This window comes from Corallococcus sp. bb12-1, assembly GCF_026626765.1.
GTDB lineage: Bacteria > Myxococcota > Myxococcia > Myxococcales > Myxococcaceae > Corallococcus > Corallococcus terminator.
Genome location: NZ_JAPNJZ010000019.1, coordinates 1 through 57,671 on the forward strand (window position 1 = coordinate 1; position 57,671 = coordinate 57,671).

Annotated in this window: 44 protein-coding genes (1 of these 44 running past the window's edge); 10 read left to right on the top strand and 34 right to left on the bottom strand. The window is 69.4% G+C overall.

What is annotated here, in order from left to right:
- Nucleotides 1-1,111: trypsin-like serine protease (locus tag OV208_RS25295; protein WP_267576462.1), on the bottom strand; the 1,111-nt coding region annotated here is incomplete at its 3' end.
- 124 nt (nt 1,112-1,235) lie between these two features.
- Nucleotides 1,236-2,159 carry a LysR family transcriptional regulator gene (locus tag OV208_RS25300; protein ID WP_267576463.1) on the bottom strand — a complete coding sequence of 308 codons (924 nt, stop codon included), beginning with the start codon at nt 2,157-2,159 and terminating at the stop codon, nt 1,236-1,238.
- Between the two features lie 148 nt (nt 2,160-2,307).
- Here OV208_RS25300 and OV208_RS25305 point away from each other — a divergent pair, with 148 nt between their 5' ends.
- Nucleotides 2,308-3,261 carry an alpha/beta fold hydrolase gene (locus OV208_RS25305; protein ID WP_267576464.1) on the top strand — a complete coding sequence of 318 codons (954 nt, stop codon included), beginning with the start codon at nt 2,308-2,310 and terminating at the stop codon, nt 3,259-3,261.
- On the opposite strand, the gene OV208_RS25310 is transcribed toward OV208_RS25305, so the two are convergent.
- Complete coding sequence (locus OV208_RS25310; protein ID WP_267576465.1) at nt 3,236-4,918, bottom strand: DUF255 domain-containing protein; 1,683 nt, start codon at nt 4,916-4,918, stop codon at nt 3,236-3,238. The two genes, OV208_RS25305 and OV208_RS25310, sit on opposite strands and share 26 nt — an antisense overlap.
- Before the next feature lie 268 nt (nt 4,919-5,186).
- Here OV208_RS25310 and OV208_RS25315 point away from each other — a divergent pair, with 268 nt between their 5' ends.
- Nucleotides 5,187-6,707 carry a putative metal-binding motif-containing protein gene (locus OV208_RS25315; protein ID WP_267576466.1) on the top strand — a complete coding sequence of 507 codons (1,521 nt, stop codon included), beginning with the start codon at nt 5,187-5,189 and terminating at the stop codon, nt 6,705-6,707.
- Between the two features lie 13 nt (nt 6,708-6,720).
- Here the strand turns inward: OV208_RS25315 and OV208_RS25320 are convergent, their stop codons facing one another.
- The 3 genes from OV208_RS25320 to OV208_RS25330 all read right to left on the bottom strand — a co-directional run bounded on the left by OV208_RS25320 (nt 6,721) and on the right by OV208_RS25330 (nt 11,725).
- A complete protein-coding gene (locus tag OV208_RS25320) occupies nt 6,721-9,381 on the bottom strand; it encodes an AAA family ATPase (RefSeq protein WP_267576467.1) in 2,661 nt (886 codons plus the stop codon).
- A 48-nt stretch (nt 9,382-9,429) separates the two neighbouring features.
- A complete protein-coding gene (locus tag OV208_RS25325; RefSeq protein WP_267576468.1) occupies nt 9,430-11,004 on the bottom strand; it encodes a hypothetical protein in 1,575 nt (524 codons plus the stop codon).
- Nucleotides 11,005-11,095: 91 nt separating this feature from the next.
- Complete coding sequence (locus tag OV208_RS25330; RefSeq protein WP_267576469.1) at nt 11,096-11,725, bottom strand: histidine phosphatase family protein; 630 nt, start codon at nt 11,723-11,725, stop codon at nt 11,096-11,098.
- A 120-nt stretch (nt 11,726-11,845) separates the two neighbouring features.
- Between OV208_RS25330 and OV208_RS25335 the strand changes: the two genes are divergently transcribed.
- Complete coding sequence (locus tag OV208_RS25335; RefSeq protein WP_267576470.1) at nt 11,846-12,328, top strand: flagellar hook-length control protein; 483 nt, start codon at nt 11,846-11,848, stop codon at nt 12,326-12,328.
- A gap of 63 nt (nt 12,329-12,391) precedes the next feature.
- On the opposite strand, the gene OV208_RS25340 is transcribed toward OV208_RS25335, so the two are convergent.
- From OV208_RS25340 to OV208_RS25375, 8 genes are all read right to left on the bottom strand, one after another.
- Complete coding sequence (locus tag OV208_RS25340) at nt 12,392-13,396, bottom strand: VWA domain-containing protein (protein ID WP_267576471.1); 1,005 nt, start codon at nt 13,394-13,396, stop codon at nt 12,392-12,394.
- A 23-nt stretch (nt 13,397-13,419) separates the two neighbouring features.
- Entirely contained in the window at nt 13,420-14,421 is a 1,002-nt protein-coding gene (locus tag OV208_RS25345) for a hypothetical protein (protein ID WP_267576472.1), read from the bottom strand.
- A 42-nt stretch (nt 14,422-14,463) separates the two neighbouring features.
- The gene (locus OV208_RS25350) at nt 14,464-16,707 is read right to left on the bottom strand and encodes an RCC1 domain-containing protein (protein ID WP_267576473.1); all 2,244 of its coding nucleotides are present in this window, start codon (nt 16,705-16,707) and stop codon (nt 14,464-14,466) included.
- 26 nt (nt 16,708-16,733) lie between these two features.
- The gene (locus OV208_RS25355; RefSeq protein ID WP_267576474.1) at nt 16,734-17,888 is read right to left on the bottom strand and encodes a hypothetical protein; all 1,155 of its coding nucleotides are present in this window, start codon (nt 17,886-17,888) and stop codon (nt 16,734-16,736) included.
- Complete coding sequence (locus OV208_RS25360; RefSeq protein ID WP_267576475.1) at nt 17,885-18,205, bottom strand: hypothetical protein; 321 nt, start codon at nt 18,203-18,205, stop codon at nt 17,885-17,887. The genes OV208_RS25355 and OV208_RS25360 overlap by 4 nt, the downstream gene beginning before the upstream one ends.
- A 92-nt stretch (nt 18,206-18,297) precedes the next feature.
- Nucleotides 18,298-19,125, bottom strand: coding sequence for a hypothetical protein (locus OV208_RS25365; protein WP_267576476.1), 828 nt, complete (start codon nt 19,123-19,125; stop codon nt 18,298-18,300).
- Nucleotides 19,126-19,229: 104 nt separating this feature from the next.
- Nucleotides 19,230-20,507: a hypothetical protein gene (locus tag OV208_RS25370; RefSeq protein WP_267576477.1), complete on the bottom strand. Its 1,278-nt coding sequence runs from the start codon at nt 20,505-20,507 to the stop codon at nt 19,230-19,232.
- Nucleotides 20,508-21,438: 931 nt separating this feature from the next.
- Nucleotides 21,439-22,893, bottom strand: a complete 1,455-nt coding sequence (locus OV208_RS25375) for a pectin acetylesterase-family hydrolase (RefSeq protein ID WP_267576478.1) — start codon at nt 22,891-22,893, stop codon at nt 21,439-21,441.
- Between the two features lie 305 nt (nt 22,894-23,198).
- Here OV208_RS25375 and OV208_RS25380 point away from each other — a divergent pair, with 305 nt between their 5' ends.
- Entirely contained in the window at nt 23,199-25,211 is a 2,013-nt protein-coding gene (locus tag OV208_RS25380; RefSeq protein ID WP_267576479.1) for a polysaccharide biosynthesis protein, read from the top strand.
- A gap of 106 nt (nt 25,212-25,317) precedes the next feature.
- Here OV208_RS25380 and OV208_RS25385 read toward each other — a convergent pair whose 3' ends face one another.
- Nucleotides 25,318-26,268, bottom strand: coding sequence for a GNAT family N-acetyltransferase (locus OV208_RS25385; protein WP_267576480.1), 951 nt, complete (start codon nt 26,266-26,268; stop codon nt 25,318-25,320).
- Between the two features lie 223 nt (nt 26,269-26,491).
- Here OV208_RS25385 and OV208_RS25390 point away from each other — a divergent pair, with 223 nt between their 5' ends.
- Both OV208_RS25390 and OV208_RS25395 read left to right on the top strand, forming a co-directional pair.
- A complete protein-coding gene (locus tag OV208_RS25390; RefSeq protein WP_267576481.1) occupies nt 26,492-27,871 on the top strand; it encodes a hypothetical protein in 1,380 nt (459 codons plus the stop codon).
- Nucleotides 27,872-27,989: 118 nt separating this feature from the next.
- Nucleotides 27,990-29,141, top strand: a complete 1,152-nt coding sequence (locus OV208_RS25395) for a DegT/DnrJ/EryC1/StrS family aminotransferase (RefSeq protein ID WP_267576482.1) — start codon at nt 27,990-27,992, stop codon at nt 29,139-29,141.
- Here OV208_RS25395 and OV208_RS25400 read toward each other — a convergent pair.
- The 6 genes from OV208_RS25400 to OV208_RS25425 form a co-directional block, all read right to left on the bottom strand.
- Nucleotides 29,062-29,808 carry a sugar transferase gene (locus tag OV208_RS25400; protein ID WP_324291410.1) on the bottom strand — a complete coding sequence of 249 codons (747 nt, stop codon included), beginning with the start codon at nt 29,806-29,808 and terminating at the stop codon, nt 29,062-29,064. The genes OV208_RS25395 and OV208_RS25400 overlap by 80 nt on opposite strands.
- 121 nt (nt 29,809-29,929) lie before the next feature.
- Nucleotides 29,930-31,255: a lipopolysaccharide biosynthesis protein gene (locus OV208_RS25405; RefSeq protein ID WP_267576483.1), complete on the bottom strand. Its 1,326-nt coding sequence runs from the start codon at nt 31,253-31,255 to the stop codon at nt 29,930-29,932.
- Nucleotides 31,252-32,475 (bottom strand): glycosyltransferase family 4 protein, encoded by a 1,224-nt coding sequence (locus OV208_RS25410; RefSeq protein ID WP_267576484.1) that lies wholly within the window; start codon nt 32,473-32,475, stop codon nt 31,252-31,254. The genes OV208_RS25405 and OV208_RS25410 overlap by 4 nt, the downstream gene beginning before the upstream one ends.
- Nucleotides 32,472-33,752 carry an O-antigen ligase family protein gene (locus tag OV208_RS25415; RefSeq protein ID WP_267576485.1) on the bottom strand — a complete coding sequence of 427 codons (1,281 nt, stop codon included), beginning with the start codon at nt 33,750-33,752 and terminating at the stop codon, nt 32,472-32,474. Before OV208_RS25415 ends, OV208_RS25410 begins: the two co-directional genes overlap by 4 nt.
- Nucleotides 33,753-33,759: 7 nt before the next feature.
- On the bottom strand, nt 33,760-35,931 hold the full coding sequence (locus tag OV208_RS25420) for a polysaccharide biosynthesis tyrosine autokinase (RefSeq protein ID WP_267576486.1): 2,172 nt from the start codon (nt 35,929-35,931) through the stop codon (nt 33,760-33,762).
- Nucleotides 35,928-37,046 carry a polysaccharide export protein gene (locus tag OV208_RS25425; RefSeq protein WP_267576487.1) on the bottom strand — a complete coding sequence of 373 codons (1,119 nt, stop codon included), beginning with the start codon at nt 37,044-37,046 and terminating at the stop codon, nt 35,928-35,930. The genes OV208_RS25420 and OV208_RS25425 overlap by 4 nt, the downstream gene beginning before the upstream one ends.
- Nucleotides 37,047-37,312: 266 nt before the next feature.
- On the opposite strand from OV208_RS25425, the gene OV208_RS25430 reads away from it, so the two are divergent.
- Both OV208_RS25430 and OV208_RS25435 read left to right on the top strand, forming a co-directional pair.
- Nucleotides 37,313-38,266, top strand: a complete 954-nt coding sequence (locus tag OV208_RS25430; protein ID WP_267576488.1) for a GNAT family N-acetyltransferase — start codon at nt 37,313-37,315, stop codon at nt 38,264-38,266.
- Nucleotides 38,267-38,299: 33 nt separating this feature from the next.
- On the top strand, nt 38,300-39,169 hold the full coding sequence (locus tag OV208_RS25435) for a hypothetical protein (RefSeq protein WP_267576489.1): 870 nt from the start codon (nt 38,300-38,302) through the stop codon (nt 39,167-39,169).
- 95 nt (nt 39,170-39,264) lie between these two features.
- Here the strand turns inward: OV208_RS25435 and OV208_RS25440 are convergent, their stop codons facing one another.
- The 3 genes from OV208_RS25440 to OV208_RS25450 form a co-directional block, all read right to left on the bottom strand.
- Entirely contained in the window at nt 39,265-40,677 is a 1,413-nt protein-coding gene (locus OV208_RS25440) for a serine hydrolase domain-containing protein (protein ID WP_267576490.1), read from the bottom strand.
- Nucleotides 40,678-40,814: 137 nt separating this feature from the next.
- Nucleotides 40,815-42,140: a hypothetical protein gene (locus tag OV208_RS25445; protein ID WP_267576491.1), complete on the bottom strand. Its 1,326-nt coding sequence runs from the start codon at nt 42,138-42,140 to the stop codon at nt 40,815-40,817.
- A 45-nt stretch (nt 42,141-42,185) separates the two neighbouring features.
- Nucleotides 42,186-43,073: an ATP-grasp domain-containing protein gene (locus tag OV208_RS25450; protein ID WP_267576492.1), complete on the bottom strand. Its 888-nt coding sequence runs from the start codon at nt 43,071-43,073 to the stop codon at nt 42,186-42,188.
- Between the two features lie 259 nt (nt 43,074-43,332).
- Here OV208_RS25450 and OV208_RS25455 point away from each other — a divergent pair, with 259 nt between their 5' ends.
- Nucleotides 43,333-44,364: a serine hydrolase domain-containing protein gene (locus OV208_RS25455; RefSeq protein ID WP_267576493.1), complete on the top strand. Its 1,032-nt coding sequence runs from the start codon at nt 43,333-43,335 to the stop codon at nt 44,362-44,364.
- A gap of 59 nt (nt 44,365-44,423) precedes the next feature.
- Here the strand turns inward: OV208_RS25455 and OV208_RS25460 are convergent, their stop codons facing one another.
- From OV208_RS25460 to OV208_RS25500, 9 genes are all read right to left on the bottom strand, one after another.
- A complete protein-coding gene (locus OV208_RS25460; protein ID WP_267576494.1) occupies nt 44,424-46,001 on the bottom strand; it encodes a hypothetical protein in 1,578 nt (525 codons plus the stop codon).
- A 222-nt stretch (nt 46,002-46,223) separates the two neighbouring features.
- The gene (locus OV208_RS25465; RefSeq protein WP_267576495.1) at nt 46,224-46,715 is read right to left on the bottom strand and encodes an SgcJ/EcaC family oxidoreductase; all 492 of its coding nucleotides are present in this window, start codon (nt 46,713-46,715) and stop codon (nt 46,224-46,226) included.
- Between the two features lie 95 nt (nt 46,716-46,810).
- Complete coding sequence (locus tag OV208_RS25470; protein ID WP_267576496.1) at nt 46,811-47,326, bottom strand: hypothetical protein; 516 nt, start codon at nt 47,324-47,326, stop codon at nt 46,811-46,813.
- Between the two features lie 49 nt (nt 47,327-47,375).
- Nucleotides 47,376-48,362 (bottom strand): HEAT repeat domain-containing protein, encoded by a 987-nt coding sequence (locus tag OV208_RS25475; RefSeq protein ID WP_420715047.1) that lies wholly within the window; start codon nt 48,360-48,362, stop codon nt 47,376-47,378.
- A gap of 24 nt (nt 48,363-48,386) precedes the next feature.
- Nucleotides 48,387-49,520: a hypothetical protein gene (locus OV208_RS25480; protein WP_267576497.1), complete on the bottom strand. Its 1,134-nt coding sequence runs from the start codon at nt 49,518-49,520 to the stop codon at nt 48,387-48,389.
- 224 nt (nt 49,521-49,744) lie between these two features.
- The gene (locus tag OV208_RS25485; RefSeq protein ID WP_267576498.1) at nt 49,745-50,290 is read right to left on the bottom strand and encodes a DUF2378 family protein; all 546 of its coding nucleotides are present in this window, start codon (nt 50,288-50,290) and stop codon (nt 49,745-49,747) included.
- A gap of 60 nt (nt 50,291-50,350) precedes the next feature.
- Complete coding sequence (locus OV208_RS25490; protein WP_267576499.1) at nt 50,351-50,665, bottom strand: hypothetical protein; 315 nt, start codon at nt 50,663-50,665, stop codon at nt 50,351-50,353.
- A 490-nt stretch (nt 50,666-51,155) separates the two neighbouring features.
- Nucleotides 51,156-53,417: a PA14 domain-containing protein gene (locus OV208_RS25495; RefSeq protein WP_267576500.1), complete on the bottom strand. Its 2,262-nt coding sequence runs from the start codon at nt 53,415-53,417 to the stop codon at nt 51,156-51,158.
- Nucleotides 53,418-53,731: 314 nt separating this feature from the next.
- On the bottom strand, nt 53,732-54,631 hold the full coding sequence (locus OV208_RS25500; RefSeq protein WP_267576501.1) for a bestrophin family protein: 900 nt from the start codon (nt 54,629-54,631) through the stop codon (nt 53,732-53,734).
- 221 nt (nt 54,632-54,852) lie between these two features.
- Between OV208_RS25500 and OV208_RS25505 the strand changes: the two genes are divergently transcribed.
- A complete protein-coding gene (locus tag OV208_RS25505) occupies nt 54,853-56,679 on the top strand; it encodes a fibronectin type III domain-containing protein (protein ID WP_420715048.1) in 1,827 nt (608 codons plus the stop codon).
- Between the two features lie 170 nt (nt 56,680-56,849).
- Here OV208_RS25505 and OV208_RS25510 read toward each other — a convergent pair whose 3' ends face one another.
- A protein-coding gene (locus OV208_RS25510) for a hypothetical protein (protein WP_267576502.1) crosses the window boundary here: on the bottom strand, nt 56,850-57,671 show its 3' portion. It continues 315 nt past the right edge of the window; the window shows 822 of its 1,137 coding nt (coding positions 316-1,137); the start codon falls outside the window, past its right edge; its stop codon occupies nt 56,850-56,852.

A 57,671-nucleotide genomic window follows, 5' to 3' on the forward strand; every position in this document is an offset into this window, starting at 1 on the left:
CGGAGACGTACCAGGTGCCCGCGGCGGGGCTGTTCAGGGTGCACGTCTCCGCGTTGCCGCTGGCGTACGGGCGGCAGTTGTAGGCGCTGGTGGTGGGCTGCGAGCCCTGGCGCACGTAGAGGTCCGCGTCACCCGTGCCGCCCGACTGCACGACGGTCAGCGTGGTGGCGCCGGCGGGCACCGTGATGGCGTAGTGCGTGAAGGAGCTGGACGCGCCGGACAGGCCCGTCTTCTCCAGCAGCGTCGTGCCCGGAGGAGGCGTCGTGCCGTTGATGGTGCTGTTGATCCACGACTCGAAGGACGACACGCGGCCGTACAGGCCCGGGTAGCGCGAGTCCGCGCAGCCGTAGCCCCAGCTCACGATGCCCGCGAGGACGCGGGTGCTGCCCTTGAGGACGGTGAGGGGACCGCCGGAGTCACCCTGGCAGGAATCCTTGCCGGGGGAGGCCGCGCCCAGCTGGTCCGCGGAGATGACCTCGCTGGGGTACTTCGCCTGCACGTCGGCGTTGGTCATCAGCGCCACGTCGACCGTCTGGAGCGTGGTCGGCAGCGAGGAGGAGCCGCTGCTCAGCGTGCCCCAGCCCGTGACGCGCGAGATGACGCCCGCGGCCGTCACGCCCGCGGCGGCGTCCGCCGCCGTGACGATGGGGATGGCCTTCGCGTCCGCGCCGGTCAGGTCCAGGGGCGCGGACAGCTTCAGCAGCGCCGCGTCCTTGCCGATGTTGGCGTCCACGTAGCCCGGGAACACGACGACCTGGGTCACCGTGCGGACCTGCCCGTTGGTGGCCGTGCGGTTCGTGATGCCCGCGACAACGCGGCCCGGCTTGCTGATGGTGCCGCTCGAGTTCACGCAGTGCTGCGCGGTCAGGACCCAGTTCTCGTTGATGATGGAGCCGCCGCAGAAGTGGCTGCCGCCCGTGCTCTGCAGGGACACCTGCCACGGGTTCGCCGCGATGGTGGTCGCGGTGCCGCCGACGATCTCCTGCGTGGTCTCGGCGGGAGGAGCCTCCGTCGGGGCCTGCTCCTGGCTCGCCTGCGGCCCACAACCGATGACCAGCAGCGACATCACGCTCGCGGTAGCCCAGCCACGCACGACCTGACCTGAAAGCATGTGAACCTCGTTTAGGTGGTATTTGCGGAAACGGTCGCATTGTGGAGGAGCCCGGAGCTTCTTGTAAACTCCTCAAGCGCGTTTTTTATCGCAACCGGATGACTACTGTATGTCTCACCCTGTTTCATCCGTTGACGCTGCCCGGTCGTTCCCACGGCGGAATTCCAGTGAACGCTTCGACGAGGAAGTCCACCATCACCCGGACCTTGGCGCTCACGTGGCGGCGGCTGGGGTAGAGGGCCAGCACGTCGATGTCCGGCAGGTGATGGTGGGGCAGCACTCGCACGAGCCGGCCCAATCTCAGGTCCTCCGCGACGAGGAACGTGGGCTGCCAGGAGATGCCGGTGCCGGCGAGTGTCGCGGCGCGCAGGGTGTCACCGTTGTTGGTGTGCATCACGCAACGCACCTTCACGCTTGCGGCCGCGCCGGTGTCATCCACGAGATGCCACTCGTCGGCGGTGGCGGAGTAGGAGTAGCCCAGGCAGGCGTGGTCGCCCAGGTCCGCGGGGACCTTGGGGCGTCCGTGGCGGCGCAGGTAGGCCGGTGACGCGCACACGAGGTTGCGGGACGTGGCCAGCTTGCGCGCCACGTGGGTGGTGGCGCCCGCGCGCGAGACGCGGATGGCCAGGTCGTAGCCCTCGTCGATGATGTCCACGACCCGGTCGTTCAGCGCCACGTCCAGCTCCACGTCGGGGTAGCGGCCCATGAAGCGGGGCCAGAGCGGCGCCAGGTGCAGGATGCCGAAGCTCACCGGGGCGTTGATGCGCAGCCGCCCGCGCGGCTGCAACGACGCGGAGGACGCCAGCGCCTCGGCTTCCGCCACCTCGTCCAGGATGGAGCGGCCCCGCTCGTAGAGCGCTTCACCTCCCTGGGTGAGCGACAGTTTGCGCGAGCTGCGGTTGAGCAGGCGGGTTCCCAGATGTGACTCCAGCTCGTTCACATACCGGGTGACATTGGCAGGCGACGTGTCGAGCGCATGCGCCGCCCGCGTGAAGCTGCCCTTCGCCACCACCGTCACGAAGACCTCGAAAGCGCGCAGCCGGTCCATCCCCTGCCTCCTCAAGATTCACAAAAGCTGAAGGGTTGAACCATCTTCGCTGCCTTCTTCCAAGGGAAGCTGAACCCTATGTTTCATTCATCGACGGGGCACGACGCCTCGCCGGGTGGTTCTTCCCCTTCGCGTCCTGGAGTCCGTCATGTCCTCCTTCTTCACGTCGTCCCGCCGCACCCTGCTCGCCGCCGCCGCCGCCGGGCTGGGCGCCTCGCTGATGGTGGCCTCCGCCGCCGGGGCCGCCACGGGGCCGTCGCTTCCCCGGGGCTTCGAGGAGCGCTACGCCGACGTCAATGGCACCCGCCTGCGCTACGTCATCGGAGGCCAGGGTTCGCCGGTGGTGCTGCTGCACGGCTACACGCAGACAGGCCACATGTGGCTGCCGCTGCTGCCCAGGCTTGCCCAACACCACACCGTCATCGTGCCGGACCTGCGCGGCGCGGGCGGCTCCGCCAAGCCGGCTTCCGGCTACGACAAGAAGACGCTGGCGGTGGACATCCACGCGCTGACGACCTCGCTGGGCCATGAGCGCGTGCGCATCGTGGGGCACGACATCGGGTTGATGGTGGCGTACGCCTTCGCGGCCCAGTTCCCCCAGGCCACGGAGCGGCTGGTGTTGATGGATGCGTTCCTGCCCGGCGTCGGGGATTGGAAGCAGGTCTGGCTGCTGCGGGACCTGTGGCACTTCCACTTCACCGGCGAGACGGCCCTGGCGCTGGTCAAGGGCCGGGAGCGGACGTACTTCGAGCACTTCTGGAACGACTTCGCGGCGGATCCGAAGCACTCCGTGCCGGAGGCGGACCGGAAGTTCTACGCGAAGGCCTACGCGCAGCCGGGCGGGATGCAGGCGGGCTTCGAGTACTTCAAGAGCTTCGAGCGCGATGCGCAGGACTTCGCCGGGTTCGCGGCGACGCCGCTGACGATGCCGGTGTTGGTGCTGACGGGGGAGAAGGCCAGCGGCAACGGCCTCATCGAGCAGGCGAAGCTCGTGGCGTCCAACGTCCAGGGTCAGGTCGTCCCCGGCTCGGGGCACTGGCTGATGGAGGAGGCGCCCCAGGTGGTGATCCCCGCGCTCACCACGTTCCTGGATGCGCCGTGAGGGACGCGGCTTGCGCGCCGCGCTCGGGCCAGGGCACCACGCCGAGCGCATCCGCAGCGAGCAGGAAGTCGCCCACCATCCGGCCCTGGGCTTCGAGCATCGCCGGGGAGGCCGTCGCCGCGAGCACTTCGCGGCCCCGCTCGCGCCACGCCGCGTCCTGCGTGAGGGCGTGCAGCGCCGCGAGGAAGCGAGCGGCTGCCACGTTGTGCGCGAAGGGACGCTCTCGCCTCGCGAACATGCCCACCGCGTCCCCGTCCGGCGTCTGTTCGTAGAGCGCGCCTCCTGACGGATCCGCGAAGTCCCGTGTCATCGCCTGGCCCACGCGCAGGGCAGCCTCCCGGTAGCGGGCTTCCCCCGTGGTCCGCGCGAGCAGCGCCAGGGCCCGGCCCAGTGCCGCCGCGTCCGCCAGGAAGCGCGGTCCCGAGTGGGGTGTGGACTCGCGCCACACCTCGCCGTCGCTTCCCACGTGGGTCGCGAGCAGCACGTCCAGGGCCTTCCTCGCGGCGGCGAGGGATGCGGCATCACCGGTCGCTTCGTGCAGCGTGACGAGCGCCGCCACGGCGAGCCCGTTCTCGCGCGCGTACACATGCGTGTCCACCCACGGCATGCCGAGCGCCCGACGGCCCGCGTCGTCCCGCGCGTAGTACACGTGCCCGTCCACGAACGGAATGCTCCGGTCGTGCGCGCCCACGTCCGCGTCCTGGTTCGCGTGGAACGTGCCGTCCGGTGCCTGGAGGAAGCGCTCCAGGTAGCGCGCGATGCCGCGCGCGTCGTCCAGGAGCGCGGGCGTGCGCAGCAGGGCCCAGGCCCGCGCGTAGGCCTCCAGGTTCGAGGACTGCATGAACATCAGCTTCTCGAAGTGGGGTGCCTTCCAGTGGGGCGCCGCCGAGTATTGATAGACGCCGCCCCACACGGGGTCGAGCACCGCGCGCTGCCGCTCCAGCGTGTGGGTGACGCGCTCGCGCGCCGCCGCATCCCCGTGCGCGGCGCGGAGCACCTCGAACTCCACGTTGGCCCCGAGCGGCGCCTTCTGGGTGCGGCCCCAGCCGCCCTCCTTCGGGTCGTACCAGCCGTCCATGCTCCGGGCCACGCTGGCGGTCACCCACGGCAGCATCGCGGGGGACGCGGGCAGGTCCAGCGACAGGGGGCGCGCGGTGTCTCGGGATTCGGCCTCCAGGGCCTCCACGCGCTGGAGGAGGACGCGCAGTCGCTCCGGCGCGAGGTAGCCCCGGTACTTGCCCACCTCCTCCGCGCCCGGCGTCAGGAGGATGGTTGCGGGCCATCCGTAATCCACCCAGCGCTCCGCGAGGTCCGGCCGCGCGTCCACGTCCACGCGGATGGCAACGAAGCGCTCGCGCAGCAGCCGGCCCACTTCCGTGTCGCGGTAGGTCGTCTCGTCCATCACGTGGCACCAGTGACACCACTCGGCCGCGCCATCGACCAGGATGTAGCGGCCCTCGCGCTTCGCCCGCGCGAAGGCCTCCGGGCCCCACTCCTCCCAGGTGAAGGCTTGCGTCTGTCCCAGGGCCCGGGCCCGGACGATGTCCACCGCCGGGGGCGTGCCGTCACGCACGTGGCCTCCGGGCGCGGCGGCGCGGTGGCAGGCGGACAGGGTGAGCACGAGGAGCAGCGCGAGGGGCGGTGGAGCACGGTGCATGTGCTCCACGGTACGGCTCCGGGGCCCGGGTGGTTTCACGCGGGTGTCAGGGCAGGGGCCGGCGGTGTGACGACTTCTCCGCCCTGTCGCCAACCCGCGCTTTTCCCTACCATCTGCGCAGTGTCAGGGTTCACGCGGCCGGCGCGTGCGATTGCTTGCTCCAGGATGAAAGACGGCCTCGTGCCGCCCTGCTTCCTGGCGGCTGTTGTGGATTAGGATTGCAGGGCTGGCGTGGCCGGGACCGCCCGCGGGTGAGGGGATGATGAACATGCGGTGGATGTCGGGTCGGATGTGGGCCGTGGTGTGGGTGATGGGCAGCTTGATGCTGGCGGGATGCGGCTCCTCCACGTCCTCCCAGGACGCGGGCCCTCCGGACGATGCGGGCACCCTGGGCGACGCGGGCCCCTCTCCCGACGCTGGCAATCCAGACGGTGGAGAGACCGCGGAAGGCCTTCCGTGCGAGCGCACGCTGGGCGTCTGCGCGGGAGCCCGGCGCGCCCAGGTCGATGGTGTCCCTGAATCGGTGTGCACGGCGCGGTCGTATGGCGCTGCGTACGAGGGCGTGGAGACGCGCTGTGACGGCGTGGACAACGACTGCGACGGGGTGACGGATTTTCCCGCCCGGTGGTCGAAGGTCGTGTCGCTGACGGAAGCCAGCACCCGGAACAATGTGAGCAGCCTCCGCGTGGCGGACGGCGTGCTGCTGGCGACGGTCAGCTCGGTCGGGGTGGCCCGGATCACGCGGCTGGATACTTCCCTGGCGCCGCAGGAGACCACGGAGGTGTCCGTGGCCGTCGTCACGCAGGAGTCCTTCAGCACGATGTACAGCCAGTTGCTGGCCACCTCGCGGGGGCCCGCGCTGTACTACTCCTCGTCGGATGGGATGCCGGACAACACGCGGGGCTTTCTCATCCCGCTCGATGCGCAGGGGCATCCCCAGCCGGGGCCGCGGGGCGGCACGGTCCTCTTCGACCATCCCGTGGCCCGGGTTTCCAGCCGGGTGGCCCTGTCGGCGGACGGCTCGCGGGTGTTCGCGGTCTGGAAGGACGCTGCCAGCCCGTCCAGGACGGCCCGCGAATTGATCGGCACGGTCACGGACCTGGATGGACAGGTGCAAGTCGCCCCCAGGTCCCTGTTCCAGATCCATCCGATGTCGTACGCCATCCTGACGGATGTGGATGTGTTGCCCTTGCGTGATGGCGGCTTCCTGGTGTCGGTCATCACGGACTCCGGCGCTGCGGAGGGGGGAACGCTCCGCCTCCAGCGCTTCGACCGCGAACTGCTGCCCGTCGGTGAGGAGCGCTCCTACGAGCCGGGATACGAGGCCCGGCCCAGGCTCGTGGACCTGGGGGCGGAGGCCGGTGGGCCGCAGGCGTCCGCGGCCCTGGTGATGCGCAACCTGGAGGGCTTCCCCACGCTGAAGCTCATGAAGAACCTCTTCGAGGGAGGCGCCGCCGAGCCCCTGACCCGGACGACCTCCTACGAGCACGCCTGGTTCGAGTCCAGGATGACGTCACGGGGACTCCAGGTGGCCTGGCTCTCCGCCAGCAACCCGACGCCGTCGGGAGGCGATGACTGGTTCGACTGGCGCGGTCGCTTCTGGGGCCTGTCGCCGGGAGGTACACCCAGGGACTGGACCCCCAGCACCGAAGCGTTCCCCCTGCACCGGTTCGCGCAGTGGGTGCTGCTGGAAGAGCTTCCGGAGAACTGGATGGGGGCCTTCGTGATGACCTCCATGCAGACGCCGGAGACGCACGAACTCCAGGCGGTGCGCTACTGCGCGCCCTGAAGTCCGGGGCGCGCTACTCCGCGATGAAGGTGAAGCCCCCGGCTACTTCCAACCGGTAGCCGGGGTCCTCGAACAGCACGCGCGTGCCGGTGCCTTCCAGCATCTCGCGCACGTGGCTCACGTGGACGCGCAGCGAGTTGTCGTGCAGCCGCGGGTCGTAGTCCGCGTTCCACATGGCGCGCACGCAGCCCTCCTTGGACAGCGTGCGTCCCGGCTGCCGGGCCAGCGCGTACAGCAGCCGGCGGGGCAGGGCGCGACGCTCCAGTGAGACGACGCGCCCCGGGGCCCGCAGCTCGTGGCGCTTCGCATCCAGCACCACCGCGTCCGCGGCGCTGGCCGGAGCGACCGCGACCGCCGCGTGTGGGGAGGCGAGGGTGCCGAAGAGCTCCGGAATCAGCTCCGGATCCACCTCGCCCTCCGCCGCCGTGCGCGCGGCGTGCTCCAGCGCCTGCTCCGCTTCCTTCGCGCGGCCCGCGTGCCGGTGGAGCGCGGCCCGCGCCAGGTGGCCCAGCGCCCGCTCCAGCGCGAAATCCACTCCGAGCGCCATCGGCTCCAGCGCGGCGAGCAGCCCCGTGGCCCGCACGGAGTCCCCCTGCCGTGCCGCGCTCCAGGCCGCCAGGGCGCGCTGCCGGGCCGCGATGCCCGGACGCACCTCGCGCGGCTCCACCGTGACGGGGGCGTCCTTCGGTCCCGGCACGTCCAGGGTCCTCGCCACCTGCACGGCCCGCAGCAGCCCCAACACGCCGCGCGCCCGGATGTCCGCCTCCACCGCGTCCAGCAGCGCCTGTCCCTCCGCGCGCCGGCCCAGCTCCAACAACATGCGGCCCGCGCCCACCCGGCAGAGCAGCCGCACGAAGAGGTAGCCCGCGCGCTCCGCCCGGCCTTCCGTCTCCCGCAGCGCCAGAAGCGCCGTCCGCCGCTGTCCCAGCTCGCCCCGCACCCACGCGGCGATGCAGTCCAGCTCCAGCGCGAGCCGGGGCGCTCCCAACTGTCCCAGCCGCTCCCGGGCGCTTGAGAGCGCGGCCTCGGCTTCGGTGAAGCGCCCCAGCCGGCTCAGGATGCCCGCGGACATGGCGGCGACGAGCGGGCCTCGCGAGTCGAGCGGTGCGTCCTCCAATAGCGCCACGCACCGGGCCAGCGGCTCCGCCAGCTCGCTGTCGCGGCCTTCGATCCACAGCATCAGCGCGCGGGCATAGGCGCACCAGCCCAGCACCCTCCGGTCCCCTCCGGATCCCGCGTCGCCGCCGGCCGCCGCCGCCGCTCCGTCCAGCATCGCCAGCGATTCGTCCAGGCGCCCCTGGAAGAAGCGCAGCGCCGTGAGGGCCAGGAGCTGCTGGAGGAACACCTCCGCGCTGCCAGGCACCGGCATCGCCTCCAGGGTGCGCTCGCACGCGTCCGGCTCCAGGGCGAAGAGGGCCACCCGCACCAGCACCGCGCCCACGCCCTCGCGCAGGGCCTCGCTGCCCGGGACTCCGTCCGACGCCTCCAGCGACGCCCGCAGCGCCAGGAGCTCCGGGTAGGCCCGGCGCAGGTCCAGCAGCCGCACGCGCGCTCGGGCATGCGTGAGCCGCACCTCCGGCGTGCGCAGCGGGGCGGGCAACGAGTCCAGCAGGGAGAGCAGCTCGTCGGCGGCGCCGTGGCGCACCAGCGCTTCCCCCTGCGCGACGATGAAGGCCGCGCGCGCCTCGTGGCGGCCGAGCGCCTGGAGGTGGCGGCACACCGCGCGCACCCGTACCACCGCGGGCAGGGGCTCGAGCTCCAGCACCTCCAGCAGGGTCGCATGCGCGGCGTTCACCTCGTCCGGCCCGAGCATCGACACGAGCGCTTCGCGCACCAGATCATGGACGCCGTGCCGGCCCCGCGCGTCCGTCTCCACCAGCAGCCGCGCGCCCAGCCGCCGCAGCGATGCGTCCGAGGCGCTTCCGGGCAGCACGGCCTGGAGCGTGCTCGCGGTGAGCGGCACCGCGCTCAGGGCCAGCACCGCGGCCAGGCGCCGCTCGTCGTCGGGCAGCGCCGAAAGCGCCGCGCGCACCGGTTCCTCTCCTCCGGTGTCGCCGGCGTGGGCGCGGCGCAGGAGGAAGGGCAGGCCGCGCGAACGGCTCCACGCGGCCTCGAAGCCCTCCCGCTCCCCGTACAGCGTGCCCAACTGCCGCCACAGCAGGCGCGCGGCTTCTTCCGGCAGGCCATCCAGCCGCAGCTCGAAGCGGTCCGGGCTGGTGGCGTGCCGGGGCACGGACTCGCGCGAGGTGGCCAGCAGCGTCCCCTTGCGCAGCCGCCCGCCCAGGTCCTCCAGCAGCACCGTGCGCTCCGGGGGACCCAGCACGTGCAGGTCGTCCAGCACGCACAGCGCGCGGTGGGACTCCATCTCCCGCACCAGGTCCTCCAGGCGGGACGCATCCGACAGGGCCTGGGCCACGGGCGCTTCGCGCAGGAGGCGGCGCACGTCGTCCACCACCGTGTCCAGCGAGTCCCCGGGCAGGACACGCCGGTGCACGACAGGGCCCCGGTGACGCGCGGCGACCGCCGCCACCAGCGCGGACTTGCCCGCCCCGGGCAGGCCGTAGACGACCCCGGTGTGCACGCGCCGGAGCATCTCCCCCAGCCGCCGCACCTCCTGGGCACGGCCCACGAAGACGGCGGGTGGACCGAGCCCCGGGGTGGATGGCGTGCGCATGGCGCCCGCCATTGTAGGGTCGGGAGGGCCCCGGCTGGCAGCCTGCCGTTATTTCGCGGTGACCGTGCCCGGGACCGTTCCCCCGGTGGTCCTGTCCAGGAAGGTCCAGAGGAGACTCACCCGGTCGGCCACCGAGGTGGCGTCGTAGTTCGCCGTCGGTGACATCAACACGGAGATGGCCTCCTCCGGCGTCGCCGCGTTGGCCATCGGCAGCACCCAGTCCGGTGCCCGGTCTCCTGCGGGGAAGCCGGGGAGACCCTGCTGGTAGGCCGCGATCCAGTCCCTGGCGATCTGCTGGACCTGTTGGGCCTCCGCGTTCGTCCAACTCATCGTCACCGTCTCGCCGGTGCCCGTCATCGCCGGGAACACCTGTCGCAGGCCGTCCACGCTGCCCGGGTCCACGCCTGCCAGCGTGGCCGCGTAGGTCTGGGTGGACGGGTCGCCCACGGTGCCCGCGATGTCGAGCGTCACCGGGCCAATCTGGCCGGAGTATTCGAACTGCTTCCGGCCGTCGTCGTAGTTCGTGTACGTGTATCCGTCGCTCACCGGGGTGTTCTCCCCGAACGAGATGCCCACCGTCAGCTCCGTGGACACCTCCCCGGAGACAACCTGGACGGTCGCGGCGTTGGAGGTGCCCTTCGCGGCGTCGTTGCCGGGCAGCTCTCCGGTGGTCATGAAGCGGTCATAGGCCGCCTGGCCTTCCGGGGTGGAGATGTCGAAGTCCACCTGCCGCGCGGTCTGCTGGTCCACCCTGCCCGTGGTGGACAGGCCGACCTCCACGTCCCCCACCCCGATGCTGAGCCCGTTGGTGCGCGCCACCATCTCCGTGGGACCGATGGTCACCCGGACCGTCTCGTCGTCCACCTTGTTGATGGCGATGGACATGCCCTTGGCGCGCTCGACGCTCTCGTTCAGCGTGACATCGAACACGCTGGCGATCTTCTTGAACGTCACCGACAGGCCGGTCTCCATGAAGGCCTCGCCGTGCATCTCGATGGTGGTCCCCACCGGCAGGTTCTCCGGCGCGAAGGGACTCAGTTGCACGGCGGCCTGTTCGGCGGACGTGATGCCCGCCGCGGCCGTGGTGGGCAGGGACACCTGGTAGGAGCCCCGGGCGCCCACCGCTCCCGTGAGGGTGGCGTCCACGCGGGACGTCTCCACGCTGGCCTCCCCCTTGATGCCGACCTCCGCCTCCACGCTGAAGGTGGTCATGTCGCCGTCGGTGCTCTGGCCCCGCTCAAGCTCGCTGTATGCAGCGACCTTCACCGTGAAGGGCTCGGATTCAAACTCCGCCTCCACCTCGGCGCTGTCCTTCACCGACACGCCGTTGGCGGTGACGGTGCTTTCCGTCCCCACGCTCACGGTGAGTGGATTCTTCGCGGTGGCCGGCTGGGACGGGGCCTGGAGGAACGCGGGCGCACTGAAGGGGTCCAGCATCGGGTTGCGCTGGGGGCTGCTCCGGGTCGGCGCGGGCGTGAAGCCGTCGGTGAAGAGGCTGGGGCCCTGCTGGGGCTTCGCGGCCGGAGCCGGCGCTGGCGCGCTGACCGTCCCCTGCGGCCTGCTCACGTTCGGCTTCTGGATGAAGAGGCTGAAGGGCTTGTGGCCCTGGATGAGTCCCGACATGTGCGTCCCCCTGTTGCTTCCGCTGGAGGAGTTGTCGCCCAGGTCGTGAATCCAGTGGCATTAAGCCGGGTTAAATCCGCGTCGTTCCCCCTCAGGTGTCATCGAGGCTGAGCCCGCGCAGGTGGTTCACGTCCCCCCAGGTCACCATCCGGAACGCGCCTGCGTGGAGGTCGAACTGGTTCCAGCTCGCGTTGAGCACGGAGAAGGCGCGCGGCGTGGCGGGGGGGATGCCCAGGCAGGCGCGAAGGAGGCTGCTGAGCAGGCCCCCGTGCGTGACGACCACCACGCGGGCCTCCGGGTGCCGGGCCCCGAGCTCCTCCAGGCACTGGACCGCGAGGCGCAGCCGCTGGGACGTGCTCTCCCCCTGGGGGATGGCGAAGTCGGGTCCGCCGGCCGCGTACTCGGAGAAGACCTCCGGGTGGCGCTGCTGGGCCTCCGTGCGCGTCAGCCCTTCGAGGATGCCCAGCCCGCGCTCGCGCAGCCGCGGGTCCTGGCGGACGTCGTGGCCCGTCCTCGTGGCGATGCGGGACGCCGTCTGCACCGCCCGGTCCAGGTCGCTGCAATACAGGGCCTGGAAGGGCAGGGTGGCGAGGCGCGCCGCGAGCGCGTCCGCCTGCCGCAGCCCTTCGCGGCTCAGGGAGCTGTTGAGGTGGCCCTGCAGGCGCCCCAGGGCGTTCCACTCCGTCTCACCGTGGCGGAGCAGGATGAACTCGGTCGTCATGCCCCCCAGCGTGGCGGGACACCGGCGGAGGAGCAAGTCAGATGCACGGCGCGCGCCCGGAAGGAGCGGTTGTCTGTCTTTCCGAAAGGGATTGAAGGGATTCGTGATAGGTTTCAGGTCATGAAAAACATGATCAGGTATTCGTTGCTGGGTGTGTCTTTCTTCCTCGTGTCCCTGGCGACTCGGGCGGAAGCGTCGGGCGGAAGGGGAATGAGCTGGGCGAAGGTGTCCCATTCCTCGGGAGTCGACGAGGTCGGGTGCTGGGGCTGTGATGCCTATGTCGGAGAGACCTCCTGCACGGCGGCCCTTCCCTTGCTGTGCATCCGTCAGGATGGCGCGTCGCGGCCGGCCCAGACCCCTGCCAGCTACTATCCCTCCTGGGCGGCCGGGAACATCGCGACCACCCTTCCCATCTCCGGCTCGCTGTTGACGAGTCCGGCGTCCGCCAACCAGATGTGCGTCCAGTTCTTCGGCGCCGGCTGGCGGATGGCGGAGTTCCACGACGCGGGCGGGTGGGGGTTCAACGCCTACGGCAACGTCCGGACCGACACCCGCTTCTGGGTTCACATCAATGACCAGTCCGCCAACTGCTGGAATCCCTGAACCGCGCTGACGGTCGTGGCGGGAGGAAGGGCCGGAGCGCCTCCTCCCGCCTGACGCGGTGGACTACTCGAGGGGCTGGAGCGGCGACCGGCAGCCGGAGCCCTTGCCCTGGTTGTTCACCACGATGGTGTAGTCATTGTAGTCCACCACCTTGTCATTGTTCAGGTCCGCCGCGGGGGGCGCGGGAGGGACCCGGTAGCCATAGTTGCTGAGCACCAGATTGTAGTCCGTGCCATCCACGCAATAGTCCTGGTTGGTATCCCCGAGCACCGGTGCCGGCTTCGAGTCGGCGATGCCGGTGAAGGTGCCCCCGGTGGCGGTCGACAGCTTCTGGAGGAAGGTCTGGAAGTTGGAGACGGACGCGACGGTGCGCGGGGTGGGCAGGTCTCCCTCGATGACGACATCGCGGGAGTCCGAGGGCGTGCCGGTCAAGGTGATGAACGGGTCCATCAGCGTGGCGTAGATCGCGACCGGGAACGTCGTGACGGGGTTGGGGTTGTTGGGATTTCCCGTCCGCGCCTTGTTGAGGAGCTTCCAGTTCCAGGAGTTCTCGGTGGGGGTCGAGGCGTCCTGCGACGTGCTCAAGGGGCCGGCGCACTGGTCCGTGACCAGCGTGTTGTTGTCCTCACCATCGGAGTAGAGGTGCAGGAGCTTGCCCGCGTTGACGCTTCCCTTCTTGTAGGCGTCCAGCGTGTCGAGGGCGGCGCAGGCCGCGTGCGCCAGGGGGGTCCCCCCCGTGGGACCGGCCATCCCATTCAAGGTGATGAGCGTCGCCGCAGCGGGCGCGAAGCCCTGGACCTGGGAGGAGGTGGAATCCTGGAAACGCCACACCGCGAAGAAGTGGTTGGGGCTGTTGTTCGTCACCGCGGTCTTCGCCAACTCGATGGCTGCCTGGAACCGGGTCTTGCCGGAACCGTCCGTGCGGACGGTGGACATGGAGCCGCTGGTGTCCACGAGGATGAGGTGGTGGAACTCTGTCGGAAACTGCGCGCGGGCCTCCTGGAGGGGCAACAACAGGCTCAGGGCGGCAGCCGCCAGCGTCGGAATGGCGAATCGCTCAAAACGCATTTTCATGCTCCGGGGGTGAGGGGTCACTGCTCGAACGTCAGGGGCTTCGTGCGGCAGCCGGTTCCCTGGTTGTTGACGACAATCGAGTAGTCGGCGTAGTCGACCACGCGGTCGCCATTCACATCCGCGGCGGGGTTCGCGGGCGGCACCCGGTGGCCATAGTTGGCGAGCACCAGGTTGTAGTCCGTGCCATCCACGCAGTAGTCCTGGTTGGTGTCGCCATACACGGGCATGGGGCTCGTGTCGGAGATGGGCATGTAGGTGCCTCCCGAGGCCGCGGACACGCCCGACAGGAAGGCCAGGTACGCGGGAGGGAGCGTGGCGCTCATGGACTCCTCCGGGCGCTCGGTGCCGGTGTCCTCGGCGACGGGGTCCGTGGTGCCCGCGAAGGTGAGCTGGTTGGCGAAGACATCCACGTCGAACACCAGCCGGAACGGCGCCGCGCTGTCCCGCAGCGGGTCCCCCGTCTTGAGCATGTTGCGCACCTTCCACTGCCAGGAATCCACGGCGAGGTTCGGGTAGGCCGTGGTGCTGGACGGGCCGTAGCAGAGCGAGCCGGGGGGCGTGCTGTTCTCCTCGCCGTCGGAGACCAGATGCACCACCTTGCGCGCCTCGACGCCCGGCTGGTGCTGCAACAGCTCATCGACGGAATCACAGACCGCGTAGGCCAGGGGCGTCACGCCGTTGCCCACGGCCAGCTTGGCCAGGGTCGCGATCGTCACCTTCGCGCTCGAGAAGCCCTGCGCCTTGACGTACGTCGTCCCCTCGAACGTCCACACCGCGTAGGAGCGGGGCAGCGCCGACGGCAGGAGCGAATAGGTCCGGGCGCGCGTGATGGCATCCGTGAAGCGGGTCCGGCCGGTGGACGGACGGACCGCCTGCATGGAGCCGCTGCGGTCGATGAGCAGGAGGATGTGCTCCTCCGTGAAGTTCTGCGCCTGGGCTTCGCCGCCCCTGAGCATCAGCGCGAGGCCGGCGAAGGCCAGCGCGCGCAGGGCGGCGCCGTACACCGTGGATGTCTTCATTGCATCTCCTGGGAGGACTGCTGGAATGTCTGTCACCGGGCTTCAGAGCCCCTGCACCTGGACGGGCAGGAGCGTGTCGTCCCGCGTCCCGTCCCCCAACTGGCCCTCGCCGTTGTAGCCCCAGGCCCAGGTCGAACCGTCCGAACGCCGGGCCATGGAGTGGTAGTCCCCGGCGACCACGGACACGACGTTGCTCAGGCCCGCCACGTACACCGGGGTGTAGCGGTTATCGAGCGAGCCATCGCCCAGCTGGCCATCGAAGTTGAAGCCCCACGCCAGCACGAAGCCGTCTGACTTCAGCGCGAGCGTGTGGAAGTCCCCGGCGACCACGGACACCACGCCGCTCAGCCCCGGCACCTGCGCGGGGAAGGCCCTGCTGGAGATGGTCCCATCCCCCAACTGGCCCGTGGCGTTGTAGCCCCAGGACCACACCGTGCCGTTCGAGCGGAGCGCCAGCGAATGGTAGGCCCCGGCGGCGATGCTCACCACGCCTGTCAGCCCCGTCGCCTGCACCGGCAGGATGCGCCAGGCATTGCTGCCATCGCCAATCTGACCGTCGAAGTTGTAGCCCCAGCACCACACGGTGCCATCCGAGCGCAGCGCCAGCGAATGGCTGTGCCCGGCCGCGATGGCCACCACCCCGGACAGGCCAGAGACCTGCACGGGCAGCAGCCGGTCCGTGGTCGTCCCGTCCCCCAACTGGCCGTAGCGGTTGAACCCCCAGGCCCACACCGTGCCATTCGAGCGCAGCGCCAGCGTGTGGTAGCTGCCCGCGGCCACGGCGGAGATGCCGGACAGGCCCGCGACCTGGATGGGCAGGGTGCGGTTCGTGGTCGTCCCATCCCCCACCTGCCCCCGCTCGTTGCCGCCCCAGCTCCACACCGTGGTGTCACCCTTGAGGACCACCGTGTGCCGGTACCCAGCGGCCACGGCCACGCTGTTGCTCAGGCTGGTCTGTCTTGGGAAGAGGCTGTCGATGTCCGTGCCATCGCCCAACTGCCCTTCGAAGTTGTCCCCCCACGTCCAGACCCTGCCGCTGGCGTCGAGCGCGACGGAGTGGAGCTGGCCCGTGCTCGCTCCCGCGTTGCCCAGGGTGAGGTTGCCCGCCCGCACGGGGCTCACCTTCGGTTGGAAGGAGCCATCCCCCAACTGGCCGAAGGCGTTGTCCCCCCACGACCACACCGAACCATCCGCGCGCAGGGTCAGCGAGTGCTTGTAGCCCGCGACCAGGGTGGTGCCGCCCGTGAGGCCTGTCTGGAGGGGCAGGAGGCTGCTGGTGGTCGTCCCATTGCCCAGTTGGCGATAGCGATTGTCGCCCCAGGCCCACACCGCGCCGTCCTCGCGCACCGCCAGCGAATGGTAGTTGCCGGCGACCACCGCCATCAGGTCGTTCAAACGCACCTGCACGGGCAGGGAGCGGTTGACGGTCGTCCCGTCGCCCAGCTGGCCGTTGGCATTCAGGCCCCAGGCCCAGGCCGTGCCATCCGAGCGCAGCGCCACGGCATGCGAGGCTCCGGCCGACAGCGTCGACACGTTCGCCAGGTTCTTCACCAGCGCCGGCGCACCCCGGGACGTCGTGGTGCCATCCCCCAACTGGCCATACCGGTTCTCACCCCAGGCCCACACCGTGCCGTTGGATTGCAGCGCCAGGGAGAGGTTGCCGCCGGCCACCACGGCGATGATTCCGCTCAGCCCCGTCACCCGCACCGGGACCGCGCTGCTGGTGGCCGCGAGCGTCCCCAACTGGCGCGCGCGGTTGTCACCCCAGGCCCACACCGTGCCGTCCGAGCGCAGGGCCAGCGAATGGGCGAACCCGGAGCCCACGGAGAGCACTCCGCTCAGTCCGGAGACCTGCACGGGCACGGTGCTCGCCGTCAGGGTCCCGTTGCCCAATTGGCCGGAGGAGTTGTCCCCCCACGACCACACGCTGCCGTCCGCGCGCAGGCCCAGCGAGTGGTAGTCGCCGGAGGACACGGCCACCACGTCGCCCAGGTTGCTCACCCGCACGGGCGTGGGGCTGTCGGTGAGCGCGCCGTTGCCAAGCTGGCCCTGGCGGTTGAACCCCCAGGCCCACACCGTTCCGTCCGAGTGCACGCCCACGGAGTGGTACTGGCCCAGGGCCAGCCTGGACGCCGAGGAGCGGCCGCCCAACGGCGAGCGCACCTGTCGCAGGCGCGGCGCGTCGTCACCGTCCACGGGCCCGCAGGCCGAAAGCAGGCACGCCCCGAGCAGCACTCCCAATGTCAGACGCCAGAGCCCCGCGTGGGGCTGCTTCATCCCGGACATGCGCATTCCTCTTGTCCCGGGCGCCGTCAACGACGGCACCAGGTCTTCCCTTCGGGGTCCTTGCAGCCTTCCAGCACCCAGCGCGCGATGAGGCCCCGCACCTGCGCGGGAAGCTCGGTGCCCGCCATGGGCATGCCGGGTTTCGCGGCGACCAGTCCGTGCTCCGCTTCCAGCGAACGGGTCTCCAGGCGGCGCCAGAACTCCTCGCCTGACTTGCGGCCCAGGTAGGCCTTCAGGCCCTCCGCGTCCGCCTTGAAGGCCCCGGCCGCGCGCGGGCTGGTCGCGTGACAGTGGACGCAGGTGGCGTCCCGGAAGAAGGAGCCCCAGAGGTAGGGGATGAACGCGGGCGGCACCGCCTGGGGGACCGCCGCGGCCTCCAGCTTGAGCCGGGCGACGCCCGCATCCAGCGCGCCCTCCGCCTCCGTCCTCGCCGCGCCGAACCAGCGGTAGAGCAGCTTCGCGTCGTCCAGGGACAGCTCCACCACCGGCATCAGGCGCGCCCTGCCCGGCACGCTGGCCTGGCCCTTCGCGTACGCGTGCAGCCACTGCGCGGTGTGCAGCCCCAGCGCCACGGGACCCCGGCCCGCCATGGGCTTCGTGCCGCCGTGGCAGGAGCCACAGCGCGCGGTCCACAGCGCGTCGGCTGCCTTCTTCTCCGGCTCCGTCAGCTTCGCGGGCGCTTCCTCACGGAGGGGCTCGCGCACCGCCAGGAGCGCGGCCACGGAGCGCAGCGCCTTGGGGGTCAGCGCGGGGTAGGCCATCATCCGGGGCGCACGACCGCCGTCCTTCGAGGACAGGCTGCCGGGACGCCGCAGGAAGGCCGCGAGCCGCTCCCCGGACACCCGGGGTATGGCGCCACCACCGGGCTCCACCGCCTCCGGTGCATTCATGTACGACAGCGGCGAGGTGGCCATGCGCACCAGCTTTTCCTCGCGCACGGGCACGGCGAAGTAGCGCGCGTCGCGCTGCCCCTGCTGGTTCAGGCGCGCGACCTCGTTCAGCTCCGCGTGGCAGCCGTAGCACTGGCTGTCGTTCCACCGGCCCAGGCCGTTGCCGAAGCGGGCCTGGGGCTCGGTGCGCTTCGGGGTGTGGCAGCCCACGCACTCGGTCGCCTCCGGCCCGCTGGCCGCGGCGAGGACGGGCGTGCTCCACGCCAGCAGGAGCAGGACGAGCAGCTTCATCCGCCGCTTTCCGGTGAGGCGGTGATGCGCACCCAGGACGGCTCCGCCTGCAGGTCGGCGATGCCCTCCGTCACGGCGCGGAAGTCCGCCGCCGTCGACGTGTCGCTGGCGTCCAGGCACCGCGCATAGGCATCCACCAGCACGTAGCCGGACACCGTCCACGCCTCCGCGCCCACCTGCGCCGGGGGCAGCTTCTGGAGGATGCATCCGCGCATCCTCTGCTTGCGCGCTTCCGGGCCCTCCGGTTCGACCCCTTCATTGCCCGAACACGCGGCCCAGCCGAACAGCCCCGCGACGACCCACATCCCTCTCCACATGGTCAGACGTCCTCCTCACGCCGGAGGCGGCCATGGCGCGCGCCATGGCCGCTTCCGGAAGTTGTTGCCGCGAAACGGGAAGCCCCCCGGGGCTATCCGAACGTCAGGGACAGCGGCGCGGGCGTGCAGATGTAGGCCTGCTGGCCCGCGGTGAGCGCCGTCATCGTCGCCGTCTGGGCGGTGAGATCCAGGGTGAAGGACTTCATGTAGATCTCCCAGCCCACCTGCGGATCCGACGTGACGAACAGGTAGGGCGCCGTCTGGGCCAGCTTCGCGGACTCGAAGAGGACATCCCAGCTGTTGCCCACCAGCTCGCTGGCGGCGTTGGTGCTCAGCACGCCGGCCTGCACGAGCCGCTGGTTGATGGGGCCCAGGTTGAGCCGGGCGCTCGCCGGGTCGCACAGGGGCACGGTGGCGCGCAGCACGATGACCGCGTGCGTGTTGATGAACGCCATCGTCGCGACCTCTTCCTCGGGGAGGAAGTACACGCTCAGGCTGCACAGGGTGGGGTAGTTGCCGGCGAGGACCTTCGGCTTGAAGCCCTCCGGCATGTAGGCCGTCAGGGCCTTGATCTCCTCGGAGGGCTGGCAGGAGCCGACCGCGGGGACCGGGTTGGTCTTGATGTCGGTGATGCCGTTCTGGGAGATGAAGCTGTTGTATTGGTTCAGCCGGTGCGCCGTCGGGGTCAGGTTGAGGATGACCCGGCGGAACCCGCTGGCGCCGGAGACGCCCGTCGAGACCTGCTCATACTTCGTGTAATAGATGGGGCCGCGCGTCATGCCGATGTAGGGCACGAAGACCATCTCGTTCTGCTGGATGCGGCGAACGTAGTCGAGCGGCGGGGACGTCTGGGCATTCGCTGCCGGAGCCATGACGAGCAGGCTCAGCACGGCGAGGGTGAGGGCGTGTTGGATGCGCATGGGGGTGTCTGCCTGGAAGGAGGAAAAGGAAGACGCGGGGCCACGGCCCCCCGGGGAGGGTAATCCCCCGGGAGACAGCCAGCCCCGCGTTTCCGGTCAGGCCCTTACGGCTGGCCCAGCATCGCGCGGCAGCCGGCGTCCGCCATGTCCCAGTAGGTGCGGCCCGACTCGAACCCGCCGATGAGGCACGTCACGTTGAGGTTGGTCCTGGCGTTGAACTCGGTGGGACCCGGGTTGTACTGGACGTAGACGACCTCGTTCTTGTCCAGGATGAGCTTCTCGTAGTTGGCGCGCAGCGTGAAGACGGAGTTGACCTGGTTGGAGACCTGGCCGTTGACCGGCGTCGTGTACTTGCGCACTTCGTTGAACAGCTCCGTCTGCAGGCGCTGCTGGACGGCGTTCACGACGTTGATGAAGTTGGCGTCATTGGGAGCGCGGGGACCCCAGGTGCCGTTGGTCTGCAGGTACTCGATGCGGATGCCGCACGCGTTCTCCGCCGTGCACTGGGTCAGCCGCTCGAAGAAGCCGCGAACTTCGATGTCCACGCAGGAGCTCAGGTGGAAGGCGGCGAAGGTGCTCGCCTGCTCGAACATGGACTTCCAGTTGATGTTGAAGCGCGCCTGCCGGGTCAGCTCGCTGGTGCGAACGGTCCACTCGACCTGCGCGTTGACGACGTGGTCCCACTGACCGCCGCTGCTCATCATGGCGCGCAGCGGGCCGGCCCAGTTGGGCAGCGTGGTCGCCTGGAACGGGATGTCCTGCGCCACGGTGCTGTTGCCGACCGGCGGCGAGCTGGTGAACTTGTACATCACGTTCGTGTCCAGGTCGTACGGCTGCGTCGGGTCGTCGTGCGTGAAGCACTTGGGAATGGTGACGTTGCGCACCTCACCCGTCGACGGGCTGGTGACCTGGATGATCTCCTTGTCGCACTTGATCTCCACGCGGCCGTTCGGCGGCGCGTAGCCGGAGAGCATGAACTGGCTGCGGGCCGCCTTCGACGGGGCCGCGGCGATGCGGAAACCCTTGTTGAGGGCCTCCGTCTGCAGCAGGCCCAGCGCGCCCAGGTCGCTGGTGGTGGAGAACGAACCACCCAGCGTGGTCAGCTCCTCGCCCGCGAAGAAGCCGAAGGACGGGGTATAGGCGGTGATGTTGAAGCGCGGGATGGGATTGGTGCTCAGCGGCGACTGCACCGCCACGCCACCGCGGCGCGGGATGTAATAGACAAGCTTCAGGTCGTCCGTGTCACCCAGCAGGGTGAAGGCATCCTGCACGGTGGCGGAGAAGTTCTGCGCCACGGGGCGGGCCGAAGGAGACATCGGCGCGGCCATGGCCTGGGTGGAGGAAAGCGCGATGACGGCGGCGGACATCAGCAGTTTCTTCATGTGTCTGGGTCTTCCTTGATGCGTGTGGGGTGTAACAGAGGGCACACCCGTCTCGTGTCCGCGCACCGGAAGGTGGCGGCTTCTGTATGGCATTCCCGTGGCCCGGCTGTCTTCCAGCGCGTGCGACAAGGATTTGCATGGAATCAATGCCCAGGCCGTGTGCGCAACGCGTGGTTCGCACACCCGGTCTGATGTGAGACGTGATGGATTCCCCCCCGATCCAGGGCACGGCAGCCCTACCTGGACGGGACACAGCATACAGAAAGCAGACAGCACGCATAGTGAAAATCGCTCTATTCGTGAGAATTCACTATTCCAGCTAAGTGCTGAATTGCGTCATTTTATGTGTTTATTCAGCGGGTGAATATTGCTGTCTGCTTTAGCTGTGACGCGACCCAGGGGGTGAGGTCACTCCGGGTGAATATTGCGGACACGGGCTTCCGGTGATGTCGCGGTGCGGCGCGCGGGAGGGGTGGGGCCCGGTCGCCCCTCCCGGCCCTTCCGCTCCAGGGTAGGCTCCTGGAGCGCCATCTTGAGCTGAAGACCTGGAACCCCCACGAGGTGTGCCTGAGCCCCCGCTGGGGCGTCAGCGCGGGCCTCGTCGTGGTCCGGCACGGCCAGGAGTGGTTCCTGCGCACCTTCTACGAGACCTGGCTCGCGCAGCCGGAGGCGTTCCATTCCCTGGAGGACCTGGAGCGACTCCAGGCCTGCCTGCGGCGCACGACGCGCTCCTTTTCTGTTTCGCCGGGGAGTCGCGGAGTACGACGGGTGGATGACCGTGCTGGGCCCCATGCGGAGGGGACAGGTCCGCAGGGTGCCTCCCTTCAAGCTCCCCTGAAGACGGTTCTTGCGGTGGGAGCCAGCGGGAGCCGCGGCTGAGCCACCGCCGGCGACGCCGCCCGGTGTCCCCTTACCGGGCGGTGTCCCTGCTTCAGGGCAACCACTCTCCGTTGAAACAGACCTTGAGGTGGGACGTGTCCGGCGAAGGGTCCTCGAAGAAGCGCGTCACCATCTCGCGGAAGTCCGGCACGGTGTACGCGGGCAGGTCGTCGCACACGTCGTTGGTGGCGTTGAACGGCTTGAAGGGCAGGCGCCACGGGCCGTAGACGCCGTGCAGTTGTGAACCCACGCGCGGATCATCCGAGGGCGCGAAGAGCCAGCGCACGCCGGAGTCGCGCATCTCGCGCGCCATCAGGTCGTCCCACTCCTGCAGGGCGGCGTTCGTCTTCGCGCTCAGGTCCGTGAGCCCGTGGTGGGTGGTGTACACGGGGTCCCGGCGGTTGGTGGCCGCCAGCGTCCGCAGTCCCAGCCCGCCCCGGGCCACGGGCAGGTGGAGGGATGCCACCGTGGGCAGGCCCGCGAAGCAGTCGGACTCCTGGCGCCCCGCGGCCCTCGCCAGCGCGCGGCACTCGGGGCTGAACTCCGCCTGGTAGAGGGTGGCGAGCTGCGCGGAGACGACGGTGTCTGGCATCCCCATGCCGCTCTGGGTGTAGTCCGGGTTCGTCCAGTTCAAGGGCATCCAGCCGGCGCTGGAGATGACCCACAGCCGGCGGGCCGCCTGGGCCCGGGGCAGGGCGCGGGCGAGCTGGTCCGCGTTGTTCTGCGCGCCATTGCCTCCGGCGGATGAGCCCGTCCACACCACCTTGAGGGCGTTGTTCCGGTCATCCAGGCCGTAGTCGCGGCGCAGCACCTCCAACAGGGCGCGCACGTTGAGCCGGCCGTTGAAGCGCAAGCGCAGTCCACCATCCACCGGTTGCGGCGTGGGGTTCGTGCCGGTCCACAGGTCGCTTGAGCAGTAGTGGGCGCTCACCTGGTTGGCGTCCGCGAAGGTGGGGTTCTCCTCCGGGTCGCGCGACAGGATGCCGGAGCCCGCCCGGGTCTCCAGCGCCCGGTCCGCGGGCTCGCCCTTGCTGGTGAGCAGCACCCCCCGGTTCGCGCACGCGCTGGTGGTGCCGTCGCAATAGCCGCCGCCGCCCAGGTTGATGACCCACACCTTGCTGCCGGTGGGCGAGGGGCTGAAGTTGAAGGCGAAGCTCGTCCCGTCGTTGCACTTCGCCCCCGCCCAGCGTGAAGCCTCCCGGAGGGCCGGGCGGATCGTCTCCACCAGGACACCCGGCTTCATGCGGCAGTCCCGCGCCACCTCGTAACCCCGGCAGGTGCTGGAGCAGACCGTCTGCCCACCGGTGTACAGCGCGGACAGGGCCGTGCACGCCACCGCGCCGCCTCCGTCACACAGCTCGTCCTGCTCCAAGATGCCGTTGCCACAGGTGGCCACGGCGGCGGAGGCCACCGCGCCGACCCCCTCCGGTGGCTCTGTTTCCCACGACACATCCCTGCCACAGCCCACCAGCAGCCCGAAGGCGACGACGAAGACATCCATCCGCATGGGTTCCCCTTCCAGCAAGACACTGGAGCGGTTCAACCCAGCGCATCCGCCAAGGTTTCGGGAAAAAACTCCGAAACTGGCTTTCTCGGAAATCTTCAGCGGGCCGGTAGCAGACCCGCGGTGGGGTGCTGTTGCTCACTGACGCCCAGGGGCCCCGTGCGCGCGGTGGATGCCCTGCGGGACGGCTTGGGATTCATGTCCAAGCGTCCAACCCTTCCTCGCGTTTCTGAACTGGGGCGAGCTTCCTTACGGACGTCCGGAGGAAGCGGATTCAAAGCCGCGCCAGGCCAAAAGGGGTAGGCCACATGACGAGTTCCTCGAAGGTCGAAGGGCTGAGCATCACGCCCGCATCCGTGGAGGGCGCACCCAGGAGTTCGCCCCTGCTCTGCTCGCTGCGCACGTTGCTGGTGGACGCGGCCCTCATCACCGGAGCGCTCTTCTTCGCGGTGTTGATGCGCTTCGACGGCGTGCTGCCAGCCGAGGGTCGGGAGGACTTCCCGCGAGCGCTGGCCCTGCTGCTGGCGGTGCGCCTGGTCGCCCTGGTGTGGCTGGGATTGCACCGCTGGTCGTTCCGCCGCTCCGGCCTCAACGAAGCGGTCCGGCTGGTGATGGCCAACGTCGCGGCCAGCATCGTGTTCGAATTCCTGCGCCTGGTGTTCTTCGCCCGGGCGGTGCCGGGTCAGGTGGTCGCGCTCGAGTTCTTCGCCACCACCACGCTGTTGGGCATCCACCGCTTCGCGCCGCGGATGGCGCGGCAGTGGTACCTGGAGCAGCGCCGCTCGCGGGCGGATGGCGCCCTGCGGACCCTCATCGTGGGGGCGGGCAGCGCCGGGGACCTGCTCCTGCGCGACCTGATGCGCGGTTCGGGCAGCCCCTGGCATGTCATTGGACTGGTGGACGATGACCCCGGCAAGCAGGGCACCTTCCTCAATGGCAAGCCGGTGCTGGGCGTCATTGATGCGCTGCCGGAGTTGATGACGAAGCACCGCGTGACCCAGGTGCTCATCGCCATCCCGCGCCTGTCGCCGGAGCGCACCCGGCACATCCTGAGCCTGTGCCGGCACCAGAGCGTCAGCTTCAAGATCATCCCGGCCTCGTTCGCCTACCTGGATGAGAAGATCTCCGCCGCGATGCTGCATGACCTCAGCCCGGAGCACCTGCTGCCCCGGGACGCCATCGCCTTCGACCACCAGGAGGTCCACCGGCTGGTGTCCGGCCGCCGCATCCTCGTCACCGGCGGCGCGGGCTCCATCGGCAGTGAAATCACGCGCCAGGTGGCGGGCCACGCCCCCGCGTCGCTGGTGGTGGTGGACATCAACGAGAACGAACTCTACCTGCTCGTGCGCCAGCTCCAGGCGCGCTACCCGGGGCTGCCGGTGAGCTCCGTCGTGGCGGACATCCGGGACCTGGACCGGATGCTGAGAATCGGCCAGGAGTTCCGGCCGCAGTACGTGTTCCACGCGGCCGCGCACAAGCACGTGCCGCTGATGGAGGACTCGCCCGAGGAGGCCATCAAGAACAACGTCTTCGGCACGCAGAACGTCGCGCGCATGGCGGACACCTGCGGCGCGGAGCGCTTCATCCTCATCTCCACCGACAAGGCCGTCATGCCCTCGTCGGTGATGGGCGCGTCCAAGCGGCTCGCGGAGATGGTCATCCGGAACATCGCGGTGACATCCCGCACCACGTTCTGCGCCGTCCGTTTTGGCAACGTGCTGGGGTCCGCGGGCAGCGTGGTGCCCCTGTTCAAGCAGCAGATCCAGGCGGGCGGCCCCGTCACCGTGACGCACCCGGATTGCACCCGCTACTTCATGATCATCCCGGAGGCCGTGGGGCTGGTGGTGATGGCGGGCCTGGGGGGCTACGGCGAGCTGTGCATCCTGGACATGGGCGCGCCCGTGCGGATCGCCGAACTGGCCGCGAACATGATCACCATGACGGGCCTGGTGCCGGACAAGGACATCTCCATCGTCTACACGGGGCTGCGCCCGGGCGAGAAGCTGGAGGAGACGCTGATGAGCGACGAAGAGGAGCTCACGCAGCAGGTCCGCAACCGCATCAAGGTGGCGCGCAGCCCCGCGCCTCCCCGCGACTTCGACCTCCAGCTGCTCCGGTTGGACCGGGCGGCCCGGGCCGGTGACGTCCAGGCCGTGAAGCTCACGCTCCAGGACCTCATCCCCTCGTACACCCCGTCGAAGCCGCGCAACGTCCTCGTGCCGGGCAGCGCCCCCCTGATGGATGGCGTCAACCCGCAGGGGGCGGGCGGTCCCCGGACCCCTCCGCTTCCCCTGGGCGCCGAACAGACCGCGAGCGCCTGAAGCCTTCCGAAGTGCCACCCGGGGCCCCGGCGTCCTCACGCTCCTTCTCCCCGGAGCGTGGGAACGCCGGGGCCTCCGACGTTTCCGACGACGCAGGTCCCCGCCGCTAGCGCCGTGGCGTCCGGTAGGCCGGAAAGAAGCTCCCGGAGGGCTGCTCCTCCGTCAGCCGCGCGTACACCCCCGGCTCGCAGACAATCTCATGCGTGTGGACGTGGGCGCTCGCGTTCGCGAAGCCCCGCTTGAAGTCCGCCAGGCCGTCCCCCGGCTGGAGCCCACCGCCCAGGTGCAGGGGAAGCCCCAGGTCCCTGCCCAGGTCGATCATCGCGCCGAAGACGTTCTTCGCCGGCGAGCGCGCCAGGTGCGCATCCGCCGTTCCGCCCAGGTAGTAGTGCAGCAGGCCATCACTGCGCACGACGAGCGCGCTGGAGGCGACCTGTCCGTCCGGCGCGCGCGTCGTCGCGAGCCAGGCACCGGGCGAAGCGAACACCTCCTCGAAGTATTCGTCGGAGAAGAAGTACCTGACGCAGGCCCGGTCGCGGACCATCGTCTGCCGGTACACCTCCAGGAAGCCCCGCCGCTCCTCCCAGGAGACCTCGCGTGCGGGACGGACGGTGCTCACGAAGCCCTGCCGAACATTGCGCCGCTGGTGCCGGCGGTGCATCTCCTTGATGTCGAGCGGCAGCTTCGGGTCCACGAAGAAGACCTCGTTGCGCGCGGTCGGCTCCGCGAAGCAGGGCGGCCCCTGGACCCGGTCCCTCACGAAGATGCTGACCAGCTCCGTGCCCCTCCAGTCCACGTCCAGTTTCGGCACCTCGCACAGCCCGTCCAGGGCCCCTCCGGGAAATCCGTAGGGGGAGATGGCGTCGCGGTAGGGCGTCCCTTCGATGGGGCGCACGATGAGTGGCAGGTGCAGCACTCCCCCCGCGTGTCCGCGGAGGACCAGGGTGTGGGTCACCCGTTCGGCCCGCAGGTGGTGCGCGGAGCGGAAGTACTCCTCCGATAGCGCCGAGGCTCCCGCGTCGGGAACCAGCATGGCGCTCGCTTGCACCCTTCTCATGTGTGTCTCCCCTGCTCCGCGTGCGTGCTTCACCGGCTCAGGCAGCCAGGCCCATGCCACCTGGTACCAAAGACAAACGGCCAGGCATTCCCTTTGTTTGTCTAAACACAAAGGAATTCTGTGGGGCACTCAACTCTTTGAAGGCCGCGAACGCACTCCGGCGTTCTCACAACAGGGTAGCGCACCGGGGCAGTACACCGGACCTACCCCACGGGACCCACTGATGTCGGAATCTCGTCGTAGCAACACGTCTGGTCTTGCCCTGTCGTCCCTGCTGTCGCTCGCCCTTCTGGTCGGGGGTGCCTGTGGCCCCAACCCGGAAGCCACCCCCGGCGAGACGGCCTCGGTCGACACCAGCGGAGAAAACGCGCAAGGCACCCCTGAAGCCGTCAACCCTGAAACACAGACGCCCGCTCCCTCTTTCCAGGACGAGGACGCGCTTGCTCCCTCGGACCAGGAGGCGGACGCACTCGCACCCTCGGACTCAGAAGCAGTCGCGGAGGCGCCGTCGGCTCCTGCCGCGGACCTGGCCGCTCCGTCCCAGGAGGAAGCGCTGGGCACCACCGCTCAGGCGGCCACGGGCATTCGCACCGTGGCGGCCTGGGAGACGCTGTTCCTCGGTCGCTGGAACTCCGAGCACACCTCCAGCTTCCTGCCCATGAGCAAGTCGCTCGACAGCTGGCAGTTCTACAACCTGGGCTACGGTGTTGACGGCAACACCGCGATGTACCGGGCCACGGGCAAGACGCAGTACCTGGACCGGGCCCTGCTCTACGCCAATAACGTGGTCAACAACGCCAAGGTCTCTTCGTCGCTGCCCCGTAGCCAGTTCAAGGACAGCTACATGGGCTGGGCCTCCGCCCGTTCGGACACCGTGGGCCAGGAAGTGCCCCTGTTCGAAAGCTATTGCTGGCGGTACGTGACGCGCATGCTGCGCGTCATCAAGGAGACGCCGGCGCTGTACAACAACAGCAACTACCGCGCGCAGTACGACAAGCTGCTGGCCTTCACCGAGCGGAACATGTTCGAGAAGTGGCTCAAGCGCGGCGCCAACAGCTACATCTATCGCGTCAATACGCACATGGCGTCGCACTGGGCGTACATGGCGATGGACCTGTCGCGCATGACCACGGACGCCACGAAGAAGGCGACGTACATGACGGTCTTCAACAACATCAACCGTGACATGCCGAACAACACCTCCTCGCTGCGCGGACAGTTGAAGACCAGCATGGTCAACCCTGCCGCGTACTTCTGGGCCGCCAACTGGGGCTCCAGCGCTCGCCCCGGCCAGGATGTGGCCCACGGCAACGGCGTGATGGCCTACCTCGTGGAAGCCCGCGACGCGGGCATGGAGTGGACGGCCACGGACATGCAGAAGTTCGTCGTGACGCTCAACAACGTCATCTGGCCCTCGGCCACCCGCTACGCCAACTACGTGGACGGGACGGGCAGTGGAACGGGCTGGTTCAACGACGGTCTGATGAAGCTGGGCCGCTATGATGCCAACCTCCAGCGCCGTCTGGAGACGCACAAGGTGGGCAACAACACGCAGTTCTACGGCAACGGTGCCCTCAACGCGAAGGTGCTGTCCGGCCAGTAGTTCCGCAATGCGAACAAACACCCCCTCCCCCCGCCCGAGCGCGTGGGGGAGGGGAGTGTGCGAACGCTTCGGGAAACGCCGGGGACGGGCCCCGGTCCGAGCCCCGGAGCCTCATCGCATGTCTTCCCGCATCTATCTGTCCTCGCCCCACATGGGCACGCTCGAGCGTCGCTATGTCGAAGACGCCTTCGCGAGCAATTGGATTGCACCGCTGGGACCGCACGTGGACGCGTTCCAGGAGGAGTTCGCCCGGTGCGTGGGCAGTCCCCACGCGCTCGCGCTGAGCTCCGGCACGGCCGCGCTGCACCTGGCCCTGCAACTGGTGGGCGTGGGGCCCGGGGATGACGTGCTGGTGAGCACGCTCACGTTCTCCGCCTCCGTGAACCCCATCCGCTACCTGGGCGCGTCGCCCGTCTTCATCGACAGCGAGCGCACCTCCTGGAACATGGATCCGGCCCTGCTGGAGGAAGAGCTCGCCACGCGCGCCCGCGCGGGCCGGCTGCCTCGCGCGGTCATCGTGGTCCACCTGTATGGCCAGAGCGCGGACCTGGACCCCCTGCTGGCCGCGTGCGACCGCTACGGCGTCCCCGTGGTGGAGGACGCCGCGGAGGCCCTGGGCAGCTCCTACAAGGGACGCGCCCCGGGCACGTTCGGCCGGGTGGGCATCTATTCGTTCAACGGCAATAAAATCCTGACCACGTCCGGGGGCGGGATGCTGGTGTCCTCCGACGGGGAGCTCATCCAACACGCCCTCAAGCTGGCCACGCAGGCGCGCGACGCCGCGCCGCACTACCAGCACTCGGAGATTGGCTACAACTACCGGCTGAGCAACGTGCTGGCGGCCATTGGCCGGGGGCAGTTGCTGGTGCTGGAGGACCGCGTGCTCGCGCGCCGCGCCAACCACGCGTTCTACGCGAAGGCGTTCGCGGACCTGCCCGGCGTCGCGTTCATGCCGGAGGCGCCGTGGGGCCGGCACACGCGCTGGTTGACGACCCTCACCATCGACCCGGAGGCGTTCGGCGCGGACCGGGAGGTGGTGCGCACCGCGCTCGAGAAGGAGAACATCGAGGCGCGGCCGGTGTGGAAGCCCATGCACCTCCAGCCCGTCTTCGCGTCCTTCGACCGGCGGCGCGGAAGCGTGGCGGAGGACCTGTTCGAGCGCGGGCTGTGCCTGCCCTCCGGCTCCAACCTCACGTCCCAGGAGCTTGAGCGGGTGGTGGAGGTGGTGCGCGCCGTGGCCCGGAATCCGGTCCGTCGGACGGGGAGCTGAAGGGTTCGTCGCCGCCCTGCCGGAGCGCCACGACGTTGGACTCGGGCGGGGCGTTGCCGGCGAACTTGTGCATCGTCGCGTCGCTCACGAAGGAGATGCCCTGGCGCTGCACGACGCGCAGCAGCGTCAGCGCGAGCACCTTCGCGTCCAGCGCCAGGCTCCAGTGGTCCACGTACCAGACGTCCAGCCGGAAGCGCTGGTCCCAACTGATGGCGTTGCGACCGTTGATCTGCGCCCAGCCGGTGACGCCCGGGAGCACGTCGTGGCGCCGCGCCTGTTCGGCGGAGTAGCGCGGCAGGTACTCCACGAGCAGCGGCCGGGGCCCGACGAGGCTCATGTCGCCCCGGAGCACGTTCCACAACTGCGGCAGCTCATCCAGGCTGGTGGAGCGCAAGAGCCGCCCGGCCCACGTGAGGCGCTGCTCGTCCGGCAGCGCGTTGCCGTGCGCGTCCGTCGCGTCCAGCATCGTGCGGAACTTGAGCACGGTGAACAGCCGGCCACCCAGCCCAGGCCGCTGCTGGCGGAAGAGGACGGGGCGGCCCAGCGTCATGCGGACGAACAGCGCGGTGGCGGCCATCACCGGGGACAGGCACACGAGGCCCATTCCCGCGGCTGCCACGTCGATGCACCGCTTGAGGAACCGGCCGGTTCCTGACTGTCTTTGCATGTGTCGTGCTCCCAGGCGTGGGTGTCGGGGCAGGTGCTCAAACTTTTTTTCCGAGGACGCCGTGCGCTCGGAGCCTGGGAGCGTAGGGAGCCGCCCGGTGGGCCACCACGACCCCCGGGACTCAACTTGCTGTCCGCTCCCGAGCATCCACGGCGGCCCGTGCGGGGACGGAAGCCCCCGCGGAGAGCTCTTCGCGCCCCAGCCGCCGCCAGGCCCGCACCGCCAGCCAGACGCTGCCCGACAGTTCGGTAACCCACCCGAGCCCCAGCGCCCACGCGGCCCCCACCGGCCCCACCAAGGGCACCCAGTACGCGCTGCCCAGCGCCACCACGCAGACGGACGCGACGAGCAGCACCACCTGGGCCTTCAGCTCCCGCGCCGCGGTGAGGCCAATCTGGAGGCTCACGCAGACGTACTCCAACGCCGCGGCCCCCATCAGCCAGACGAACAATTCCAGATTTTGCGCGTAGGCGGCCCCGTAGAAGAGCGTCAGCGCCCAGCGTCCGAACAGCGCCGAACCGGCGATGGCGCACAGGCCTATCAGCGCGGCGATGCCGGCGAAGCCCGCGAGCATCCTGCCGTAGCGGCGCTGCTCCCCCGCCGCGTGGTAGCGGCCCAGCCGGGGACTCACGGCCTGCCCCAGCGAGTGCACCACCCGGCCCCCCAGCGCGGTGAAGTACGCGAGCGCGGCGTACATGCCCAGCTCCGCCTGGCCGGAGTGCGCCTCCAGCAGGTAGCGGGGGATGTTGGGCCGCAGCGCCCCCAACAGCGAGGTGATGCCCAGCACGTAGCACAGGAGGAAGAGCGCCTTCACCTTGCCGCCCTGCTCGCGCCACGGCGTGCGCCACAGCGGGCGCCAGGGGTGCGCGTCTGGGAATTCGCGCCGGAAGGCCTGCGCGTCGAAGCAGAAGAGCACGATGGCCCAGGAGAACGCGAGCGCGGCCGCAGCGGCGACGGGGCTGTTCGTGAGCCAGAGCGTTAGCGCCACCCCCACCACCGACAGCGCGCCCTTGGCGATGGTGGAGCGCGCGATGAGCGCCAGCCGCTCCCGCTTCTGCAGCGCGCCGTAGAACACCTCGCTCAAGGCCTCGAAGCCCTTGGCCAGCGCCACCATCGCGGTGACCGCCATCGCGCGGGGCGAGGGCGCCACCACCCACGCGATGGCGCAGCACACCGCCACGCCCGCGAGCACGTTGAGCACCATCAGCCCGAGATAATGCTCGAAGCCGAAGGCGCCCCGGGCGTCGGTGGACTGGAGCGTGCGCATCTGCATGCGGGCCATCAGCAGCACGGGCGCGGTGATGGCGAGGGCGAGCGCGAAGTCGCCCAACTCCTCCATCGTGCCCAGCCGGGCGAAGGCCACCAGCACGCCCCATTGGGCGAACGCGTAGATGAGCCCGGCGGAGAGCGACCAGGCGAAGTTGCCCCCCACCGAGCGCTGTTTCACGAACGCGCCGCCGCTGCCGCTCGCTGCAACACTTCCGCGAGCCGCACGGCCGCGGTGTCCGCGGAGTAGCGCTCCTTGCCCAGGCGTCCCGCGAGCGCGCCGGCCTGCGCCAGCCACTTCGGGTCGCGCAGCTTCTTCGCCAGCATGTCCGCCGCGGCGGGGACGTCCCGGGGCGGCAGGCGCAGGCCGAACGGCTCCTGGTCCAACAGCTCCGCCTGCCAGCCGCCGTAGTTGAGCGCGAGCGGCCGGCCCGCGGCGAGCGCGTCGAAGAACTTGTTGGCGGAGTTGTCCTGCATGCCGTCCACGTCGGTGAAGAGGGACGTGGCGATGGTGGCCGCGCTGAGCACCGCGGGCACCTGCGCCTTGGGCACGCTGGGCAGGAAGAAGAGGTTGTGGTCCTTCACGCCCAGCCTCTCCGCCAGCGCATGCAGGTCCGCCTCTTCGCGGCCCTGGCCCATGATGACGAACCTCACCTCCGGGTCGCGCGTCAGCATCTCCTTCGCCAGTCGCACCAGGTAGCCCACGCCGTTCACCAGCCCCAGCGTGCCCGCGTACAGCACCATGGGCCGGTCCTGGAGCCACGGGTACTTCGCGCGGAACTCCTTGCCCGCGGAGGCCGGCACCTGGAAGCGCTCCGGGTCGCAGAGGTTGGGGATGATGGTGATCTTCTCCGACGACACGCCCGCCGCCTCCACGCCGGCCTTCATGCCCGGCGACAGCGCGACGATGTGCGCCGCGCCCGCGTACGCGGCCTTCTCCAGCAGCTGCGCGGCCAGGATGGCGGAGCGGCTCTTGAGCGCGCCCACCGCGATGGGGATGGCGGGCCAGAGGTCGCGCACCTCGAACACCATGGGCCGGCTGTTCCAGCGCGAGGCGAAGATGCCCGGCACCGCGATGGTCAGGGGCGTGCTGGTGGCGAAGAAGACGTCGCCGGACAACTGCGCCGCGCGGCGCGTGGAGTTGACGGCGAAGTTGCTGAAGGCGCGGATGCGGTCCGAGTTCTTCATGGAGTTGCTGTAGGGCACCGGCAGCCAGTGCACCTGGATGCCGCTCTCGTTCGTCTCGCGCCAGCCGCGCGAGGGCGCCTGGGGCCGGGTGTCGGAGGTCACCATGTGGACCTCGTGGCCCATGCCCACCAGCCGGCGCGCGAGCTCATAGGAGCGCGTGCCCCCGTGCATGGTGGGCGTGTTGAAGTACTGGTGCAGGTAGACGATCTTCATCGGTTGGCTCCAGGCATCGCGTGAAGGAGGGGGGCGTGCTGCGGGGCGGCGCTTCGGGTCCTGCGTCCCGCGACCGCGGTGCAGGAGGCCATCACCATCAAGAGGAAGAGGGCGCGGCTGTCATAGAGGTCTCCGCTGGACTGACTGCCCAGCAGCACCAGCACCGCCGCGCCCACGGTGGCGCCGTCCAGGCCGTGGCGTCGCAGGAATGCCGAGCGCAGGAAGGTGCCCACGACGACGGCGAAGAAAAGCAGCCCCACGGTGCCGCCCTCGCAGAACACCTCCAGGAAGAGGTTGTGCGGATACACACCCAGGCCCAGCCCGGGGAACGCGGCCAGTCCCGCTCCGGTCACCGGGTTGTCGCGCCCCAACTGGATGGCGGACGCGTAGAGGATCTCCCGTCCGGACAGGTACACCTGGCCGCCGCGGCCAGGCGCGCCGCCCGCGCCCGTCTCGTAGTTCAGGGTGAGGCGCAGGAAGCGCTCCTCCACGGAGTGGGTCAGCGCTTCGCCCAGGGGGGAGAACAGCGTCACGGTGACGACGGCCGCCGTGGCCAGCAGCGTCAGTATCAGGAGCCGGCGCACGGGCACGCGTCCCACTACGAGGCAGGTGATGACGCCCGCGAGGATGGCGACGGTGCCCCCGCGTGAGCCGGTGAGCAGCGCGAGGATGACGCCGGTGGCCGCCAGCGGAATCCACAGCCACGCCTGTCCCCGCCAGTACCAGAAGTACAGCGCGCCCAGCGCGAGCAGCCCCATGAGCCGCGCGAAGATGTTGGGGCCGCCGCCCATCACGGCCAGCCGCGCGCCGCCGCCGCCGCCCAGCAACTGCCGCACGCCGGTGAGCGCGAGCACCCCCGTGGCCAGCACGATGATGCCCCAGAACGCATCCAGCACCCGGGGGGCGGGCTGTCGCAGCGCGGCGAGTCCGAAGCCCACGCTCATCACCAGCAGCAGGCCCAGGTCATAGACCTTCAGGAGGGCGAAGGTCATGTTGGGGGCCCACACGGCGCTGGCGGCCAGGTAGCCGAAGAACCCCATCACCGCCGCGACGAGCGGCGGGTCGAAGCGCGTCTCGCCGGGCCTCGCCTCGCGCGTGGCGCGCAGCAGGAGCCCCACGGACGCGAGCACCAGCCCGCCCGTGACGATCCACAGCCGCAGCTCCAGGAACGGGTTGACCTCCGGCACCGCCTCGGCCAGCCGGTGGAAGCCCCAGCGGCCCGCGAGCACGTAGATGGCCGCGATGAAGCCCAGGCCTGTGCGTCGGACGAAGCTCACGGGCGGCTCAGCTCTCGGACGGGTAGTCGTACTGGTAGATGCCGCTCACCGCGCGCCCGGAGCGGGAGCGCGGCACGCCGTTGAGGACGACGCCCTGCACCGGCACGCCGTTCTGTTCCAACTGGTGCAGCGCCGCCGCGACCTCCCGGAGCGGGTGCACGCCCGAGCGCACCACCGCGAGGCTCACGCCCGCGTGCCGGCTCACGAGCGCCGCATCCGTCACCGCGAGGATGGAGGGCGTGTCGAAGACGACGACGTCGTAGCGGCCGGCCAGGTGCGCCACGAGCGCGGTGAAGCGGTCGCTGGACAGCAGCTCCGCGGGGTCCGGCGGCAGCTCGCCCGAGCCGAGGAACGCCAGGCGGGGCCCGGCCTCGTCCAGCACCGCCTGCTCCAGCGGGAGGGTGCCGCGCAGCACCTCCGAAAGTCCCGGCGCGCGCGTGTCCCGGAAGCAGCGGTGGAGCCAGCCTTCGCGCAGGTTCGCGTCCACCAGCAGCACGCGCCTGCCGGACTCCGCCAGCGCCCACGCTAGGTTGAGGGCGACGAAGGACGTCCCCGCGCCGGGGCTCGTCCCCGTGAGGGCGACGACAGGGGTGGGCGCGTCCTTCAGCGCCAACTGCAACCGGGTCCTCAGGCCGCGCACGCTCTCCGTGGTGCGGTCGCGGGGACGGACCCGCGCGAGGATGGAGGGCCTTGCACCGCCGCGTGGCGAGCGGTCCGGGCCCAGGGGAAGGCTTGCGAAGACGGGCTTCGCGAGCGCCTTCTCCAGCGCTGCGGGGTTGGTCACACCCGGCTGGAGCGCCTGCTTCGTGAAGGCGAACGCGACGCCGAGCGCCAGCCCCAGCACCAGGCTGACCGCGAGCACGTCCGGCTTCGTGGGCCGCACCGGGAGGCGCCTGGCCACGGACGCGTCGATGATGCGCGCGTTGGTGATGGTGCTCGACTTGAGCACCCGGTACTCCTGCGCCTTGTTGTTGAGTTGGAGGTACAGCTCGTTGGCGACCTTCACGTCGCGCGTGAGCTGCGCGGACACCAGCTCCGCGCTCGGCATGCCCTTGAGCTGGGTGGTGAGCTCGGTGCGCTCCGCCCGCAGGCGGGCCAGCTTGCTCCCGGTGGCGACGAGCAGCGGGTGGTGCTGGGTGAAGCGCTGCCGCAGCTCCGAGCGCTCCAGGGAGAGCTCGGAGATGGACTTCTCCAGCTCCACGCTCCGGTTGAGGAGGGCCTGGACCTCCATCCCCAGGTCCACGCTGCCCTTGCCCATGCGGTAGTCGCGCAGGGCCGCCTCCGCCTGGTCCAGGCCCTGGCGCAGGCCGGGCAACTGGCTGTCGAGGAACGTCAGCGTCCGGCCAGCCTCCTCGCTGCGGCGCTCCACGTTGGAGAGGACATAGGCCTCCGCGATCGCCTTGAGCGTCTCGGTGGCCACCCGGGGATCCGGCCCCTCCAGGGTGAGGTTGAGCACGCCGGTGCCGACGCCCTTCTCGCTCAGGCGCAGCATGCGCTGGAGCATTTCCACCACCGCGGCCCGCGAGTGGCGGATCACCCGGAAGCGGGTCCCCGGCCGGGCGCGCAGTTCGGTGACGTTCAGCTCCACCTCGTGCGCCGCGCCCGGAGGGGTCGTGGCGACGGTGCCGGCCTTCCCGTGGAGCAGCTCGACGGCGTCGGGGGCCAGGAGGGTGTACGCGCCGGAGGCTTCCGCCACCAGGGTGAGCGGGAGGTCCTCCAGCGCCTCGGGCACGTTCAGCCGCTCCACCTGGAGCCGCTCCCCGCCCCAGGCGTAGGCGTCCCGGCCCCACCAGGGGACGGGCGCCAGGTCCGGCCCCTCATGGGCGCGGGCGAGCGCGGCGCCCAGCACGGGGAAGTAGCGGGGGTCCGCGGACACGCCCAGCCGCAGGGTGTCCGCCACCCGGCCCAGCAGGGCCCTCGAGTTGAGGACCTCCATCTCCGTGGCCGCCACGCTGGGCGCATCCGAGAGCAGCTCATCCAGCTGGCCCAGGCTGCCGCCCTTCTGCTCGATTCGCAGCACGGCGTTCGCGCGGTAGATGGGCGTCGCCATGAGCAGATACAGGCCGCCCACCACCAGGGCCAGCGCGAGGGTGGTGGCGATGACCTGACGACGCTCGAGGAGGATGGCCAGATAGCCACCCAATCCCAGCTCATCTTCGTTTTCAGGAGGGGGCGTCATGGGTTGTCGATGATGATGGTTCTGTCTCCGATATCCACTGCCTGCCAGAGCAGCTGCACTGTCGGCTGGATTTGCTGGATGATGCGGTTCCAGCGCGTCAAGTCGTGCGCGGAGACGAAGACGACGTCGTGGGGTTGTAATTGGAACTGCGCCGCGAGCAGCAGCGCGTCCGGGGAACTCGCGTCGAGTTTGTAGATGGATGGCCGGTTGAAGTTGCCCCGGATGACGTAGACGCGTCCCGGGTTGGAGGTCAGCGGATCAAAGCCCTCGCTGTCGCCAATCGCTTCCGCCAGCGTCATCCGCCCCTTCACCATCAGGCGGGAGGAGGGTTTGCGCACCTCGCCCATCACGAAGACCTTGTTGCGGTTGCGGTCCGCGACGTTGATGATGTCGCCGTCCGTGAGCAGCCAGTTCTGGCTGACATCCCCCTGTTCGTAGAGGGCCTGCAGGTCCAGGTTGAAGGTGGTGCCCGCCCGGCTGAGCGTGACGGTGCGCAGGTCCGCTTCCGGTCCGAAGCCCCGCGCCTGGCTGATGGCGTCCTGCACGCGCAGGGGCACGTCGGTGATGGGCAGGCTTCCCGGGGCCACCACCTCCCCCGTCACCTGGATCTTCTGGCCCCGGAAGCCCACCACGCGCACATCCAACTGGGGCCGTTCGATGACGCCGGCCAGCTTCTGCGTGAGCAGCTCGCGGATCTCCCGCAGCGTCTTGCCCGCGACCGGGATGACGCCCACATGGGGGTAGAACATCGTCCCGTCCGCCGCCACCGGATGGCCCGTGGCCTCCGCGGAGCGGAACTCACCCGCGGGGATGGTGAGCTCCGGGTGGTCCCAGACGATGACGCTCAGCACGTCATGGGCGCTGACCCTGTAGTCGTAGTCCACGGCCACCTGCGACAGCGGATCCGTCAAGGGGCCGGGACGGGCCTGTCGGCGCGACTCCAGCTGTCGGCCCAGCAGGGACGCGTCGATGGGGACGATTTCAAAGGCGTCGTCGCCCGCGTCTGCCTTTCCGGCGTACCGCTCCCGGAAGGAATCCTCGTCCATGTGCATACCTGGGCCCCACGCGCATGCGCTTGCCCACAGTGACAGGACGATAAGAGGGATTTGCTTCATTGGCCGGAATTGTTCGTGCTTGTCGCCGCGTGCGTAAACCCATCCACGCACCGAGGTGTCCGGAAGCCGTTAAGGCCCCGAGCCGAGTCGACACATGCCCTGCCCTGGAGTGCGCCGTGGCGGTGGGATTCGCTGGAATCACGACATCAGGGCCACCCCCGGGGGGGCGTGACGCGGCAGGGGGGCAAGCCCATACCCTTGCGCTGTCTTGAGGGCTTGATGTGGCTGCCCGGGTCGCGCTCCTCGCGACCACCGGAGGAACCGACATGCAACCCATGACCCAGTGGAGGGCCATCCTCGTTCCGGATGCGGGGCAGCGGGCCTGCTGCGCGGACTACTTCCGTTCGGAGCCGTACCTGAAGGCCGAAGGCGTCACCCACAGCCTCATCGTGGAGGACGGGGAGGGCCGGGCGCTGCGGGTGCCGCTCATCGTGCGGCCCATCGAAGGCACGCCCTACCGGGACGCGGTGTCGCCGTATGGGTTTCCCGGCGCGGAGCTGAACGGAATGAGCGAGGTGCCCCCGGACGCCATCGACTGGCGGGGCACGGAGCTGGTCAGCATCTTCGTGCGCGACCGGATTGGCGGCCCGTGCTGCTTCTCGGGTGGGAGGCTGCGCACCGACGTATGCCTCATCGACAGCACCCAGCCGGTGCGCTTCCGCGACGACCACGCAGCGGACATCCGCCGCAACACCCGGCTGGGCTATGCCAGCACCTATGTGCCGGTGAAGGAGTCCACGGAGGAGCAGCGCCAGGCGCTCAAGGCGCTCTACCGGCGGACCCTGGCCCGCGACCGGGCGGATGCCCGGTATGACTTCTCGGATGCGTGGTTCGAGGAGGTGTTCACCTGCGGCTTCGCCTGGCTGGTGACCACGCGCGCCCCGGATGGAGCCATCGCGTCCTCCGCGCTCGCGGTCCTCAGCGACGGCCTCCTGCACCACTTCATCGGGGGCACGGCGGACGCCTGCCTGAAGCACTCGCCGGAGAAGAACGAGTACCCGGTGCTGGTGGAGCTCTCCGCGAAGCTGGAGGCCCCCGTGCACCTGGGCGGCGGCCTCCGCCCGGGAGACCGCCTCGAGCAGTTCAAGCGGGGCTTCGCCAACAGGATGTCCAGCTTCTACACGCACGAGCTCATCTGCGACCCCGACGTGTACGCCGAACTGTCCCGGGGCCATGAGGCCACGGATTACTTCCCCGCCTATCGCGCGCCGCGGTCCTGACGCTGGCTCGCGGACGTTCAAGAAAGGACTGCCATGGTGCTCTCGCTTCCCCAGCTTCGCGACTCCGAGAACGCCCACTTCGCGTGTCTCACGGAGCGGGAGCTTGCTGAACGTCGGCGCGAGGAAGGTGTTCGCGTCATCTCTCATCGGGGCCACTACTGGGAGCAGTCGGGCGCGCGCGGCTTCTTCCAGCCGGTGCACCTGCTGGCCCGGCTGACGCCCGCGGAGGCCACCTCTCCCACGCCGCTCTCCTGGGGCTTCCGGGCGGCGCTGACGCCAGAGACGGCGAAGTCCGCCACCGGCACGGTGCCCGTGGTGCGCATCAAGGATTTGAGCAATTACGACGCCAGCCACCTGTCCTCGAACCGGCGCAACAAGCTGCGCAAGTGTCAGAAGACGGTCCGCATCGTCCAGCTCACCGGGCCTTCGGTCCTGCTGGAGCAGGGCTATGGGGTCGTCCGGGATGCGCTGACACGGACCCAGCACAAGAAGATCCCCACGCCGGAGGCCTACCTCAAGGACGTGAGGAAGTACTTCATCTCCGACCACTGGTGCGTGCTGGCCGGATTGATTGACGGCAAGCTGGGCGGCTACCTGGATGGCTACGTGGTGGACGGCGTCGCGTATGGCTTCAGCGCCTACTACGCCACGTGGGCGCTGCCGACGAACATCTCCACGGGCCTGAGCTACGAGTTCGCGCAGGTCTGCCGGAGGCTCAAGTCCGTCCACACGCTGGTGGGTGGCCTCCACGCCCGCGAGGTCTCCCAGCTGGGACAGTTCAAGGACGACCTGGGCTTCATCGTGGACCCCATTCCCATCCAGTGGGGGATGAACCCGCTGGCCCAGGCCTTCATCCGCTGGCGCCGCCCCCACGCCTACTACCGGCTGACGGGCCAGGAGTAGGCGCGCGGCGAATGCCTACGGCGACAGGACGACCTTGATGCAGCCCTCGTCCTTGTCGCGGAACTTGCAGGCAGGCGAGCAGGGGGACGGTGCGCTCAGGGTGTGTGCGGTCTCACGCCGAAGGCCGCCACCCGGTCCTCGGGGGTGAGCACCACGAAGTAGCGGAAGGTCCGGGGTCCGAACGTCACCAGGTACGTGTAGAGGCGGTCATCGCCCCGGGTGAGCCGCTGCGCCAGGACCAGGGACCCCGCGGGCCCCAGGGTCCCCAGGGCCTGCTGGTGGCGCTTCGCGAGCTCCTCGAAGGCCTTCGGCGGGAGGGACGCGAAGTCACCGGGGGAGAGCGTCCCGGTCCGGGCCTGCTCCAGCAATTGCTTGAGCCGCGCGGTGACCTGGGGTTCGCGGTCCTCGATGGGCGCGAGGGGAGGGATGGCGAGCGAGGGATTGACGAGCGTGGCGATGCCATCCACGACGCTCCCGGTCTGGGCGAAGTCCGCGTTGGCCAGCACGACGATGGACAGCGAGTCCCCGAGGTAGCGCGCGAAGGTGCTCCGGAAGCCCTGCCACGCGCCGCCGTGCAGGTGGATGGGCTTGCCGCCGCGCTCCTCGAGCTGCCATCCGAAGCCATAGGGGTAGGTGGCCCCGCTGTTGAGCTTCACGGGAGAGAGGATCTCCTTCCAGCTCTCCGGGGTGAGGAAGGCTTGCCGCTGCACGGCGGCATCCCAGGCCAGCATGTCCTTCACGGAGACGTAGAGCGAGCCGTCCCCGGTGGTGTTGAGCGACGGGGAAACCCACTCCTGGTTCTTCAATTCGCCGTCGACCTGCCGGTAGCCGGCCGCGCGGTTCGGGACGATGTCCGCCTCGCTGATGCCGCGCGCGGTCTTCATTCCGGCGGGCTTGAAGACCTGCTCCGCGAGGACGTTCCCGTAGAAGGTGCCCGCGACGCGGTTCACGAGGATGCCCAGCAGGACATAGCCGGTGTTGCTGTAGTTCCAACGGGAGCCGGCGGGAAATTCGAGGGGCAGGGCATACGCGAAGCGCGCCAGCTCCTCGTCCGTGTAGTCCTTGCGCGCGTCGAGCAGCCCCTCCAGGTCGGCGATTCCGGAGGTGTGCGTCAGCAGGTGGCGCACCGTGATGGCGCTCCAGGTCGCGGGCGCGTCAGGGAAGAACTTCGTCACCTTGTCGGACAGCGACAACCGTCCTGCCTCCACCTGGGCCATCACCGCCATCGCGGTGAACTGTTTGCCCACGGAGCCGGACTGGAAGAGCGTGTCGGCGGTGACCGGGACGCGGTGTTCCAGATTGGAGAAGCCATAGCCCTTCGCCAGCAGGACCTTGCCATGGCTCACCACGCCCACGGCGAGGCCGGGCACCTTCTGCCGGGCCAGCTCGGCCTGCACGAAGGCGTCAATCCTTGCCCGGAGCGGGGCCTGCGCGGAGGCGGTGGGGGCGACGAACAGGCTGCACATCAAGACCGCGAACACTGCGAGCGGCTGCGACGGACTGCGCATGCGGGCACCTGGCGCGTGGGAGGTCATCGCGCATCAGGATAGCCGTGCGAGCGAGGCGCTTCATCCCAGCCCCACCCCGGCCCGGGTTGGGTTGTCGGGCCTGGAGGTCTACCCCACGGGCGCCGCGAGGCTCCGCGTCACGGAGGCGTGTCCCCGGCCGTGGCCTTGTCGCCCAGGCGCTGCTTGAGGGCATCCCAGCCCTTGCTGCCCGCTTCGCGCGCGCGGTCGAGCGTCTCGCCCGCACCCTGGGCCACCTGCTCCGGGGAGAGCGTCGCGGTGCCCTGCCGCACCCGCTGCATCCAGGCGATGGGCGCGTAGAGCTGCTTCGCCTGTTCGGGGCCGAGCGCCACGGTGAGCACGTGTTCCAGGCCTCCGACGCGCGCGAGCAGCGCCCGCCCGAGGAGCAGGCCCGCGCGTGCCTGCTGGAATACGGGCAGGCTGTCGCCGTGGTTGCGCAGGGCCTCCGCGTTTTCGTGCACCTCGCGGCGCTCCGTCTCCTCCAGGAAGGGACTGGCGGCGAGTTTGTCGAGCGAGGCCGCGGCCTCCGCGTAGCGTTCGCGCCGTGCGTGGATGAAGGCCCAGCCCCACCACGTGAGCTCGTTCTCCACGCCCAGCGTCTGGAGCGAGCGCAGGCCCTGTTCGATGTCGTCCTCGGCGGCCGGTTGCCGCTTGAGAGCCATGCGGTTCCACGCGCGCAGGAAGTGCCCGGCCGCGAGCACCATCTCCCGCGACTGCGCGGGCGTGCTTCCATGGATGGACCCGAAGTCCTCGGCGGGGAGGCGCTCGGCCTCGGTGAGGAAGGCGTTCAGTTCCTCCTCGGCGGCGTAGTGGTAGCCGGCCTGACAGAAGGCGAGTCCCCGGTTGGCCTGCACCGCCGCGCGCAGGGGCGGGGACCAGGAGGGGGTCGGCGTGGCGCGCGACAGTTCGTAGAGGGCCAGCTCCGTGGAGGGGATGTGGCCGGCCTTCGCGGCCCGGTCCAGCAGGAGCCAGACGGAGGCGAGCAGCGCGTGCTCGTGGCCCGCGTCATAGGCGGCCATGGGCACGGGGTTGCCGGGCATCCACTTGGACCACAGCAGGGGGAACTCGTCCTCGTCGCGCGTCTGGAGCGTCTTGCGTGCCTTGTAGAAGGCGACGCCCAGGTTCAGATACGTGCGGGCCGCGTCTCGCGTCGCTTCGTCGGTGAGGGGCTTGTCGGGCAGCTCGCGCGTTTCGGCCAGCGCCTTCCAGAGCAGGGCGACCTCCTCCGGGGCGCGGGGATCGCCATCCGCGCGCAGGGTGAGCTTGAAGGCACGGTAGGGGAGGATGGCGACGGAGTCCCGCATGCGCTCCTCGATGGCCGCGCGCTCCTTCGCGGCGCGCTCGGCATCGGTCGCCTGACAGCCTCCGCACGCGGTGGCGCCCACGAGGAGGAGGGCGGCAAGGCGGTGGAGCAGCGAGCGGTTTGGCGGGGCACAGGCCTTCATGGCCGCGACGGTAGCACCGGGCCTCGGGACGCAGCGAGCAGGGGGCTAGCGCAGGTCCAGGAGCGCGGCGAAGAGCTCCCGGGGATCCAGGCCGGGCGGGAGGCCGGAGACGCCTCCGTCATTCACCTCCACCACGGCCCATCCGCCGTCCTCCATCATCGCGACGTCCAGGGTGAAGAAGGGCGACGGGATGCGCCTGCCCAGGGCTTCGAAGGCGGTGAAGTCCGGAACCTCCACGTCGAACTCATGGTACGGCTCGGCCGCGATCAGCCGGCCCCTGCCGAAGAACAGGCGGAACTCCAGGTGCGCAGGGCCCGCGGGCGTCCTTCCGTAGACCTTGAGCGGCAGGAAGCGGCGGACCACGAAGCCCCGCTCGAAGCGATCGCCGCGTTCGTCCAGGAGGTTGGCGCAGGTGCGCTCGAAGTCCTCGCGCGTGGCGCCGGCCGGAACGAAGCACGCCTCCACCCAGCGCTCCTTGGCGGACTTCACATGGTCCTTCACGATCCACGGCGGAGGACCCAGCACCCGCGCCGCATGCCACGCTCCCGGGGCATCCGGCCCGTCGGTCCACACGGAACGCGCGGTGTATCCCGCGAGGCGCGGATACCAGTTCGGCAGGTAGTTCGCGGCGGCGTACTGCTCGGGGGTCGTCATCAACCGGTGGCCGAGCGCGGTGACGGCTTCATCGAGTGCGCCGTACTCCTCTTCCGTGAGCATCCAGCCGCGATAGAGCAGCGGGAGGTGTCCTCGCTCCGGAACGCCCGCGAGCGCCCGTGACGCATCGCCGGACAGCAGCGCGGAGAGGTCCGCCTGATACGTGTCGAGTCCGAGCGCTTCCGCCGCGTCTGCTTCCACGTCGAACGTGTCGGACTGGTGCGGATTGCGACCGAAGAGGAGGGCGGGAGGGACGGAACGGGAGCGGGGAAGGGACATCCACGAACCTTTCATCAGGGTGGGCGCGGCCCTTCCGGAGGCGGCGATGCGGAGTGGAAGGGCAGGCGGGCCGTGTCTGACGCCGGCACCTGTGGGACCTGACACGGCCACGGCGAACGCCAGCAGGGGCGAACGCGGGCAACGTGCCGGGAGTGCGTGTCCTTCCAACAGGTGGACGCGAGCGCATGGGCACGCCTGACAGGAGCGGTCTGGAAGGCTTGCTTCGCGGGGCGAGGGGCCCGTAAGAGCCGCACCACCCATGCCGACCCCTTCCGAACTGCTCCAGGCCGAGACGCGGCGCTACCTGCGCGGGTATCGCTCCGCGGCCCTGTGCGCGGGCATCACCCTGCGGGGGGAGCACCACGTGCTGGGCCTCAAGGGCAAGGGGACACCGCCGCCGACGGATGCGGTGTTCTCCCTGGGGGCGCTCACGGAGGTCTTCACGGCGGCGCTCGCCGCGGTATTGGTGGAAGGGCAGCGGCTGCGGCTCGACACGCCGCTGTCTGAGCTGATTCCCCGGGCCCTGCTGGTGGACGACGTCGCGGGCCGCATCACGGTGGAGCAGCTCGCGACGCACACCTCCGGCCTGCCGCACCTGCCGCCCAACCTGCACGCGGCGCCGCAGAATCCGGAGGATCCGTTCGGCCACTACTCGGCGGGTCTGTTCGGGGAGTTCCTGCGCGGCTACCACCCGGAGCGCCCGTCACCGCGTCCCCATGCGGAGTCCTTGCTGGGCATGGGCGTGCTGGGCCATGCGCTCTCAAGGCGCGCGGGGCTGAACTACGGACATGCGCTGCGGGACCTGCTCTTCAAGCCCCTGGGGATGGTCGACACCACGGCGAGGGTTTCCGACGAGCTGCTCCCGAGGCTGCTGTCCGGACACACCGCGCGCGGCAAGCCCGTGCCGCCCTGGACGTTTCCCGCGCTCCCCGGCGCGGGTGCGCTGCACTCCACCGCTGGAGACCTGCTGCGCTTCCTGGATGCGAACCTGGGACGGGGCGAACCGTCCATCGTGCGCTCACTGGGATTGACGCATGCGCCGCGCGTGGAGGCGGGGCCCGTGCGGATGGGATTGGGATGGACCGTGTCCCAGGTGCGTGGGCATGACGTGCTGTGGCGCTCGTCGGTGATGGGGGGCTCGGTGGGCTTCCTGGGCTTCGCGCCCCAGGCGGACGCGGGGGTCGTCCTCCTGGCGAACCATGGGTGGTCGCTGTTGGCCGCGTTGCGCGGGCGTGTGCCATTGGAAGCGCCGGGGCTTGAGATGCTCGCGCGGCTCCTGAGCAGCCCCTGATTCAACGACGGCCCCCATCTCCGTGATTCACTCAAGGGATGGGAGCCTGTCGGTTCGGCTCAAGGGATGCTGAAGCGGTAGATCTGCACGGCGCCCGAGGGCTCCATCTCGAAGTCGCGCACGTTCTTGGGAGAGCCACGCTCGGTGCGCTGGGCGAGCTTGAAGTCGCCATTGCCGTTGCGGGTCTGGAAGCGGAACTCGTATTGGCCCGGCTCCGTGGGCAGGGTGAGCGTGGCCATCTTCGACACCGACAGGTTGACGAAGCCCGGCAGGGGTTCGCCGTCCACGCGGCGCACGAAGCCGATGGCACGCAGGAAGGGCGAGCCTCCGGTGAGCACGAGGTACTGGGGCTCGGCGGCGGGACGGGCGGGCTTCGGCGTTTCGGAGGCGGCGTTGGTTTCGGTCTCGCTCGGCTCCGAAGGGGCGGGACGCTCGGCGGTCTTGCCTGCGCGCTTCGCCTTGGTGGAGGCGGGCGTGGGCGCGGACTCCTCGGGGCTCGCTGCGGGCGCGGTGGCTTCGGAAGAGGCGGCGACGGGCGTTGCTCCCTCCACTGCGGTCGGGGATTCGGCAGCGGGTCGCGGCGCCGGTTCCTCCGTCGGAGCGGATGCGCTCTCTTCAGACGCGGCCTTGCGCTTCGTTGCGCGGGCCTTGGGGGATTGTGCCGTGGCCGTGGCCTCGGCGCGCTCCGACACGGCTTCGCTGGCGGTGGGCTCCGCGCTGCTCGACGGTGAGGTTTCAGTCGCGGCCGGCTCCTCGGCGCTCACCGGAGGCGTCGAGGGCGCGGGTGCCTCCACGGCGCTGGAGGAGGGCACGTCGGTCGTGGCCACGGGACTCGTGGGCGTTGCCTCGGGGGCGGTCTCCGAAGGAGGCGCACTGGTGGCGCCCTTCTTTGACGTGCGCGCACGCGGCGTCTCGGCCGGGACGGGCGCAGCGGCGGGTGCCTCTGTCGCGGGAGTCGAGGACTTCTCCTCTTCGCGCGTCGGAGTGCCCTGAACGGTGACGGATTCCGGATGCGTAGCGGCCTGCTTCGACTTCTTCACCGAGGGAGTCTTGTCGGCCTGCGCCACCGGCTTCGACTTCGTCGCAGGTGTCTGGGGCGCTTCCACTGGCTTGGAGACAGGCGACTTTGCTGACTTCGCCTCCAGCTTCGACTTGGAGGCAGGCGCGTTCGATGCCTGAACCCCCGGCTTCGACGTCGCAGCGGGCGCCTTCGCGGCCGGAGCCGCAGGCTTCGACTTCGCCGTAGGCACCTTCGCTCGTGCGACCTGATTGGATTTCGCGGCAGTTCCCTTGGTGGCCAGTGCCGACTTCGCCGCAGGCACTTTTGTCGCCGAGGCCGCCGACTTCGACTTCGCTGCAGGACCCTTCGCGGGCTGAGCCGCCGGCTTCGACTTCGCTGCAGGACCCTTCGCGGGCTGAGCCGCCGGCTTCGACTTCGCGACCGCCGAAGCACCCCGCGCGGGCGCGGCCTTCGTGGCGGGAGCGGCCTTCTTCGCCGCCGCTCCCTTCTTCACCACGGCGGGCGCCTTGCCGGTGGCGGCCTTGCCCACGGGCTTCGCGGCGGCCTTGCCAGGTGCACTGCGGGCGGTGGACTTGCCAGGGGATGCGGAACTGGGGTTCGGACGACGCTGCGCCATGGCTTCCTCATTGGAGGACCCGAGCGGTCGGCGCCGTCGCCCCTCCGTTCCCGGATGGCTAGTGCAGCCAGGGCCACACCGCAAGGCGCACGTGAGGAGTTCGCGCACCTGCTGTCTCCCGGCCACCGCCACGCCCCGCCGCAGGGGGAAGGAGGAAGCACCCCTGCTGCCGCTCCCTGGCCCTGTCCCCGACCTGGGTCAGGCGGCTCTGGAGGGCCCGCTTCAGGGCCTGGGCGCCGGCGGGGGCTTCACGTCGGTGTTCTGCCCCGCGACGATGCGCCACCCCGTGTCGGTGCGCTTCATCACGTACCGCATCTGCGTGCGCAGCAGCCCGTCCTGGGTGTTCTGCACGCCCGGGGGCAGGCCCGAGTGGCCGGTGACCTCATGCACCGTGTCCACCACGGCGATGTCCGGGGTCGGGAAGGTGAGCTTGCGCACGGTCACATTGGCGTGACTGGTCTTGAAGATGCTCGCGAAGATGGCCGCGTGGCGCGTCTCAATCTCCTCGCGGCCCTGGAACACGGTGCCCACGATGTTGATGAAGTCCGCGTCGTCCGTGAAGTCCTGCGTCCAGGCCGCCGCGTCGTGCGCGTTCCAGGCCTGGGTCTGCGCGCTCACCAACTGGCGGATGTCCCGGTCGGCCTTGGCGGGGTCGGCCGTCACGCAACCCACGGACAGGAATGACAGACTCAGGGCCGCCAGGGCGGAAAGCATGGAAGAACGTGTCATGGCGGGCAGTCTGCCACGACACGTCCGCCTGTCCTGCCGAAACAGAGGCGCGGCGGGATGGCCGCGCCTCCACAGCTCAACTAGTCCAGCACGCCGACGGTCTCGGCGCGGTCCACGGCCTCGCCCTTGGTGGTGTAGCCGCTGTACCAGGACGTGTCGTTGGTGCCGGCCTTGTCCTGCTGGAGGTGGGCGTGGGGGCCGGTGGAGTTGCCGGTGGCGCCCTCGTTGCCGACCTGGCAGCGGTCGCACGTGCGGTCATAGGAGTCCGCCGTCTTGATGAAGTGCCACTGGCGGAACGTCCAGCCGCTGGCCCAGACGTGCTTGGCCTCGTTCTGGGTGCCGCTGCCGGTACCGTTGCAGTGGACGCCCGAGGTGCGGACCGTCACGTTCCAATAGACGGAACCGACCACGCCGGTCTCCGCGCCCCAGTAGTTGCAACGGCCGCTGGAGATGTCCACGGCACCGTGGAAGCTGCCGCTCGAATAATAGGTGGTGGCCGTCACCGTGCCGGGGAAGGGCGACTTCACCGTGTGGGCGCCAGCGATGAGGGGGAGGAGGGTCAGTGCCGCGAGGGACGCCTTCGTCATGTAACGCATCGGATGTTCCTTTCGGGCCGGACTCCCGGCCCTGGGGGGTGAGTGACCGCTACGGAGCCGTTTGCAGCCGCTGCTTCTCCCTCAGGATCAGCTCCCACTCCTGAAGGCCCGTGCCGAGCGCGCGAATCCACGCGTCGATTTCCGGTGCCATGCCCGGGTCGATGCCCCGGAGCTGCTGCAGCTCCGGCACCGCGCCCGCGAAACCCAGTTGGGCGATGCTCCGCACCAGCGCCTTGCGCACGCCCGCGTCCCGTTCGCCCCGGTACATGGACACCAGGGACTCGCGCGCCTGCCCCATCTGCTCCGCCGGCACCCCGCCCAGCGCGAGCGCCGCCGACTGGCGCACCTCCGCGGAGTCGTTGCGCAGGAGGCCCTGGAGCTGGCTTGCCGCTTCCGCGCCCAGCTTCTCCGTGTTGAGGGTGCCCAGGATCTTCGCCGTCGCCTTGGGGTCGCGTGACGCCGCCGCGGCAGCCACCGCCGTGTCCGTCGCGGAACCAAGCTGGCCCGCGTAGACGAACTGGTTGTCCTCCGACAGGTTCGTCGCGGCCTCCATGCGGACCTCCGGGGAGGCGTCCCGCATCAGGCGTTCGTACAGGTCGCCCGTCTTCTCCAGCGCGCCGGTGCGCCGCATGGCGCGGACGGTGGCGGAGCGCACGGCCGGGTCGCGGTCCTCCAGCGCCCGCTTCGCCACGACCTGCATCGCGCCCACGTCCGCTTCGCGCTCGCTGCGAGCGACGAGCGCCGCCGCCAGGTGCTCCGCCATCGTCGGGTCCGTCTCCCGTTCGAACGCGGCCTGGAGCTCCGCGGCGGGCAGGGTGACAGCGGCTTCACGCAGGAGCGTGCGCAGGTAGCGCTGATAGGCCGGGGACCTGGAGGCAAGGCCCCGGCGGATCTGATCCATCAGGCCCGACACCGAACAGGTCTCTCCCTCCAGCGCTGGAGGGGTGGACGCGCCCTGCGCGAAGGCCGTGACGGGAAGGATGGGGACCAGCGCGAACGCCAGCCATCCCAGGGTGCTCTTGCGGAAGGAAGACATGCGAGTGATAGGCATTCCCGGGCCTCAGTCGTGGTGTTCCATGCACGCGAAGGGGTCCTGGTTGGGCAGGCTGTTCCACAGCCGCATGAAGTCCAGGACGCCGCTGGCATAGAGCTGCTCGAAGATGCGGTATTGCTCCTGGAAGCGCGGGTCGATGGCGGCCATCCGGGCCATCACCGGCAGCGCGTCCTGGCCCGCCACGCGCGCGGAGAAGCGGAACAGCGCCCATCTCACGCACACGGACGGCTCCGTGGGGAAGGTCCGGGCGAAGAGCGCCAGCACCTGCTCCTTGTCCTGGGACAGCGACAGGTTGTGCGCCGCCGCGTCCCGCCCGTCGTCGTTGCCTTCACTGGTGAGGATGCGCGTGAAGCGCTCGGTGGAGGCCGCATCCAGCACCGGCGCCGTGTGCATGGGCGTGGACTGCGCCAGGTAGCGGATGTCCTCGTCGGGGGAGTCCGTGGCGATGGTGAGCAGCCGGTCCAGGTAGGGCGACGCGTTGCCCGTCCGCTCGAAGTCCTTCTTCATCACACGCGCGACGGTGCGGGTGGCGGCCCAGCCGGCCTCCGCGGAGGCCGGGTCCCGAGCGAAGTTCGCCAGCTGGTCCAGGGCCGCCGGCTCCAGGCGCTTCTGCGAGTCCAGCGCGGACAGCATCCCCGCGCGCCGCCCCGTCTCCAGCTTGGGGTCCAGGCCCGCGGCCATCAACTGCGCGGCGACCTGCGGCTGCTGCACGGCCTCCGAGTCCCGCAGGGCCGACAGGTACACCTGGAACTCCTTGCCCTTGGCGTCACGCGCCCACCCCAGCACCTCCCGGGCGTGCCCCGCGTCGTTGCCGATGAGCTCCGTCAGGCGCTCCTTCAGGTAGTTGCGGACGACGGCGTCCCGCGAGGCCAGCAGCGGCGCGGCCCAGTCGCGGAAGGTCGCCACCGTCACCTGGTCGTTGAAGCGCTCCAGGTCCCGCCAGCACGTCCCGGACTCGAAGCGCCGGGGCGCCGAGTCCGCCTCCATGCCCTCCGTGGTGTCACCGCGCGCACGGCCCGAGCCACCCCGGGAGGCCGTTCCCTGGCGGGAGCCTTCCGCCGGGGCCCCCCGCTTGGGGTCCCCCGCTTCAGTCCCCTCGCCCCGGGAGAGCAGCGCCGCCCCAGCCAGCAGGACGACCAACCCGAGTCCTGCCGCGATCACCGGCTTGCGCCAGCGCGGGGGGCCTTCTCCGGGAGGGGCGGAGGGAGGGGAGGAATCTGGGGACATGGCAGGCCGGCCGGGGAAGAGGGTCTTTTTCCATTTAGACCCGGAATTCTCCGTCAGACCAGTACAAACCGACCGGAAGGTATTTTTTTATAAGATTACGAAAATCGGGGCGGACTCCAGGTGGGGGACGGCGGGGTTCAGGGGTCCCAGCGCACGCGGTAGGAGCAGGCGTGTCCGTCGAAGTCGAAGGGCTCGACGCGCGGGTGCTTCGCGCCGGCGCGGGTCAGCCCGGCTTCGATGATGCCCATCAGGTAGCCCGGGTTGCCGTTGCACTCGCTGACCTTGATGGTGTGGTTCGCGCGGCCGTGGGTGATGAGCTCGGTCTTCAGGTAGTTGTTCACGGTGGCGAAGCTCTCCTGCATGCGGGAGAGGACGCGGTCGGGACCGAAGATGGGCCACAGGGACACGAGCGCCTTGCCCAGCAGGGTGTGCTCCATGCCGGTGATGATGCCCACGCCGAGCTGCCGGTAGCCCTCCTGCGCGTCCATGCCCGGGTACAGGTGCCGCGCGGTGATGCTCAGCGCCTGGGCGAAGACGCCGCGGGGCGTGTGGTGCGGAATCTTCACGTCCAGGTCCAGGCCGATGGCGCGCAACTGGTCCTTGAGCTCCGGCGTGAGGCGCTTGCCCACGGAGCGCAGGAAGAGCCCTTCGATGGCATGGCGGTAGACGAACTCTTCGCTCAACGCGGCACCCTTCGTCGCAGTTCCTTCAAGGGAGGCCCCAATGGGTGAACGGTTTCTGACTCAAAAGTCATGAGGATCACTCCACTCGAAGTCTTCCGGAGTCAGTCGCTCTGCGGATATTAATGACTCATTCATTCGGTCAATGATGTCTTGAAGAGCTTCAAATTCCGTTCGGCCAAGGCCCGCGATCCAATCGGGCTCCCCGGCGTTGTTTTTCACGCACACATTGGGCATCGCCAGGAAATCGCCCAATCCGCGCTCCAGAACCTTGACTTTGTATTTAGTCCCGGGGATGCGGCGGTCTTGCACTTCATAAGTGTTGGCAATCCTGGAAATGCTTGCTCCGCCATGCAACGTGATTGTTCTCCAGTTCATCTCCTGAATCTCCTGTCGAACTCCGAATGAGATGCAGGTACCTGCTGTCCACCCGACGCCAAAACTGATCGGTCTGCTTCCCTGAGGAACCAAAACCCTGGCTTCGCTGATTTTGCCCCCCTCAACGCAAGCCAGGGATTTTTGCTCGAAGTGTACCGAGAAGACTGAATGATCCTCCGGCACCGCTCTGCTAGTCGCCTTTACTCCAGTCGCCGGGATCTACAGAAAACTCATGCTTCGCTTGGCGCATTGCTTCCTCAATGTTTGGGTGCCAAGTGTCGGCTATGTACTGTCCCTGGGCGCTCAAGCGAATCAAATAGAAGGCTCCCTCCTCCTGGTTGATTTCGAGTGATGCAACTTCTGCTCCCTTTGTCTGATTTTTAGATCTATCTACTGGGGCTGTGATTTTCATGGAGTCAACGGAACGTGATCGTTTTCAATGACATTTCCAAGCGGATCCAGTGCTTCAATATGCCCATGGGGGTAGGTTCTATTCCAGCGACCCGTCCGTACCCGCCGCGAGATCCTCCACGTTGAAGGCCGAGGCCGTCGCAACGCCGCCGTCGGCAATGCCGGAGCCACTTCCTGCGACCAATTGCCAGATTGCGCCCGTGGCGTGGGAGTCCTGCCTGTTTCCATCGCCTCGATGCAGCGTGCCCTCTGGGGACTCGAGCGTGTGGTGCACATTCAGCGTCCAGTTCCCCAGTGCCACGGCCAGCGCGTCGTGAACGCCCACCCGCTGGGACCAGCGCCGCCACAGGAAGACCTCCATCAACTGGCGATCGCCGGTGGCGATCGTCATGGAGCCCCCGCTCGCTCCAAAGCTGCGGCCACCGCCTCCCGGGTTCCTGTAGACGCCCTGGTAGGCGTAGCCCACCTCCACGAGGAACTTCGTGGTGCCCTGCAGCAAGCGCCCCCATCTGTCGCGTCCGTCCCACTGGAAGTTGAAGCGCGTGTTGGGCGCCTTCCCGAAGGCATAGCGCCAGGTCCGACCGGCGCCGGAAATCTGGACGACCGTGTATTTGACGCTGGCGGGCACGCTGGCCCCCGTGACAGCCACCTGGAAGCCATAGCGGCTGGTACGCCCGGGCACCCGGTCGCTCTGATAGTTCAGCGTGTAGGGCGTGCCGGTGACCGGCAGCTCCTCCCCCAACGTCTGGTTCTCACATTCAATGATGCTGCCAGGCGTCTTGCAGGAGTTGGGCTCGGGCTTGTCGTCGTCGGGCGCTTCGTCGGGCGGTGACGTGGCATCGTCCGGGAAGCCATAGGGCCAGTTGCAATCCCAGGGCGTCAGGTGCGTCAGCGGCACGCGCCAGAGGGAGGTGCCCGGTGCGTAGAGCGTCGCCAACTGCTGTCGCTCTTCATCCGTGAGGCCCAGGGCGGTGAGGGGCGTTCCGGTGTCGACCACCCCGTCACCGGTGACATCAACGTTGGCCAGTCCGCTGGTGACGCTGATGATCTTGACGACGCGTCCATCCGCATCCGCCTGCCACGCGCCCACCTGCCGGTCGTAGTACCCTGTGGGCACGGCGCCTCCCACGGCGAAGCCCAGGAAGTTCTCCAGGTAGAAATACACCGGCGGGTTGAAGGAAACGCGGGTCGCTCCGGCCGAGATGGCCTCATCCAGGCTCCATTCGAGGGCATACGTGTAGCCGCTCATGGGGGGCAGCGCCCCAGGCATGGCCTTGGACCCGTCCGCGCCCACGGTGTACTCTGTCGCACGCACGGACATGCTGGAGAGGACCTGTGTCGAGCCGCCGGGCAGCGTCAGGGTGGCGCCGGTGCCGGCCGGCACGAGCAGCGTGGCCTGACGGGTGCCGTCCGAATCCGTCACCGTGTTGCCACGCGCCAGTTGAAGCGCGGTGCTGTTGGCGCTGACGACGGTCACGGCCGTGTCGAGAGCCGTGAGGGCGACGTCCTCCACCGGTGCCCAATCGCGCCAGGGTGTCTGGATGCCACGCTGCACGGGCAGGAGGCCCGCCTTCTCGAACTGGAGGACGACAACTCCTCCTCCATTGACGGCGAATTCATAGGCGCCGTCTGCCCGTGTCAGCGTCTCGCCCCATTCCGGGTGACCAAGCGCGGAGACCCTGACGCCCGACAAGGGCGCGCCGGCCCTGTTCAGGACACGCCCATGGGCGACCGCCACAAGGCGGACTTCCAGGGTGCCGGGGGCCACGCCCGTCTGCGGCGGGTTGCTGCCTTCGTAAAGGAAGGAGGTGGCATCCGCGAAATCCGTAGGCGTTCCCGTCGCTACCAGCGGAGGCACCCCCGACACGAAGGGTCCGTCATCGTGACTGAGAGCGCTGGCGGGCACCACGACGCGTGTCTGACCCGGGTACTCCCAGGACAGCCGTGCGTGTGCCAGTCCGGGGCCCTCGAAGTACTCCATGGCGAGGGCGTAGGTCTGCCCGGCCGCCAGTGACACCGTTCCGCTGGAGAGCGGATCGAAGTCGTCCTCGTACGTCCAGTTGTTGATGACACTTTGCCCGCCCACCCACAGGCGGACACCATCATCCGTCGAGGTGGTGAAAGTGTAGAGGCCCGTCACGGGAGCCGTCAGCGTGCCCGTCCAGCGCACGCTGAAGGTATCGTCGCCCGAGAGGGCCGTGCCTTCCGGGCGCCCATACTCCCAGTCGAAGTCCACCTGGGAGTCGACCCGTGTGGTGACGAGCGTCTGGAGCGCGTCATCATCGAAATAGTCGGCTTTGAGGCCCGGTGCCTGCAACGCCTGGCTGCGTGTGGCACGCACTGTCGGAGGGGATGGCTCCGACACTCCGGGTCCGCAGCGCACGGCCAGCAATGCAACGAGCGCCGCACAGGCGGCTGCCCCCCCCCCCCCCCATCCTCTTTGACTTGTCAGGATGCGCGTTCTGGAGTGGGTGCCATTGTTAACCATGTCAGGCGATTTCCACATTTTGACATTTATTGTCAAGGAAGGGGCCTCAATCCGAAACAGGTTGGAGCCTGCCAGGGCTTGCTTGGTTGCGCGTGCTTGACGTGCCTCCTGGCCTTCTCTACGCGTGCGAAAAAAACGAAGTCTGGTTATTCGCGATGTCCCTGCCGTCAGGTCAGCACGAACCGGTCATCCGGCAGGAGGGCCGGGGGCAACGGCTCTCCGGCGAGTTCCAGCACCGCGCGCTCAACATGGCGGGTGAGCGCGTCCAGGGGCAGGTCGTTGGGCTCCGTGCCGAACGGGTCCTCCAGCTCCGCCGTCACGGTGTCGAGCGCGATGAAGGTGTACGAGATGAAGACGGACACCAGGGGGGTGGCCCAGCCCAGGCCTCCCGCCAGTGCGAACGGCAGCAGCAGGCTGTAGAGATACACCGTGCGGTGCAACATCACGCTGTACACGTAGGGGATCGGCGTCGCGGCGATGCGTTCGCACCCGCCAATGACCTCCGACAGGCGGTTCAGGTTCTCATCGAGCGACGCGACCAGCAGGTCGCTCAGGCGCCCCTGGCGGCGCTGTTCGGCCAGCCACTCCGCCAATCCCATCAACACCCGCGCCGGACGGTGCTCCGCGCGCAGCACCTGCTCGCGCACTCCTTCTGGGAGCGTCGTCACGTCGGCTTGCGTCTGTCTCAGTTGGTGGTTCAGCGTCAGGGCCAGCGCGCGGAGCCGGTCACACACGTCGCGCCGCTCGTCCCGCGTGAGCGCGGGCGTGGGCAGGGTGAGCGCCTGTCGCGTGATGGAGCGCGACACGATGACCAGCGCCCCCCACAGTTTGCGCCCTTCCCAGAAGCGGTCGTACGCCGTGCTGTTGCGAAACCCCAGGAAGATGGCCAGCGCGACGCCCACCAGTCCCAGCGGCCCGGGCTCCAGGCGGAAGGACGGAGGTCCCATCGCCACCACGAGGCACGAGAGCGCCAGGAAGAAGCCCAGCCGCCACACGATGCGCGGCACCACCGAGCCCCTCCAGACGAACAGCATGCGGAGCCAGTGCAGGCGCGGGCGGACGATCATGGCGCCCCTCTAACACGTCCTCCCTTCGCCCCTGGGGCCCCGGCATGAGGCCCGGGACGGGCATGCAGCAGCAGCCGTTCTGATACCGCCGGGGGTGGATGGGTGAGCGAGGAGGCGCCGCACACGGGGGAGGCCTGACGGAATTCGTCCGGGGCGTTTGACCCGTTTTACCGGGTCCCGTCCTCCCTCTCTCCGCACCCCCTCCCTGGGAGGCCTCACCCATGCATCCCCATTCCCCCTCGCGCGCGGCCCGTTCCGCGCGGATGGTTGCCGCCGCGCTGCTCCTGATGCTGTTACCCGCCCTGGCCGCCGCTGCGGACCGGGGGGCCTGGGCCCCGGGCGTCTCGTATGTCGTGGGCGACATCGCGTCGTATGGCGGCAAGGGCTACGACTGCCGGCAGTCCCACACGTCCCTGGTCGGCTGGGAGCCGCCCAACGTGCTCGCCCTGTGGCTGGAGCGCACCGGAAATCCTCCCGCGGACACGCAGGCCCCCACCGCGCCCACCGGTCTTGGCGCTCCTTCCAAGACGTTCGACAGCGTGTCGCTGACGTGGGGCGCGTCGTCCGACAACGTGGGCGTCACCGGCTACGAAGTCTTCGTCAACGGCAGCGCGACGGCCTCGGCGACCAGCGCTTCGGCGAGCGCCACCGTGACGGGCCTGGCGGCGAACACCACGTACACCTTCACCGTGAAGGCGCGCGACGCGGCGGGCAACCGTTCGGCGGCGAGCGCGGCGTTCAGCACCACCACGCCCACCCGGCCCGCGCCCGACACCCAGGCGCCCACCGCGCCCGGCTCCCTGCGCTCCACCGGCGTGACGTCCAGCAGCGTCGCCCTGGCGTTCAACGCGTCGTCCGACAACGTGGCCGTCACCGGTTACGAAATCTTCGTCAATGGCGCCACGACGCCCGCGACCACCAGCAGCGCGCTCAGCGCCACCGTGACGGGCCTCTCAGCCAACACCACGTACACCTTCACCGCGAAGGCGCGCGACGCGGCGGGCAACCGTTCCTCCGCCAGCAACAGCATCGCCGCCACGACGGGCAACACCGTGCCGCAGGGCAGCAAGGTGCTGGTCGGCTACTGGCACAACTTCGACAACGGCTCCACCAACATCCGGCTGCGTGACATCTCCTCCAAGTTCAATGTCATCCAGGTCGCCTTCGCGGAGCCGGTGGCGGGCGCGGGCTCCGGCACCATGGGCTTCACGCCGTACAACGCCACGGTCGCGGAGTTCAAATCAGACATCGCCGCCCTCAAGGCGCAGGGCCGCAAGGTGCTCATCTCCCTGGGCGGTGCGAACGGCACCATCCACCTGGACGACGCGGCGGCGAAGCAGAACTTCGTCACCAGCATGCAGGGGCTCATCAACACGTATGGCTTTGACGGCCTGGACCTGGACCTGGAGGGCGCGTCCCTGGCGCTCAACGGCGGGGACACCGACTTCCGCAACCCCACCACGCCCCGCATCCAGAACCTCATCGCCGGCACCCGGCAATTGCTCAACGCCAATGGCTCGGGCTTCCTGCTCACCATGGCGCCGGAGACCGCCTACGTGCAGGGTGGCTACGCGGCCTACGGCGGCCCCTGGGGCGCCTACCTGCCCGTCATCTACGCGCTGCGTGACCGGCTGACGTACCTGCACGTGCAGCACTACAACACCGGCACGGTGACGGCGCTGGATGGCCGGGCCTACGCGCAGAGCACGCCGGACTTCCACGTGGCCATGGCGGAGATGCTGCTCCAGGGCTTCCCCGTGGGCGGTAACGCGAGCGCTGTCTTCCCGGCGCTCGAGCCCGCGCAGGTCATCATCGGGCTGCCGTCCTCGCCGCAGGCCGCGGGTGGTGGCTACACGACGACGGCCAACGTGCAGAAGGCGCTGGACTACCTGATGAAGGGCCAGTCCTTCGGCGGCACCTACGTGCTGCGCAAGTCGGGCGGCTACCCGGGCTTCAAGGGGCTGATGACCTGGTCCATCAACTGGGACAAGTTCACCAACTTCGAGTTCTCCAACAGCCACCGCGCCTACCTGGACACGTACCAGTAGGCCGTGATGCTGCCCGCCCACCGGGTGCATGCCGGTGGGCGGGAGGCGGGGCGTCGGAAGGCGCCTGCGGGTTCGCGCCGAACAGGACCCGACCCGTGCCGGTGGCCATCGAGAAGTAGAGGTCGCCTCCAGAGACGGTCGTGAGCTGCACGTAGCGGACGGCGCGCCCGTCACTCAATCGTGGAGTTCGTCACCTTGATGGGCGTATCCGAGTGGTTCGATATCTGGGGATACGTCACGTACCAGGAGCCACCCTTGTTGTTCTGGATGACCGAGCGGTCGATGCGGATGTCGCCCGAGTGGTCGTTGCTGACGAAGAAGATGGCGCTGCCGTGGGCGTTGACCTCGTTGTGTTCGATTCGCGTGCCGCAGAGGGACAGCGTCATCGTGTTGCCGTCGTTGTAGATGGCGCCGCCGCTGCCCCCGCCCGGGGTGCCCGGACCGGCGGGATTCGCGCCGTTGCCGATGGCCCGGTTGTGGGAGAAGAGGCTGTTGATGACGGTCCACGACACGCCGATGCTGCTGATGCCGCCGCCGTTGGAGCAGACCCCGCCGTAGCCCTGCTTGCCGCCGAAGGTCGTGTTCACCACGTAGACGGGCCGCCCCTCGTACTGGCTGAACACCCGGAGGGCGCCACCGCCGACGTCGGGCCCGACATCCGCGCACGCGTTGTTGAAGAAGCGGGAGTTGATGACCTTCACCCGTCCGCCGCGCACCCAGACTGCTCCGCCTCCGTCAAACTCCGTCTCGCTCTTGGAGCTGGCGTCCACGAACGTGAGGTTCTGGAGCGTCAGCCGGGGGTGGTCCTGGTTCTGGCAGTGGGAGGTCGTCCACACCTGCTGCTGGTCGCAGGTGTTCATGTAGAGGATGCGGTGCTTGCCCGCCCCGCTGAGCGTCACCAGCCCCTTGCCGTCGATGACGATGTCCGGTCCTTTGTCGTTGAAGACCTTCACTGTCCTGTCGAGCGTGAGGGTGATGGGCTCCGGTCCGCA

What these genes read in the sequence shown, in the direction of transcription:
- OV208_RS25305 (WP_267576464.1), top strand. Translation starts at nt 2,308, where the DNA reads ATGTCCTCCTTCTTCACGTCGTCCCGCCGCACCCTGCTCGCCGCCGCC.
- OV208_RS25380 (WP_267576479.1), top strand. Translation starts at nt 23,199, where the DNA reads ATGACGAGTTCCTCGAAGGTCGAAGGGCTGAGCATCACGCCCGCATCC.
- OV208_RS25375 (WP_267576478.1), bottom strand. Translation starts at nt 22,893, where the DNA reads ATGCGGATGGATGTCTTCGTCGTCGCCTTCGGGCTGCTGGTGGGCTGT.
- OV208_RS25360 (WP_267576475.1), bottom strand. Translation starts at nt 18,205, where the DNA reads ATGTGGAGAGGGATGTGGGTCGTCGCGGGGCTGTTCGGCTGGGCCGCG.
- OV208_RS25345 (WP_267576472.1), bottom strand. Translation starts at nt 14,421, where the DNA reads ATGAAGACATCCACGGTGTACGGCGCCGCCCTGCGCGCGCTGGCCTTC.
- OV208_RS25440 (WP_267576490.1), bottom strand. Translation starts at nt 40,677, where the DNA reads ATGCGCAGTCCGTCGCAGCCGCTCGCAGTGTTCGCGGTCTTGATGTGC.
- OV208_RS25335 (WP_267576470.1), top strand. Translation starts at nt 11,846, where the DNA reads ATGAAAAACATGATCAGGTATTCGTTGCTGGGTGTGTCTTTCTTCCTC.
- OV208_RS25435 (WP_267576489.1), top strand. Translation starts at nt 38,300, where the DNA reads ATGGTGCTCTCGCTTCCCCAGCTTCGCGACTCCGAGAACGCCCACTTC.
- OV208_RS25325 (WP_267576468.1), bottom strand. Translation starts at nt 11,004, where the DNA reads ATGTCGGGACTCATCCAGGGCCACAAGCCCTTCAGCCTCTTCATCCAG.
- OV208_RS25450 (WP_267576492.1), bottom strand. Translation starts at nt 43,073, where the DNA reads ATGTCCCTTCCCCGCTCCCGTTCCGTCCCTCCCGCCCTCCTCTTCGGT.
- OV208_RS25390 (WP_267576481.1), top strand. Translation starts at nt 26,492, where the DNA reads ATGTCGGAATCTCGTCGTAGCAACACGTCTGGTCTTGCCCTGTCGTCC.
- OV208_RS25490 (WP_267576499.1), bottom strand. Translation starts at nt 50,665, where the DNA reads ATGAACTGGAGAACAATCACGTTGCATGGCGGAGCAAGCATTTCCAGG.
- OV208_RS25350 (WP_267576473.1), bottom strand. Translation starts at nt 16,707, where the DNA reads ATGTCCGGGATGAAGCAGCCCCACGCGGGGCTCTGGCGTCTGACATTG.
- OV208_RS25470 (WP_267576496.1), bottom strand. Translation starts at nt 47,326, where the DNA reads ATGCGTTACATGACGAAGGCGTCCCTCGCGGCACTGACCCTCCTCCCC.
- OV208_RS25320 (WP_267576467.1), bottom strand. Translation starts at nt 9,381, where the DNA reads ATGCGCACGCCATCCACCCCGGGGCTCGGTCCACCCGCCGTCTTCGTG.
- OV208_RS25370 (WP_267576477.1), bottom strand. Translation starts at nt 20,507, where the DNA reads ATGAAGAAACTGCTGATGTCCGCCGCCGTCATCGCGCTTTCCTCCACC.
- OV208_RS25505 (WP_420715048.1), top strand. Translation starts at nt 54,853, where the DNA reads ATGCATCCCCATTCCCCCTCGCGCGCGGCCCGTTCCGCGCGGATGGTT.
- OV208_RS25500 (WP_267576501.1), bottom strand. Translation starts at nt 54,631, where the DNA reads ATGATCGTCCGCCCGCGCCTGCACTGGCTCCGCATGCTGTTCGTCTGG.
- OV208_RS25445 (WP_267576491.1), bottom strand. Translation starts at nt 42,140, where the DNA reads ATGAAGGCCTGTGCCCCGCCAAACCGCTCGCTGCTCCACCGCCTTGCC.
- OV208_RS25340 (WP_267576471.1), bottom strand. Translation starts at nt 13,396, where the DNA reads ATGCGTTTTGAGCGATTCGCCATTCCGACGCTGGCGGCTGCCGCCCTG.
- OV208_RS25475 (WP_420715047.1), bottom strand. Translation starts at nt 48,362, where the DNA reads ATGTCTTCCTTCCGCAAGAGCACCCTGGGATGGCTGGCGTTCGCGCTG.
- OV208_RS25430 (WP_267576488.1), top strand. Translation starts at nt 37,313, where the DNA reads ATGCAACCCATGACCCAGTGGAGGGCCATCCTCGTTCCGGATGCGGGG.
- OV208_RS25315 (WP_267576466.1), top strand. Translation starts at nt 5,187, where the DNA reads ATGCGGTGGATGTCGGGTCGGATGTGGGCCGTGGTGTGGGTGATGGGC.
- OV208_RS25330 (WP_267576469.1), bottom strand. Translation starts at nt 11,725, where the DNA reads ATGACGACCGAGTTCATCCTGCTCCGCCACGGTGAGACGGAGTGGAAC.
- OV208_RS25310 (WP_267576465.1), bottom strand. Translation starts at nt 4,918, where the DNA reads ATGCACCGTGCTCCACCGCCCCTCGCGCTGCTCCTCGTGCTCACCCTG.
- OV208_RS25355 (WP_267576474.1), bottom strand. Translation starts at nt 17,888, where the DNA reads ATGAAGCTGCTCGTCCTGCTCCTGCTGGCGTGGAGCACGCCCGTCCTC.
- OV208_RS25420 (WP_267576486.1), bottom strand. Translation starts at nt 35,931, where the DNA reads ATGACGCCCCCTCCTGAAAACGAAGATGAGCTGGGATTGGGTGGCTAT.
- OV208_RS25455 (WP_267576493.1), top strand. Translation starts at nt 43,333, where the DNA reads ATGCCGACCCCTTCCGAACTGCTCCAGGCCGAGACGCGGCGCTACCTG.
- OV208_RS25425 (WP_267576487.1), bottom strand. Translation starts at nt 37,046, where the DNA reads ATGAAGCAAATCCCTCTTATCGTCCTGTCACTGTGGGCAAGCGCATGC.
- OV208_RS25300 (WP_267576463.1), bottom strand. Translation starts at nt 2,159, where the DNA reads ATGGACCGGCTGCGCGCTTTCGAGGTCTTCGTGACGGTGGTGGCGAAG.
- OV208_RS25465 (WP_267576495.1), bottom strand. Translation starts at nt 46,715, where the DNA reads ATGCTTTCCGCCCTGGCGGCCCTGAGTCTGTCATTCCTGTCCGTGGGT.
- OV208_RS25460 (WP_267576494.1), bottom strand. Translation starts at nt 46,001, where the DNA reads ATGGCGCAGCGTCGTCCGAACCCCAGTTCCGCATCCCCTGGCAAGTCC.
- OV208_RS25395 (WP_267576482.1), top strand. Translation starts at nt 27,990, where the DNA reads ATGTCTTCCCGCATCTATCTGTCCTCGCCCCACATGGGCACGCTCGAG.
- OV208_RS25385 (WP_267576480.1), bottom strand. Translation starts at nt 26,268, where the DNA reads ATGAGAAGGGTGCAAGCGAGCGCCATGCTGGTTCCCGACGCGGGAGCC.
- OV208_RS25365 (WP_267576476.1), bottom strand. Translation starts at nt 19,125, where the DNA reads ATGCGCATCCAACACGCCCTCACCCTCGCCGTGCTGAGCCTGCTCGTC.
- OV208_RS25410 (WP_267576484.1), bottom strand. Translation starts at nt 32,475, where the DNA reads ATGAAGATCGTCTACCTGCACCAGTACTTCAACACGCCCACCATGCAC.
- OV208_RS25400 (WP_324291410.1), bottom strand. Translation starts at nt 29,808, where the DNA reads ATGCAAAGACAGTCAGGAACCGGCCGGTTCCTCAAGCGGTGCATCGAC.